At 59.3% G+C, this 51,019-nt stretch carries 48 protein-coding genes and 7 pseudogenes (1 of these 55 running past the window's edge); 22 read left to right on the forward strand and 33 right to left on the reverse strand.

The window, feature by feature from the left end; translation table 11 throughout:
* The 4 genes from MN186_RS11170 to MN186_RS16640 form a co-directional block, all read left to right on the forward strand.
* Nucleotides 1–382, forward strand: partial view of a DoxX family protein gene (locus tag MN186_RS11170; RefSeq protein WP_242114452.1) — the 3' portion only. Its footprint begins 50 nt before the window's first position; 382 of the gene's 432 nt are visible here — the last part of the coding sequence; the start codon falls outside the window, past its left edge; the stop codon is at nucleotides 380–382.
* A 135-nt stretch (nucleotides 383–517) separates the two neighbouring features.
* Nucleotides 518–1,078: an NADPH-dependent FMN reductase gene (locus tag MN186_RS11175; protein ID WP_242114453.1), complete on the forward strand. Its 561-nt coding sequence runs from the start codon at nucleotides 518–520 to the stop codon at nucleotides 1,076–1,078.
* A gap of 123 nt (nucleotides 1,079–1,201) precedes the next feature.
* Nucleotides 1,202–1,828, forward strand: a complete 627-nt coding sequence (locus tag MN186_RS11180) for a glutathione S-transferase family protein (RefSeq protein WP_242114454.1) — start codon at nucleotides 1,202–1,204, stop codon at nucleotides 1,826–1,828.
* Nucleotides 1,829–1,849: 21 nt separating this feature from the next.
* Nucleotides 1,850–2,068 (forward strand): DUF5996 family protein, encoded by a 219-nt coding sequence (locus tag MN186_RS16640; RefSeq protein WP_353890317.1) that lies wholly within the window; start codon nucleotides 1,850–1,852, stop codon nucleotides 2,066–2,068.
* Here MN186_RS16640 and MN186_RS16700 read toward each other — a convergent pair.
* The 7 genes from MN186_RS16700 to MN186_RS11215 form a co-directional block, all read right to left on the reverse strand.
* Entirely contained in the window at nucleotides 1,975–2,232 is a 258-nt protein-coding gene (locus MN186_RS16700; RefSeq protein ID WP_242114455.1) for a hypothetical protein, read from the reverse strand. The two genes, MN186_RS16640 and MN186_RS16700, sit on opposite strands and share 94 nt — an antisense overlap.
* Before the next feature lie 340 nt (nucleotides 2,233–2,572).
* Nucleotides 2,573–3,862, reverse strand: a complete 1,290-nt coding sequence (locus MN186_RS11190; protein ID WP_242114456.1) for a hypothetical protein — start codon at nucleotides 3,860–3,862, stop codon at nucleotides 2,573–2,575.
* 27 nt (nucleotides 3,863–3,889) lie between these two features.
* Entirely contained in the window at nucleotides 3,890–5,086 is a 1,197-nt protein-coding gene (locus tag MN186_RS11195) for a pyridoxal phosphate-dependent aminotransferase (RefSeq protein WP_242114457.1), read from the reverse strand.
* Nucleotides 5,087–5,096: 10 nt separating this feature from the next.
* Nucleotides 5,097–5,990 carry an NAD(P)-dependent oxidoreductase gene (locus MN186_RS11200; RefSeq protein ID WP_242114458.1) on the reverse strand — a complete coding sequence of 298 codons (894 nt, stop codon included), beginning with the start codon at nucleotides 5,988–5,990 and terminating at the stop codon, nucleotides 5,097–5,099.
* A gap of 13 nt (nucleotides 5,991–6,003) precedes the next feature.
* The gene (locus MN186_RS11205) at nucleotides 6,004–7,509 is read right to left on the reverse strand and encodes a tripartite tricarboxylate transporter permease (RefSeq protein WP_242114459.1); all 1,506 of its coding nucleotides are present in this window, start codon (nucleotides 7,507–7,509) and stop codon (nucleotides 6,004–6,006) included.
* 27 nt (nucleotides 7,510–7,536) lie between these two features.
* The gene (locus MN186_RS11210) at nucleotides 7,537–8,055 is read right to left on the reverse strand and encodes a hypothetical protein (RefSeq protein ID WP_242114460.1); all 519 of its coding nucleotides are present in this window, start codon (nucleotides 8,053–8,055) and stop codon (nucleotides 7,537–7,539) included.
* Nucleotides 8,056–8,077: 22 nt separating this feature from the next.
* Entirely contained in the window at nucleotides 8,078–9,079 is a 1,002-nt protein-coding gene (locus tag MN186_RS11215) for a Bug family tripartite tricarboxylate transporter substrate binding protein (RefSeq protein WP_242114461.1), read from the reverse strand.
* Nucleotides 9,080–9,252: 173 nt separating this feature from the next.
* Here MN186_RS11215 and MN186_RS11220 point away from each other — a divergent pair, with 173 nt between their 5' ends.
* Nucleotides 9,253–9,948, forward strand: a complete 696-nt coding sequence (locus tag MN186_RS11220; protein ID WP_242114462.1) for a GntR family transcriptional regulator — start codon at nucleotides 9,253–9,255, stop codon at nucleotides 9,946–9,948.
* A 717-nt stretch (nucleotides 9,949–10,665) separates the two neighbouring features.
* Here the strand turns inward: MN186_RS11220 and MN186_RS16650 are convergent.
* A pseudogene (locus MN186_RS16650) lies at nucleotides 10,666–10,854 on the reverse strand (IS91 family transposase); the annotation flags it as partial.
* Between MN186_RS16650 and MN186_RS11230 the strand changes: the two are divergent.
* Nucleotides 10,849–11,043, forward strand: a pseudogene (locus MN186_RS11230) (lytic transglycosylase domain-containing protein); the annotation flags it as partial. The pseudogenes MN186_RS16650 and MN186_RS11230 overlap by 6 nt on opposite strands.
* Nucleotides 11,044–11,224: 181 nt before the next feature.
* Here MN186_RS11230 and MN186_RS11235 read toward each other — a convergent pair.
* The 3 genes from MN186_RS11235 to MN186_RS11245 all read right to left on the reverse strand — a co-directional run bounded on the left by MN186_RS11235 (nucleotide 11,225) and on the right by MN186_RS11245 (nucleotide 14,208).
* Complete coding sequence (locus MN186_RS11235; protein WP_242114463.1) at nucleotides 11,225–11,890, reverse strand: DUF924 family protein; 666 nt, start codon at nucleotides 11,888–11,890, stop codon at nucleotides 11,225–11,227.
* Between the two features lie 107 nt (nucleotides 11,891–11,997).
* Nucleotides 11,998–13,917, reverse strand: coding sequence for a heavy metal translocating P-type ATPase (locus MN186_RS11240; RefSeq protein WP_242114464.1), 1,920 nt, complete (start codon nucleotides 13,915–13,917; stop codon nucleotides 11,998–12,000).
* 60 nt (nucleotides 13,918–13,977) lie between these two features.
* Nucleotides 13,978–14,208: a heavy-metal-associated domain-containing protein gene (locus tag MN186_RS11245; RefSeq protein WP_242114465.1), complete on the reverse strand. Its 231-nt coding sequence runs from the start codon at nucleotides 14,206–14,208 to the stop codon at nucleotides 13,978–13,980.
* 96 nt (nucleotides 14,209–14,304) lie between these two features.
* Between MN186_RS11245 and MN186_RS11250 the strand changes: the two genes are divergently transcribed.
* Entirely contained in the window at nucleotides 14,305–15,195 is an 891-nt protein-coding gene (locus tag MN186_RS11250) for a LysR family transcriptional regulator (protein ID WP_242114466.1), read from the forward strand.
* A gap of 147 nt (nucleotides 15,196–15,342) precedes the next feature.
* Here the strand turns inward: MN186_RS11250 and MN186_RS16655 are convergent, their stop codons facing one another.
* Nucleotides 15,343–15,684: a hypothetical protein gene (locus tag MN186_RS16655; RefSeq protein ID WP_353890316.1), complete on the reverse strand. Its 342-nt coding sequence runs from the start codon at nucleotides 15,682–15,684 to the stop codon at nucleotides 15,343–15,345.
* Between the two features lie 33 nt (nucleotides 15,685–15,717).
* On the opposite strand from MN186_RS16655, the pseudogene MN186_RS16705 reads away from it, so the two are divergent.
* Nucleotides 15,718–15,861, forward strand: a pseudogene (locus MN186_RS16705) (IS110 family transposase); the annotation flags it as partial.
* A gap of 52 nt (nucleotides 15,862–15,913) precedes the next feature.
* Here MN186_RS16705 and MN186_RS16475 read toward each other — a convergent pair.
* The 12 genes and pseudogenes from MN186_RS16475 to MN186_RS11320 form a co-directional block, all read right to left on the reverse strand.
* Nucleotides 15,914–16,042: a hypothetical protein gene (locus MN186_RS16475; protein WP_255744127.1), complete on the reverse strand. Its 129-nt coding sequence runs from the start codon at nucleotides 16,040–16,042 to the stop codon at nucleotides 15,914–15,916.
* A gap of 325 nt (nucleotides 16,043–16,367) precedes the next feature.
* A complete protein-coding gene (locus MN186_RS11260) occupies nucleotides 16,368–18,302 on the reverse strand; it encodes a heavy metal translocating P-type ATPase (RefSeq protein ID WP_242114467.1) in 1,935 nt (644 codons plus the stop codon).
* Nucleotides 18,303–18,734: 432 nt separating this feature from the next.
* Nucleotides 18,735–18,875, reverse strand: a complete 141-nt coding sequence (locus MN186_RS16555; RefSeq protein ID WP_338024992.1) for an FAD:protein FMN transferase — start codon at nucleotides 18,873–18,875, stop codon at nucleotides 18,735–18,737.
* Nucleotides 18,871–20,197: pseudogene (locus MN186_RS16560) on the reverse strand (PepSY domain-containing protein); the annotation flags it as partial. The gene MN186_RS16555 and the pseudogene MN186_RS16560, both read right to left, overlap by 5 nt.
* A gap of 1 nt (nucleotide 20,198) precedes the next feature.
* Nucleotides 20,199–20,348 (reverse strand): annotated as a pseudogene (locus MN186_RS11285) (DUF2271 domain-containing protein); the annotation flags it as partial.
* Between the two features lie 10 nt (nucleotides 20,349–20,358).
* On the reverse strand, nucleotides 20,359–20,481 hold the full coding sequence (locus MN186_RS11290) for a hypothetical protein (RefSeq protein WP_420838929.1): 123 nt from the start codon (nucleotides 20,479–20,481) through the stop codon (nucleotides 20,359–20,361).
* A gap of 121 nt (nucleotides 20,482–20,602) precedes the next feature.
* Nucleotides 20,603–21,018: pseudogene (locus MN186_RS11295) on the reverse strand (transposase); the annotation flags it as partial.
* A 249-nt stretch (nucleotides 21,019–21,267) separates the two neighbouring features.
* Nucleotides 21,268–22,089: an MBL fold metallo-hydrolase gene (locus tag MN186_RS11300; protein WP_242114472.1), complete on the reverse strand. Its 822-nt coding sequence runs from the start codon at nucleotides 22,087–22,089 to the stop codon at nucleotides 21,268–21,270.
* On the reverse strand, nucleotides 22,079–23,014 hold the full coding sequence (locus tag MN186_RS11305) for an NAD(P)-dependent oxidoreductase (RefSeq protein ID WP_242114473.1): 936 nt from the start codon (nucleotides 23,012–23,014) through the stop codon (nucleotides 22,079–22,081). Before MN186_RS11305 ends, MN186_RS11300 begins: the two co-directional genes overlap by 11 nt.
* Complete coding sequence (locus MN186_RS11310; RefSeq protein ID WP_242114474.1) at nucleotides 23,014–23,970, reverse strand: shikimate dehydrogenase family protein; 957 nt, start codon at nucleotides 23,968–23,970, stop codon at nucleotides 23,014–23,016. Before MN186_RS11310 ends, MN186_RS11305 begins: the two co-directional genes overlap by 1 nt.
* Nucleotides 23,967–24,614 carry a bifunctional 4-hydroxy-2-oxoglutarate aldolase/2-dehydro-3-deoxy-phosphogluconate aldolase gene (locus MN186_RS11315; RefSeq protein ID WP_242114475.1) on the reverse strand — a complete coding sequence of 216 codons (648 nt, stop codon included), beginning with the start codon at nucleotides 24,612–24,614 and terminating at the stop codon, nucleotides 23,967–23,969. The genes MN186_RS11310 and MN186_RS11315 overlap by 4 nt, the downstream gene beginning before the upstream one ends.
* A gap of 15 nt (nucleotides 24,615–24,629) precedes the next feature.
* Nucleotides 24,630–25,280 carry a glucose-6-phosphate isomerase gene (locus tag MN186_RS11320; RefSeq protein ID WP_242114476.1) on the reverse strand — a complete coding sequence of 217 codons (651 nt, stop codon included), beginning with the start codon at nucleotides 25,278–25,280 and terminating at the stop codon, nucleotides 24,630–24,632.
* Nucleotides 25,281–25,722: 442 nt separating this feature from the next.
* Between MN186_RS11320 and MN186_RS11325 the strand changes: the two genes are divergently transcribed.
* The 8 genes from MN186_RS11325 (at nucleotide 25,723) to MN186_RS11360 (ending at nucleotide 34,108) form a co-directional block, all read left to right on the forward strand.
* Nucleotides 25,723–26,478, forward strand: a complete 756-nt coding sequence (locus MN186_RS11325) for a carbohydrate ABC transporter permease (RefSeq protein ID WP_242114477.1) — start codon at nucleotides 25,723–25,725, stop codon at nucleotides 26,476–26,478.
* Nucleotides 26,478–27,494, forward strand: a complete 1,017-nt coding sequence (locus tag MN186_RS11330; RefSeq protein WP_242114478.1) for a carbohydrate ABC transporter permease — start codon at nucleotides 26,478–26,480, stop codon at nucleotides 27,492–27,494. The genes MN186_RS11325 and MN186_RS11330 overlap by 1 nt, the downstream gene beginning before the upstream one ends.
* A 28-nt stretch (nucleotides 27,495–27,522) precedes the next feature.
* A complete protein-coding gene (locus tag MN186_RS11335; RefSeq protein ID WP_242114479.1) occupies nucleotides 27,523–28,962 on the forward strand; it encodes an extracellular solute-binding protein in 1,440 nt (479 codons plus the stop codon).
* Nucleotides 28,963–29,043: 81 nt separating this feature from the next.
* Nucleotides 29,044–30,123 (forward strand): ABC transporter ATP-binding protein, encoded by a 1,080-nt coding sequence (locus MN186_RS11340; RefSeq protein WP_242114480.1) that lies wholly within the window; start codon nucleotides 29,044–29,046, stop codon nucleotides 30,121–30,123.
* 2 nt (nucleotides 30,124–30,125) lie between these two features.
* The gene (locus tag MN186_RS11345) at nucleotides 30,126–31,619 is read left to right on the forward strand and encodes a xylulokinase (RefSeq protein ID WP_242114481.1); all 1,494 of its coding nucleotides are present in this window, start codon (nucleotides 30,126–30,128) and stop codon (nucleotides 31,617–31,619) included.
* Nucleotides 31,616–32,290 (forward strand): HAD family hydrolase, encoded by a 675-nt coding sequence (locus tag MN186_RS11350; protein ID WP_242114482.1) that lies wholly within the window; start codon nucleotides 31,616–31,618, stop codon nucleotides 32,288–32,290. The genes MN186_RS11345 and MN186_RS11350 overlap by 4 nt, the downstream gene beginning before the upstream one ends.
* A 2-nt stretch (nucleotides 32,291–32,292) precedes the next feature.
* Nucleotides 32,293–33,147, forward strand: a complete 855-nt coding sequence (locus MN186_RS11355) for a sugar phosphate isomerase/epimerase family protein (RefSeq protein ID WP_242114483.1) — start codon at nucleotides 32,293–32,295, stop codon at nucleotides 33,145–33,147.
* Nucleotides 33,148–33,241: 94 nt separating this feature from the next.
* Nucleotides 33,242–34,108, forward strand: a complete 867-nt coding sequence (locus MN186_RS11360; protein ID WP_242114484.1) for a MurR/RpiR family transcriptional regulator — start codon at nucleotides 33,242–33,244, stop codon at nucleotides 34,106–34,108.
* Nucleotides 34,109–34,268: 160 nt separating this feature from the next.
* Here MN186_RS11360 and MN186_RS11365 read toward each other — a convergent pair whose 3' ends face one another.
* The 8 genes from MN186_RS11365 to MN186_RS11400 form a co-directional block, all read right to left on the reverse strand.
* Nucleotides 34,269–35,267 (reverse strand): ABC transporter permease, encoded by a 999-nt coding sequence (locus tag MN186_RS11365; RefSeq protein ID WP_242114485.1) that lies wholly within the window; start codon nucleotides 35,265–35,267, stop codon nucleotides 34,269–34,271.
* A gap of 27 nt (nucleotides 35,268–35,294) precedes the next feature.
* Nucleotides 35,295–36,815, reverse strand: a complete 1,521-nt coding sequence (locus MN186_RS11370; protein WP_242114486.1) for a sugar ABC transporter ATP-binding protein — start codon at nucleotides 36,813–36,815, stop codon at nucleotides 35,295–35,297.
* Between the two features lie 99 nt (nucleotides 36,816–36,914).
* Complete coding sequence (locus tag MN186_RS11375) at nucleotides 36,915–38,000, reverse strand: substrate-binding domain-containing protein (RefSeq protein ID WP_242114487.1); 1,086 nt, start codon at nucleotides 37,998–38,000, stop codon at nucleotides 36,915–36,917.
* 219 nt (nucleotides 38,001–38,219) lie between these two features.
* Entirely contained in the window at nucleotides 38,220–38,924 is a 705-nt protein-coding gene (gene rpiA / locus MN186_RS11380) for a ribose-5-phosphate isomerase RpiA (protein ID WP_242114488.1), read from the reverse strand.
* A 90-nt stretch (nucleotides 38,925–39,014) separates the two neighbouring features.
* Entirely contained in the window at nucleotides 39,015–39,857 is an 843-nt protein-coding gene (locus MN186_RS11385; protein ID WP_242114489.1) for a MurR/RpiR family transcriptional regulator, read from the reverse strand.
* A complete protein-coding gene (locus tag MN186_RS11390; RefSeq protein ID WP_242114490.1) occupies nucleotides 39,854–40,543 on the reverse strand; it encodes an HAD-IA family hydrolase in 690 nt (229 codons plus the stop codon). Before MN186_RS11390 ends, MN186_RS11385 begins: the two co-directional genes overlap by 4 nt.
* Nucleotides 40,540–42,039: a xylulokinase gene (gene xylB, locus MN186_RS11395; RefSeq protein WP_242114491.1), complete on the reverse strand. Its 1,500-nt coding sequence runs from the start codon at nucleotides 42,037–42,039 to the stop codon at nucleotides 40,540–40,542. The genes MN186_RS11390 and xylB overlap by 4 nt, the downstream gene beginning before the upstream one ends.
* Nucleotides 42,039–43,505 (reverse strand): aldehyde dehydrogenase family protein, encoded by a 1,467-nt coding sequence (locus tag MN186_RS11400; RefSeq protein ID WP_242114492.1) that lies wholly within the window; start codon nucleotides 43,503–43,505, stop codon nucleotides 42,039–42,041. The genes xylB and MN186_RS11400 overlap by 1 nt, the downstream gene beginning before the upstream one ends.
* A 270-nt stretch (nucleotides 43,506–43,775) precedes the next feature.
* Between MN186_RS11400 and MN186_RS11405 the strand changes: the two genes are divergently transcribed.
* From MN186_RS11405 to MN186_RS11430, 6 genes are all read left to right on the forward strand, one after another.
* Nucleotides 43,776–44,924 (forward strand): fumarylacetoacetate hydrolase family protein, encoded by a 1,149-nt coding sequence (locus MN186_RS11405; protein WP_242114493.1) that lies wholly within the window; start codon nucleotides 43,776–43,778, stop codon nucleotides 44,922–44,924.
* Nucleotides 44,921–45,874: a C-terminal binding protein gene (locus MN186_RS11410; RefSeq protein ID WP_242114494.1), complete on the forward strand. Its 954-nt coding sequence runs from the start codon at nucleotides 44,921–44,923 to the stop codon at nucleotides 45,872–45,874. The genes MN186_RS11405 and MN186_RS11410 overlap by 4 nt, the downstream gene beginning before the upstream one ends.
* Nucleotides 45,875–45,878: 4 nt before the next feature.
* Nucleotides 45,879–46,640 (forward strand): SDR family NAD(P)-dependent oxidoreductase, encoded by a 762-nt coding sequence (locus MN186_RS11415; RefSeq protein WP_242114495.1) that lies wholly within the window; start codon nucleotides 45,879–45,881, stop codon nucleotides 46,638–46,640.
* A 17-nt stretch (nucleotides 46,641–46,657) separates the two neighbouring features.
* Nucleotides 46,658–47,698, forward strand: a complete 1,041-nt coding sequence (locus tag MN186_RS11420; protein WP_242114496.1) for an NAD(P)-dependent alcohol dehydrogenase — start codon at nucleotides 46,658–46,660, stop codon at nucleotides 47,696–47,698.
* A 24-nt stretch (nucleotides 47,699–47,722) separates the two neighbouring features.
* A complete protein-coding gene (locus MN186_RS11425; RefSeq protein WP_242114497.1) occupies nucleotides 47,723–49,243 on the forward strand; it encodes an aldehyde dehydrogenase (NADP(+)) in 1,521 nt (506 codons plus the stop codon).
* A 105-nt stretch (nucleotides 49,244–49,348) separates the two neighbouring features.
* Nucleotides 49,349–49,636: a hypothetical protein gene (locus tag MN186_RS11430; RefSeq protein WP_242114498.1), complete on the forward strand. Its 288-nt coding sequence runs from the start codon at nucleotides 49,349–49,351 to the stop codon at nucleotides 49,634–49,636.
* Between the two features lie 377 nt (nucleotides 49,637–50,013).
* Here the strand turns inward: MN186_RS11430 and MN186_RS11435 are convergent.
* A pseudogene (locus MN186_RS11435) lies at nucleotides 50,014–50,927 on the reverse strand (DDE-type integrase/transposase/recombinase); the annotation flags it as partial.
* Between the last annotated feature and the right edge of the window lie 92 nt (nucleotides 50,928–51,019).

Below are 51,019 nucleotides of genomic sequence, written 5' to 3' on the forward strand. Positions count from 1 at the left end.
GCTCGGCGCTGTCCTTCTGGCGCACGGCCTGCTCAAGCTGTTCGTTTTCACCCTTCCCGGCACCGTCGCCTTTTTCGCCGGCCTCGGGTTGCCGGCGATCGCGGCATATCTGACCGTCTTTGCCGAGGTCGTGGGCGGCGTGGCGATCCTCGCGGGCCTCTACACCCGTCTTGCGGCCCTTCTGTCGCTGCCGGTTCTGATCGGCTCGCTCTGGGCGCATATTGGTAATGGCTGGCTGTTCAGCGGTGAGGGTGGCGGCTGGGAATTCCCCGCGCTGCTGGTCGCTTTGGCCGTGGCGGTGGCCATTCAGGGCGGCGGCGCTTTCGCCCTGCGTCGGCTGCCGGTCATCGACGTCTTCGTCCCGCAAGTGTTGAAGGCCTGATTGGTCGCCTTACCTAACCGCGAAGAGATGCCGTGACCCGGCATCTCTTCTTTGACGGCGTGTCGTGCCCCCGGCAGGACATGCGACAATCGCAATTCGGTCCGTTGGCGGCCTGACAAGTAAAGTGGAACCAAAATGACCCGTATCCTAGGAATTTCCGGCAGCTTGCGACGCGCCTCCTTCAACACGGCGCTGCTGCGCACGGCGCAGGGCCTGATGCCCGAGGGCAGCACCCTGATCGAAGGCAGCATCGCAGACATTCCGCTTTACAATGGCGACGAGGAACAGGCCCAAGGCTTGCCCCCAGCGGTCGAGAAGCTGAAAGCCCAGATCGAGGGCGCCGACGGGCTGCTGCTGTTTTCGCCGGAATACAACAATTCGATTCCAGGCGTCTTCAAGAACGCGATCGACTGGACCAGCCGCCCGGCGGGCGACATCTCGCGGGTTTACGGCACCAAACCGGTCGCGGTGCTGGGCGCGTCTCCTGGTGGGTTTGGAACGATATTGGCGCAGGATAGTTGGCTCTCTGTCCTGCGAACACTCGGGACACGACCCTGGTGGTCAGGGCGATTGATGGTGGCCCGGGCCGGCAATGTTTTCGACGAAGAAGGCCGTATGACCGACGAACAGACGCGCGAACGGCTCGAGAAGTTTCTTACCGGCTTTGTGGCCTTCTCAGCAGCGCCGACAGATTGACAGAAGGCCCTGTGACCACCGTCAAGAAGGTCTTGAGACCTGCGTGGCCATCAATGGCCAACCGGCAACACCACAACCTGATCGACCCAGAACAACTCTAATATCACTGAAAGGAAATTCACTATGCCAACCCTCTATACAATGCCCGGAACCTGTTCGCTGTCGCCCAATATCGCTTTGGCTTGGCTCGACGCACCTGTCGAAGTGAATACGATGGCTTACGGCGATCATAAGAAAGACGCCTACCTGGCGATCAACGACAAGGGCAAGGTGCCTGCATTGCGGTTCGACGATGGCGACGTGCTGACCGAAGCGGCGGCGATCCTCGCCTGGCTGGGCGCCGAACATGGCAGCGACACCTTTGGCCGCGATACGGTGCTGGGCCGCAAGGAAGCCGAGGCGCTCTCCTACATGACCTCCGAAGTGCACGCGGTCTATGGCGGCCATTTCGGCCCGCAGAACTTTGCCGAAAGCGACAGTGCCATCGAAGAGGTCAAGCGCAAGACCTATGAAAAGCTCGACGGTCATTACAAGCGCATGAATGATATTTTGAACGAGAATGGCGGTGAGTGGTATCTGGGCAAACGCAGCTTTGCCGATACCTTTCTCTATGTCCTTTGCCGCTGGATCGACCAGACCCCGCTGTCCTATGACGATTACCCCGCGCTGAAACAGCACATGTCGAATATGGAAGCGGATGCCGGTGTACAGCTTGCGCTGAAACGTCAGAAGATGAAGCCGATCGGATGAGCGGGAAGTAGCATTGGGCGATTGGCTATCTCTAGACCATGCGATTGGTCCGAGACCTGCGCCGCGCTTCATCTCTGGACACAATTCCTCGCGCAATTCCGGCTGGTGCGTATGCCTTGGGTCAGCCGTTCTAAGTATGCCACGCTTTATATGCGCCCTGGCGGCCTGGCTGCGGGGCTTGTGCATGACGTGGCAGCTACGTCAACCTGCGCCTCGATCTTGTCGATCATCGTCTCGTAGCCGAAGCGGATGGCGGCGTTCGGCAGGGCTTCTCGCTTGCCGCGATGAGCGTGGCCGAGTTCCACGAAAGAACGCGATAGGCCGTCGAAGCCGTCGGCGGAACCTTCGGCATCCATGGCGCGCCGAATGAGCTGCCCGATCCGCCCCTCTTCGGCGAAACTCAAATCACTCGCAGGGTTGGAACAGGTGGCTAACCTCAAAGAAGTGTATCTCCGGAAAACGGCTCACCTACAGACATTGCCGCAATCGCTGCTCTTCACAAACTTGAGCATCCTATCATCGACGGTGGATATGGCAGTGGACAGCAGATTGCCGATTTGTCGCCCCTTGAGAGGCTTCCGATCGAGGAACCCACCTTCGTCAACATACGAGGCGAGGGGTTGGAGTTCGGGCCTGCCGCGAGACTATCTTCCAGCGCAAGGCTGCTCCCGAAGTCTTTGCGATCGCGCGGTCCCGTCCTTTTCCGCAGCAATACGGAAAGACGGAACCGAATTGATCCGATCCTCAGACGGGTCCGGTAAGGGCCGTCACATCGACAAGATACATCTGACGCCTGCCCTCGTGAACCGAGTCCATGCAGACGGCCGTGTTGGCTCGGTTCCAGCGCGGATGCAGATCGCAACGGTTGTGCTTGCCGAGGTCGGGAGGCGTATAGAAGCTTCCCAGATCGTGGCGCGTCCCTGTTTCGGTGTCGAAAAGGAATAGAATACGTTCATCGGTGTCGGCGTCGGGATAAGTGTCGCTGAGGATCCAGCGACCGTCGGTCGAATAAGTCATGTGCCCGTTTTCGTCCAGCACACCGCGCCCGACGACCTGCGCCGTGCCGGTGGTGTCGTCGTAGAGGTGATAGTGGATCTCGCCCTCATGCGGACCCCAGACGATCACCTCGGTGTCAGATTTCCACATTGGATGGGAAATCTGGTATTCCGACTTTTCATAATCGAAGGTGCCGACGGCATTAATGTCGAAATCGTCCGCCAGTTGCGGCAACGGATGATCGGTGCATTCCAGCAGCCGCAGGCCGGACCCGTCGCCGTTCATGGTAAATAGACGGTGCAGAAAACACGTCTCGTCCTCCACCCGTTCGGTCCAACGGTGAATGAACAAGAACCGGCTACCCGAGGGGTTGACCTCGAGATGGGTGACCCAGTGAATGGCCTTGTCCATTGAGGGCAAGGGGTCGAAATTCCGCAGATCGTCTAGGCTGACGATCAGGCGGGCGTCGCCGCTATCGATCTCCATGCGGAAGATGCCGTCATCTTTTGGCGCCAGCTCCAGCGCGGGTTCCTGCCCGGTGGCCGGATATCCGATGGTGCGGTGCGTGACCATGAATCGCGAATAATTTACCGTCAGGGCAAAATCGCCGTTCGGCGCCATCACATAGATCGGCAGCGGCAGTTCGCGCGCCTTACCCGTCTCGACATCGATCAGCGTCGAGCGGAAATCGGGAAAGACGTTTTCGCCGCCGCTTTCACCGCTGGCACGGGTGTTGAAGATCACCTGATTGCGCCCTCCGCGCCATTGCGCCTGGCACCCCATTTGCCAGTTCCAGGTCGTCGTTTCACCCAGCTTGTGAAACCGGTCGCCATCGGCCAGATCAAAATATCCCACCTCGGCCGTTTCGGTGCCGGTCAGGTCGCCGGTGAACATATCCACCCGATTGCCTAGCAGCCGGCGATCATCGGCGCTGAAGTTCGATTTGTTGTAGTAGCCGAAAAAGCTGTGTTTCCGGCCATCGCCCACGGCGCGGATCGGCGCAGCGTCAGCCGGCTGCAATCTGATGGTGTCAGTCATGTGGGGTCTCCGTCGGTCGAGTGGGCTTCAGCCCTGAAGTTTGGAAAGAAAATCGTCAAGCCGCGCCATGGCGGTGCGGATGATATCGCGAGAGGTCGCAAACGACAGCCGCACAAAGCCCGGTTGCAGAAAGGCGGTACCGGGTACAAGTGCCAGATCAGCATGCTCCAAGAGTGCGTCGCAAAAGCTCATGTCATCTGTGATGGTCATGTCGCCGATGCGTTTTCCTATCGTGCCGCGAATATCGGCGAAGATATAGAATGCCCCTTGTGGCGGGATGTAGCGGATATGCGGCATCGGCGCCATCAGGCTGGTGATCAAATCCTTGCGTGCCTGATATTCGGCAGCCATCTTTTCAACGGCTGCTTGCCCATCGCGCATTGCGCCCAGAGCCGCCCATTGCGCCACCGAACTTGCGCCGGAAGTCACATGCCCTTGCAGCATGGTCATGCGCTTGATCAGCTGCTGCGGTCCCGCAGCAAAGCCGATACGCCAGCCGGTCATGGCATAGGTCTTGCTGACCGCATTGATGTTCAACACATAATCGCGCGCTTCAGGGCAGATCGTCACCGGGTTTCGGTAACGAACGCCATCAAACAGAATACGCTCATAGACCTCGTCGTTGATCAGCGTCAGATCATGTTCGATCGCCAACTGGCAAAGCGCCGCGATGTCTTCATCGGCATAGACCCGACCCGAAGGGTTGTTGGGAGAATTCAGGACGATGGCGCGGGTCTTTTCTGTGATCGCGGCGCGAATTTGGCCGAGGTCAAAATCCAGTGTTTGCGGATCGGTTTCGACGATCACCGGTGTGCCGTCAAAGAAACGGATCTGTTCGACATAGCTGACCCATGCAGGCGCGGTCAGAACGACCTCGTCTCCGGGGTTCAGCAACGCGGCGAAGGCCTCAAACAGCAACGGTTTCGCGCCAGCCCCGACCATGATCTCGGCGGACTCGTATTGCAGATCAAACTGGTCCGCATAATAGTCGCTGATCGCTTGGCGCAACTCGGGGATTCCGGCGGTCGGCGTGTAGAACGTGCGCCCTTCATCCAACGCCGTGCGTGCTGCATCCATCGCCGCGTCGGGTGAAATAAAATCGGGCTCACCCGTCGACAAAGAAATGATGTCGCGACCCTTACTGCGCAAGTGACCTGCGCGTTCGGACATAGCCCGCGTCGCAGAAGGTTGCAGCCGCATCAGACGTTCGGAAATCTCGCTCATGTCCTACTCCTCAAATTGCGCCTGTCTCACGCCACATGGCGAAGACGTCTTCGAGTGATTTGGGCATCTCGCCACCCAGCTTTTCGGCGGACCCGGAATTGGCCGATTCCATCAGTCGCTTATGGGCACCTTGCGCGACCAGCGGCTCGATGCCGGTTTCGCGCATGATCGTGATGGCATCCTCCAACTCGTGGGCGCGGCGCGCAGCATGAACAAGATCTCCGGCCAGATACCGTTCGGCTGATTGGCGGAAGCTGACGCGATCCATTGTTTCGCCGATGCTGTTCATGACGACGTCTTCCACACCGTTCTTACGGGCAAACTGGAAGGTTTCCACCAGAAGCGCTTCGAACCCCTTGGTAAAGAGCGATCGGCTCAGCTTGATCCTGCTGGCCATACCCGCCGGGCCATCAATTACCTCGATCACCATATTGAATGGGGTCATGGCATCATGCCAGGCTTGCGCGGCCGCGCCGGATGCCGCGATGGGGACCTTGTGGCCGTAAACCGGCAACGGGCCCAACATGGGGCTGTCCACATAGCCCAGCCCGCGCGCAGCGCAGCTTTCCGCGATCTGTGCCTTCAGGTTGGGCGACGAAGAACAAACATCCGCCAGCGTCTGACCTGCCCCCATATGTTCGGTGATTGCAGTGGCAGCCCCTTCTGCAAAGGTGGCCGGAACGGCCAGCACGATGAAGTCGGCACCCGCTGCCAGCGCTGCGGGGCCATCCACCAGTGTGACTCCGGCGTCCGCCACCCGGCGCATCAATGTCTGGCGCGGCGCTGCATCTTCGGCGAGGGTCATCGCGTGGTCATACACAACGATCCCGTCCATCCCCTCCTTCACCAGACCGGCAGCCATATGGAACGCCGCTTCGCCAAAGCCCATGAAACCCAATCGCATCGTATCGATCCTTTCAGTTTTTGGATTTTTTCCGTAGCGCACCGATCACGGGCATTACGATAATTGTTATTGTCAGCACCACGAGCAGCAGGGAGATCGGCCGTTCAACCAGCATCCGCAAGCTGCCACCACCCAGTTGCAAGGTGCGCAGAAGGTTCTCTTCGATGATGCCGCCCAGAACCACGCCAATCACGGCGGGAATGACAGGGAAGCCGAATTTGGTCATCAAATAGCCAACCAGACCGGCAGCGATCATCACCCAGACATCCAGCCAGTTGAAGTGAATCGAAAAGATGCCCACGACCGACAGCAAGATCACACCGGGAATGATGATGTGCTTGTTGATCGTTGTTAGCTTGCCCAATACCCGGACACTGGCCAAACCCAGAATGGTGATGACGATCTCGGAGTAAAGCAGGCCGATGAACAGCGCGATGGTCAGCGCATAGCCCTCGCCCTCAAACATGGCGGTGCCCGGACGCAGCCCGTGCAGAAGCATGGCAGCCAACACAATGGCGGTGGTGGCACTGCCTGGGATGCCGAACATCAGCGTCGGGATCAACGCGCCGTCGATGCTGGCGTTGTTGGCGGATTCCGTGGCAACCAGACCGCGAGGGTTGCCCTGACCGAAGGGGATCTTGTCCTTCTTGCCTGTCCGGACCGCCTCACCATAGGATACGAACGTAGCCACGGTGCCGCCTGTGCCCGGAATGGCACCAATGATGAACCCCAGAACCGAGCTTTTGATGATCGTCGGCCAGTAACGAAACGTGGTTTTGATCCCTTGCCAGCGGCTGCCGCCCAAGGTGTCGAGCACTGAAATCTGCCCGGTCTTCTCGGCATAAAGCCCTGCCATCGTCGCCACGCCAAAAAGGCCCAGCAGCACGGGCAAGAAGGAAATTCCATCATATAGCGCCAGTGAATTAAAGGTATAGCGAACATCCGCCGCACCGCCAGGGGCGATGCCGATGACCGTGACGGCCAGACCCAGAAGGCCCGATAGCAGAGCCTTATAGAACGCACCTTTGGACACCAGAGAAACCAGCACGATGCCGAAAACGCCCAATAGGAAATATTCGGGCGTGCCGAACAGCAATAGGAAGGGCAACATGAAGATCGAACCGAAAATCGCGATCACGTCGCCAATCAACCCGCCCATCGCCGAAGCTGTCGAGGAGATGGTCAGCGCCGTCACCGCATCGCCGTTCTTGGCCATCGGATAGCCTTCAAGCGTGCTGGCGGCGGCAGACCCGTCGCCCGGCGTGTTCAGCAGGATTGATGGGATCGAGCCACCATACATCGCCCCGTCATATAGCGCGATAATCAGCAACAGCGCCGACAAAGGTTCCATGTAGACGGTGAAGGGCAGAGCAAGCGCGGTGCCCAGTGCGGGGCCTATACCCGGAATTGCACCGACAACGATGCCAATAACGGTGCCCAGAACGATCCAGAAAATGCTCTCCAACGTCGTTACCATCGTCAATGCGGTGTAGAGTGCGTCCAGAAGATCGGCAAACATCTTAATAACTCCGAGAGTGGGGGTGGGTCAAAGGAACGACAGCCAGGCGCCGCGGCCGTAATGGTGACCAAAGGCGGTATCGAACAGATAGATCATACCCAGTGCGAGCACGGCGAGGATCATCGCCACGACGGTCAATTGACTGATCTCCGACCGAGTTTTGGTCAGGTAAGTCGCGATCGACAACAGGGCAGCCAGATAGAATCCGACTGCCCAAGCCAGCACCGCAAAGGCTGCGGTGAAGGCAAAGACGAAATAAACTCTCGCCACATTTTCATCGCCACCCTCGGACACAACTCCTTCGGGCTTTTTGCCGATGGCGAAGCGATCACTGCTGGAAATCGCTTGCCGGACAGCGGCGGGAAGCACGCCTTGAAACGCATAAAGCGCGACGAGGATCAGCGCCGGCACGGAAAGCATCATGGGGAACAGCGCGGATTCCGCGCTGAACTGCCATGATCCGATCAGAATGACCGTAAAGAAAACCGCCATCGCCAGACAAAGCAGCACCTCTTCGATCTTGAAAGTGTGTCCTGCGATTTTCATTGCGATACCTCCCGCTGCACGATCAAGTCGCGATCGACTTCAGATCAATTTCTTCGGCTACGGCCAACGCGTCTGCAATGGCCCGGTCCGCCTCGGCCCCGGTGCCACGAGCTGGCTCAAGGCTTAGCGAACTATACTGCGCCTGCATGAACGTGTCGTCTTGCGCCGCGATGGTCGCCTTCTCCAGGATCACGCGACGCTCTTCGTCGATACCCGGGGGGGCATAAACGGACCGGCGCAGGACACAGACTTCAAGCGGGTCTTTGCCGGCTTCATTCATGGTCGGTGTGTCCGGGTATGATGCTAGTCGTTCATTCAGGCCAACGATAGCCAACGGCTTCAACTTACCGTCGCGGACCGCGTCTTGTGCCGAAGATGCGGTGACAATACCGACCTCAACTTCGCGCCGCAGGATTGCAGCAATGATATCGCTGGTTCCCTTGTAAGACACATACTGTTCCCAGTTGATGTCCGAGCGCTGCTTCATCAACATCGCCGCGATGTGCCAAATCGTGCCTTTCTGTTGTGAGGCGATGATCTTTTTAGCGCCTGAATTATAGGCTTCGATCATCTGCTCGAATGTGTCGATACCTGCGTCGGGATGGGCGACGATGATGCCCGGTTCGCGCACATACACTGACACGCCGCGAAACTGGGTGATGTCAAACGGTGGGCGGCTGAGATACCAGGCCCATGGCGTTGATGGCGGGTTGAAACCTGTGAGGGTGTAACCGTCTGGGTCGGCAGTAAAGCCTTCGCCTGCGCCGCGCAGTGATCCCGCACCCGGCACGTTACGCACGTTTACCGGAACACCCAGCCCTTTCTTGCTTGAAAGGCCGATGCTCATCGCGCGCAGCCAGATGTCGGTGCCGCCGCCGACGCCAAACGGTACGACGATATCTATCGGATTCGACGGAAATTTATCCTGTGCCAGACCCGGCAATGCGGACAGACCGGCTCCAAACGCCAGCCCGCCTGCACCCAACTGCAACACACCACGACGGTTAATAAACGGGTTTTTCATGATCTTCCTCCCAAGATTGCGATAACCATTTTTCATTTTGTGTATCTGAATGCATACAATGTCAACCAATAACAGCCGAACCGTACCAATTGCCATATTCTTCAATTTCGGCGAACATGAGGATGAAGATGCACACCGCAGATTGAAAACCGGGGAACAGGAACGTCGACATCATGAAAACAAAGGAAAAAAAACGACAGCACGCGGAACTTCCCCGAAGCGAACTCGTCTATCGGGAGATCCAAAAGTGGATTAACGAAGGTGAATTTCACCCCGGCGAACGACTTCGCGAAGCCACTGTTTGTGAGCGCCTCGGCGTCAGCCGTACGCCCGTCCGCGAGGCGATCAGGCGGCTTCAGGCTGAAGGCCGCGTCATCATTGAAGCCCAACGCGGCGCCGTTATCGCTGAACTTCAGGCCCAAGAGATGATCGAGCTTTACACGGTCCGGATCGAACTGGAAGGCTTTGCCGCCGGACTGGCCGCGCAACATGCGTCGGACGCCGAAATCCGGTTGATGAAGACGCTTCTGGAAGAAAGCCGCACCATGGATGACGATCCGCGTGCATTGAACGAGAACAATTGGAGACTACACCGTACGATCCACATTGCGGCGCACAACCGGTTCCTGTTGCAGACCTTCGATGCGCTATCCAACTCTCTGGCGCTGCTGCGCGGAGCGAAATACATCCCCAAAGGCAGGCCCGAGACGCTGTTTCGCGAGCACGAGAAGATCGTCGAGGCGATCCAGAAACGGGACATCGAGGCCGCGCGTTCTGCGACCGAAGCTCACGTGCGACGGGCGTTCGAAATCCATTTAATGGTGAACATCGACGATCACGCCCCAAACCAAAGTGCAGGTTTCGCTTGATCCGATATCGGTCATGGCGAACGATGGCGGCAGACACCCTCAGCGAAGTCCGGGGCGCAGCACGGCTCACATCGCCCGCAATGACTTGCCCACACTCATTCACTGATACACGCCACCCTGACGGTCTGTTGTGCCTTTGCGCGATACTTCTTGGGCGCATCCATTGAGCCCGGTCCGGGCATGCGACTGGACGGTGTTTGTATTTTAGACGCGGACGGTGATGCCATCCCAACGGGGTACATCTTCGCCATTCCAGATATCTATTACTGCGCCCAAGACGAACCTTATTTAATTTACATTCACAGTGGCTTTCCAGAGCCACCGTGTGTTGATCGGCTTCCCCAAACCGGACTTTGGCGCAGTAGCTTCCAACGCTCACTTTGTCTAAGATTTTTCGATGCGGGCCAGTGCGTTAGGTTTGTGTTGGCCGGGATGGCCCGCGTTGACAAATCTGACAAGGTGGAAGCCGCGGGATGTAGGTACTGCGCTATGGGGAAAGCTCAGACCCCAGTTCGTGATATCGGTCAGCGTTCCGCGGATTTTTCCGAGTTTGGAGGCTCAGCATCGTGGTTTTGGGCGTAGGGCCGGGCCCGTTTTTCGGTCTTTCTGCGGTGGCCCGGCTCCCATCACGACGCAGTGATGGCATTGATCCAAAGCTTGCCTTTGACCGGCACGTTGGGTGTCGGACCTGAGGATGCGCAGAAGATGGGCGGTTTATCATGCAGCCTGCTTTCTTGGCGGGGCTCGGGTTCGGGAGATCTGCCCGCGCCGGAAGGTCTCAATGATGCGCATTTGGGCACCGCAGTCGGGGCATGGCTCGCGCAAGGTGAGCGGTGGTGTCACTTCCTCTGACGGTTGGGCTGGTTCCGCCGATTTGATGTCTCCAAGTAGTACGCGGACCCCCGCCCCGAAATCCTCGCTACCCTGGGAAACACGGCGCATCGCTATGGCGGGCACCCCGCATTGCGCCGCGCTGGCCTTTCTGTATCCGAATGGCAGCCGCTCTTCCAAGCCAATATCGAGATCGAAAGCGCCTACCGGCCGAATGCGCGCAGCTCTTCAGACGCGATTGGGCTTGGACAGTTGATGCCCGCGATGGAGGCACAGGTTTCCGACCGAACGGGATGCGTCGTGACCATCGTCATTCACAACAATTCCCAATGCGGCATCTCACGCAATGTGCTGGCCATCATCGAGGCGCCGGGTGTAACACCAATGTTTTCTGCGCTCCGTGTGCGTCCGCGTTTCCGGAACGGGCAAGCGAGCCGTGTCCCGATCAGGATCCTGTATCGGAATTGCGGCGGAATGCTTTCTCATGAGGGAACTGGCCCTTCGCGATATATGTCTCCTCGGCAGCAGTGGATGTGCGGTTCAGCATGTCATTACGATGAGGATGTCGACCAAACGTCGAAATGATTTGTCGAACCTCGCGGGCCTGATCCACCAAAGAGGAATAGATCGCCCGCAGAGGGATCGGGGCGGTGGCGGCAATGTCTTCGCGCAGGGTGATCAGCCGGTCGATGCGCTGCAAATGATCGGGGCCTTCGCAATGGCCCAATGGCAGGCCATAAACAATCTGGAACCAGGGCGTCTCCAGCGCAGCAAAGTGACCGTTCGAAAGGCCCTCGGTCACCAGCGCCAGCGCGCGAGGATCCTGCTCAAAGGCGCGGGCATCATCGCGCCAAACCGAACGGGAAAACTGATCAAGAATGACAATCAGCGCCAGCCTTCCATGCGGGTTCATCGCCCAGTGATCAAGGTCGCCCTGCGCCGCCCTTTCGGTAAGGTCGGCAAACCGCGCAATGATCTCAGTATTCGCCCCGCCCTGCATCCTCCAACGCCAATGCGCAAGGTGCTTCTCTGGCGCGACACGCAAAGAGTGTCCTTCGGGAAACCAAAACTCGAGTACATCGTCCGATTCCGCGTGGTCTTTGACGTTCATTATATCCCCTCCATCCGTGGCACGCCGACAAGGTTCTTGATCCCTGCCGAACGTATCAAACCCGCGCCGATAGGGCGCGGATTTTCTGTTACGCGAGCCGCTCACGCCTATGCAGCGACGCGGTCGGCAGCGTGCGCAGCGGCTCTGGCCTTCGCGGCTTTCGGCACGCGCAGCAGGCGCATGGCGTTGAGGATCACGACCAGCACCGACAGTTGGTGCACCAGCATACCGCCCGCCATGTGGATCGAGCCGGTATAGACCCCGAACAGCAGGCCGATGACGGTCAGAACCGCGATCACGAGGTTCTGGCGCATGTTGCTGAGCGTGGCGCGCGCGATTTCCATCGCTTCGGCGATCTTGCCCAGATCGTCGGTCATTAGCGCGATATCGGCCGTCTCGATCGCGATGTCGCTGCCCGAGGCGCCCATGGCGATGCTGATATCGGCCGCCGCCAGCGCCGGGGCGTCGTTGATGCCGTCGCCGACCATCGCGACGTGCAGGCCTTCGTCACGCATCGCGCGGATCCGCTTGAGCTTGTCATCGGGCATCATCGCGGCGTGCACCTCGTCGACACCGACCGCCTTGGCAATCGCCTCGGCCGCCGGGCGCTGGTCGCCGGTCAGCATGACCACGCGGTGCACGCCCAGCGCGTGCAACCGGTCGATCATCGGCGTGGCACTGGCGCGCGCCATATCGGCGAGGCCCAGCAGGCCGACGACTTCGCCGTTACGCGCGACGATCACCACGGTGTGGCCCAACCCGTGCAGACGCGCAATGCCATCCTTTGCCTGCGCGTTGAAAGCGATGTTGAGGTGGTCGAACAGGCGGTGGCTGCCCACCGCTATCTGGTGACCGTCATGGCGCGCGATCAGACCCATGCCGGCGATCTCCTCAAGCGATTCTGCGGTCGGCAGAGGCCCCTGCTTAAGCGCCGCCTCGATGATCGGGCGACCCAGCGGGTGGTTCGAGCCGGTCTCGGCGATGCCCGCCCAAAGCAGGACATCGGCCTTGCTTGCCCCGGCAAGCGCCACGACTTCGGCCAAGCGCGGCTGGCCCTCGGTCAGCGTGCCGGTCTTGTCCAGCGCCAGCGCGGTGATGCGCCCGGCGTTTTCCAGATGCTCGCCGCCCTTGATCAGGATGCCGGACCGCGCCGCGCGACCGATTCCCGCGACCACCGATACCGGCGTCGAGATCACCAGCGCGCCGGGGCAACTGACCACCAGCAGCGTCAGCGCTAGTTCGACGTTGCGCGTGACGATGTAGCTGAGGATTGCCAATACGAAGACCGCCGGCGTGTACCAGCGCCCGAAATTTTCGATCATCCGCTGCGCCGGGGCCTTGGCCTCTTGCGCCTCTTCGACGCGGGTGATGATGCGGGCCAGCGTGGTGTCGGCGCCCACACCGGTCGCGCGCAGATGCAGCAGACCGTTTTCGGCCAACGTTCCGGCGAATACCTTTGATCCGGGGGCCTTTTCGGCCGGGATCGGCTCGCCCGTGATGGACGCCTCGTTGACGGCTGCAGTGCCATCGGTCACCTCGCCATCGACCGGCAGGCGCTCTCCGGCGCGCACCAGAACGGTTTCTCCCAAGGCCACCTCATGCGCGCCCACTTCGATGGTCTCGCCATTCCGCAGGACAGTTGCCGTTACAGGTGCTGCGTCAATCAGCGCCTTGAGCGCGCCACGGGTGCGGCTCATGGTGCGGGTCTCAAGCCATGCCCCCAGCATGAACAGGAAGGTGACGGCGGCAGATTCCCAGTGGTTGTTGATGAACAGCGCACCGACGGCGGCCACGATAACCAGCAATTCGATGCTGAGATGGCGCAGCTTCAACGAAGCCCAAGCCCGCAGGGCAATATCATACCCGGCCAGCACGGCGGCAATGGTCATCAGCGGCGCCCAAGGGGCGGCCAGACCAAACCCATACCAAGCGACCAGTGCCGCGGTGATGAACACCCCGCTGGCGATGGTCAGCCATTTGCGCCGATCGGCGGGGTGTCGGTAGATATCCATGAGCGCGGAAAACATATGCTCTCTCCTTTCAGAACAAGCCCCACCGCGTGGAGCGATGGGGCGGGGGTTGGAGGATTAGAACGCCGACGGTTTGGCAGTATATCCGGTCTTGGCGATGGTACTCACCAAGGCGGCCACGTCACTCAGTGCCGGGTCGTGGTCCACCTCAATTCGGCCGCTGCCAAATTTGACTTCGGCCTTCGCGACACCGGGCAGCGCCATCAGCGCACTCTCGATCTTGGGCACGCAGGAGGGACAGGAAAGCTCGTCGCTGCGCAGTTTCGTGCGGATTGTCGTATTGGTCATGGTCAAATCCTTTCAGGTGATCGTTGTTGCTTCTGGTTCCTATATGGCTGCACTGTGAGCGCACAGGGAGTAGCGAAAGCGGAAAGGTGGCCTTGCATGAATGCACAGCTTGCCAATTGGGACGATCTGCGGGTGTTTCTGGCCGTGGCGCGGGCGGGCAGCCTGTCGGGGGCGGCGCGCAGCCTCGGCGTCAATCATTCCACGGTGTTCCGTCGGATCGCGGGGCTCGAGGAAACCTTGGGTGTGCGCCTGTTCGATCGGTTGCCGACCGGCTATGCGCTGACTCCGGCCGGCGAGAAAACCTTCGGCATCGTCGAGCGGATCGAGGCCGATGTCACCACGCTGGACCGCACCGTCACCGGACAGGATCTGCGTCTCAGCGGCACCGTGCGGATCACGGCGATCGACATGCTGGCGTTCTGGCTGCTGCCCGATCATATTCGGCAGTTTCGCGAGAGCTATCCGGGGATCGAGGTGGAAATCGTGGTGGGCAACGAAACGCTCAACCTGTCGCGCCGTGAAACCGACATCGCTCTGCGGATCGGCAACACCCCACCCGAAACGCTGGTGGGACGACGCGTCGGTCGTCTGGAGTTCGCGATCTACGGCGCGCCGGAGTATTGCGCGGCCCACCCGGACACCGATCTCGCACAGCAGGACTGGATCGGCTTTGACAACGCCCACGCGCCCCTGACCCGCCAGTTCGAGAGCTTTCTGCCCGGTGTGCGCCCGGCCGTGCGCTCGAATTCGGTGGCCTGTGCGGTGCGTCTGGCCAAGGCCGGGCTTGGGCTTGCACTGCTGCCCTGCGCCATCGCCGGTCTAAAACCGGACCTGACCCGCGTTGCCGAACTGCCCGACGCCTTCAGCCTTGATCTGTGGCTGCTGACCCACGAAGACTTGCGCCACACTGCCCGGATTCGCGCCGTCATGGATTTCATGACATCGGCACTGGGCGAGGCTCTCACGCCCAATACGAAGGGGATGTAACAGGCGCGACGAAAAACTCGCCTTTGCGTCGCCCGTCGGCAGATTATTGTATCGCCATCCAACTATCTCACACATTACGAAAATCCACCGCTGACGCGGCCCGCGGTCGGCACGTCGCGGCACGCCCCGAAAGCTCAGGAAAGGTGCTTAATGCCCAGGAGGAGTATGGTGCAGCTGCTCCTTCCCCACCCAGCCTCCAAGAGCCGGTGGCGCTGAATTTCGAGGTTCGGATCTTTGGCGGCAAAGCGCGCGGCTGACATGGGACGACGAAGCGCATTTATGCTCCATCACCCCCTTTTCGTATCGGCTGGGTGCTTCAGCTACGGTCAGTGACCGGCAAGGGTCTCGCGATGCTAAAGCGTCACGCCTTGAGCTTGTGACAGGGGAAAGGCGTGACGCTTTAGCATCGCGAACCGCCACCGTCATATTGAAAGCGCTTTTGATCTCGTCCTGGTCCTCCGCGGTGACCCACTTGAGGACCAGCGTCACGTCCTGCGCCTCAAGCGCGCGTTGCGCGTCAATCCCGACCGTGTTGATCCTTGGGCATTGACATTACGTGAACGCAAGCCTCCACGCGTTGCTACCGTTGCCATGGCAAGCAAAACCGCCCGCATCATCTGGGCAGTCTTGACCCGCAACGAACGTTACAGACCTCATGCAGCATAACCAAAGAAAAAGAACACAAGAGACGCACGACAATCGAGATGATAGAGCAATGTCACCCCGCCAACCAAGACACCCCGTCGAATGTCAGGGACACGTCGTTGTCCGCGAAGCGGTTTGGGACTTGGTCAGCGGAAACCATCAGGGCCAGCAGCCGTGTGCGCTGCGCAAACAGGCCGGACACACGACTGCATCTGACAGGCGCTCATATCAGATCAAAAAATGTCTTGCTATGCAGGAGCCATCCACACAGAACACTCGGGTGAGACGCGGCGTTTTAAGGTGCAAGACGTCGGTCAGCGGACAGATTGTGAATTCGCTATGCCAGCGTCAATCACTGCTGTTTTGGACGGGCCGTGCCAAAATATCAGGTTGATATGGAACAAGGAGCATATGCGGGGGTGCGCATTTTGATACACTATGCAAGAGATACTCAGCGCCCTTTGCCCAAGGCCCGAAAGACTAGCCAAAATGCAGAGAACCTGATGCCGGTAGCGGCTACTGAATTTTCAAGCGTCCGCCGCTTCCACATTCTCAGTCTTTTTCGTTTCGGCATTCCGACGGGGTGTGCGGAGCAACCGAAGGCCATTGAGCACCACCAGAACCGTACCCCCTTCATGGCCAATCACTGCCAAAGGCAAGGGCAGATCGAAGAACAGCCCGCCCAAGACAAGCACGGCCATGGCGCCCATGGCAAAGATCAGGTTCTGACGGATGATCGCGGCGGTCTGGCGCGCCAGCAGGTGCGCCTCGGCAAGCTGCCCCATATCCTCCGACAGAAGCGCGACGTCGGCGGCCTGAAGCGCGACTTCCGACCCCGCCGCGCCCATCGCAATCCCCACATCCGCCCGCGCGAGCGCTGCCGCGTCATTGACGCCGTCTCCGACAAAAGCGATCCTGCCCTCGGCCGCCAGCGCGCCGATCATGCGAAGCTTGTCTTCGGGAAGCATGTCGGCGTGGATTTCGTCGGGCTGGAAGCCGAGTTCGCGGCCTATGCGCAAGGCGACCGGCCGTCTATCGCCCGTCATCATGAGTATCTTCGTGACGCCGCTTTCGCGAAGCGCCGCAAGTGCAGGTCTGGAACTCGGGCGGGTCTGATCCGCGAGGCTGACTGCACCGAGAAGCCGGGGACCCTGGCCAAAATAGATGACCGTCTCGGTGTCCTCGGCCAGCACCGTCAGGGACGCATGTTCGATCCCGGCCCCCATCCGCGCCGCCATGCGCGGATTGCCAGCCCACAACTTTTCACCTGCCCTGTCGCCCGTGATACCCTCGCTTGGTAGCGCGACGACATTCGCCACCTCGGCGGGTGTGATTCCGCGATCTGCCGCTTCCTGCCGGATCGCCGCGCCGCTGTGGTGTTCCGAATGGGCTTCAAGGCCGGCTAGAAGGAACAGGAATTCCTCCTCATTACCGTCAAGCGCAACAACCTTGGTGACCGATGCCTTGCCTGTCGTCAGCGTCCCGGTCTTGTCGAAGGCAAAGCTATCGACCGCCGCGAGCGTTTCGAGCGCAGCCCCGCCCTTGAACAGCACGCCCCCGCGTGCCGCAGCCGAGAGTGCAGCCAAGATTGCGGCGGGAACCGAAATCACGATGGCGCAGGGGCTTGCCGCCACCAGCAACACAGCCGCGCGATAAAGCGCCTCGTGCCAGTCATTCCCGAGCCACAGGAAGACGGCGAAGGCGAGGATGGCACCTAGCAGAACCGCAACCGTATACCGCTGTCCGAACCATTCGCTGAAACGCTCAGACGGCGCCTTTTCCGCCTGCGCTTCGGTGACCAGCGCGATCATGCGCGCGACGGTGCTTTCCTCGACCGTTTTCGTGACCGCGACTTCCAGCACGCCGTCAAGGTTGACCGTTGCCTCGAACACCTTTGCACCCTGCTGCTTGCTGACGGGCATGGATTCACCCGTGATATTCGCCTCGTCCAGCGCACCACGGCCCGTCGTGATTACCCCGTCGGTAGGCACGCGCGCGCCCGGCCGCAGAACGAAGATGTCATCGACCTTCAGTTCGGCGGCGGGAATTTCCATGACCGTGCCGTCGGGTGCCTTTCGCAAGGCGGTTTCGGGGCGCAGCGCCATCAGGGCTTCGACAGCCCGCCGCGCGCGTCCGAGTGCACGGTCTTCCAGGGTTGTCGAAACGCTGAACAGCGTCAGCAGCACCGCACCCTCGAAGGGTGCGCCAACGGCTGCGGCCGCAATGGCCGCGACAACCATCAGCAGATCAATATCCAGAATGCGGTCTTTCCACAGGGCCACAAGTGCCCGCCACGCCGCAGGCACCCCCCCGGCCAGATACACGAGCAGCAGACCGACCATGGACGTGCGTTGGGCTGTGATGCCCTGCAGCGGCCATAAAGCGAGAGCAGCCAGGAGCATCCCGAGGAGCGTCAGGCCCGTCAACACCATCGCACGATCTGCACCGAGCCGCTTTTTCATAATATCTACCCGAATGCTGGAACAAGACTGTAGGAGTCAGCTATCATGTTCTGCCCTCCCGTTGCCAGCAAACGCTGTCGCACCGGTTGCGCAGCCACAAGGACCATTGGTTCGTGAGGATGCGTGGCGGCGCATATGGTAAGGTGATCCGGCGTTTACCGGACGCGGGGTCGGCGGGCCGTTTACGGCGAAGGGACGATCGGTCATTCAGGCCGCTATCATCACCGCAATACTCTTTTGAGCTGCCATTCAACATCTGCAGAAGTGGCATTCCTGAAGAGAGGCGGCTTTCCGCGTTTTCGCGCGGTCTTGAAGTGATCGACAGGGTTTGGTTCCACGCGGCTCATTCCGCTTCGGCCGGGGCGATTACGGCTGAATCGTCAGAAAAAAGTCGTCCGACTCCCACGCCCTTTGTGCGGCGGTTATCATCGCTCAGGAGGAACAGAGCGCCGCGCCCGCATCGAAGCCGAGCACCATGAGGGTCGTCGCCCAGGCGTCGGCCTCGGCACAGGCGCGGGCGACGACGGTGACGGAGGCCGGCGGAGCGAGCAGCCGCGCGCTGGCCTTAGGCAAGCGAGTAAAGCCGCGGTACGGCGTTGCCTTCCGGCAGGATACCGATCAGGTCACCGGCCACAAAGCGCGCGAACCCAGCGCCGATCAGTCGCTGCCAAAGCGAGACGCGCGGCAGAGTGAAACGCAGGATTGCCGTCGGTGCCTGCACCTCGGCGCCGTAGCCTCGGCGCGATACGAGGGTCAGCGTCTCGGTTTCGGGAAGGACGGGCTGGTGCGACAATTCCAAGGGGGTCCCAAGCGCCTCGCCGAGCGCGCAGCCCCAACGCGCGAAATCCTGCGGCGACTGACGGTCGATCGTGTCGAGCGGCATGAGTTCGGCTCAGCGCTTCGCTCCGGCTGCCGTAACGACAGCTTTGGCGAAGGCGCAGTAGGTTGGGAAGCTGTGGCCCCCGGCGCCGCGCCGGCCCCATAGGTCGCAGCAAGCAGGATGACCCGTTCGGCTTTTACATAGCGTTCAGGGGCGAAGCCCGACATCGGGCCCACATGCACGCTCTGCCCGGCTTGCGACAGCGCGGCGTGCAGCGTTACGGCGAAGCCCCAGGTGCTGCCGCCCTCGCTGCCGACAAGCAGGATCGCCTCGGCCCGGCCCACTGGCCGATTGCCCCGGATGCGGGGCCGCCCGCGCCGTCCGGCAAGCCAGACCGACACGCCGGTCGCGCCCATGGCCGGGACGCCGAGCGCCATCAGCCCAAGCACCAGCCCCGGCGTCGCCGCGCCGTGTCCGGTGTGCAGCATGTAGATGGTTTCCGAGAGACGCTCCCACCCGGTCAGGTCGGCCCAGGCAAGCAGCGCTCCGTCGCCCTGATCGAGACACCCGGTCCCCCGGTCGGTCTTCAGCGTGAAGGCGTCCGTCGCATCGCCGGGATAGGGAAAGCTCAACTCCGCAACTCGACCACGGGCGTCTGCTGCAACCTCGTCATCTGATCGAGGGCAAATCCCGTTTCACCGCTCACCTCGGCCGGGAAGGCTGGCGCTGCGCCACCATCAGGGAGCAGATCGAAGGTCGAGGCCGTCATCCACAAAGCCGTAGTGGACGACAGAATGAGGCCGATCACCGCAATCCGCGCAATCTCGACATGCAGCCGACCGGCAAGCGGCTCCCGCAGAGGCGCGAAACAGTGTCGCCAGCCGCCGACCCGCCGCACGACCAGCGCCGCACCGGAGAGCGACAGGACCAGTATCGCCAAAACCCCCGTTGCCATGGCGATGCGACCCCCTTCCCCGAGAAACAGCGAGCGATGCAGGTTGGTGAGCCAGCGGAGGGTCTGGTTCGGATCGGCAGAGGCCACGCCTTCACCCGTCTCCGGGTCGATCACGGCGGCGCACCGCCATCTCGTTCAGGCTGTCGCGCATGTCCTCGACGGCGGCGTCGATGTGGAGCCTGTAGCCCGCGCCGAACAGCGCGTCGGCAAGGTCGAGCGTGATTTCGAGCGTCCGGCCCGCGCCGACGCTGGCGCCGGTGATGCCGTTCATCTAGCCCGTGTCAGCCGGGCCACGGCACGCGGGACTGCCAGTCCACCATCGGCACGAAGCAATCATCATCCACCAGTGCGACCCCGGCGGGAAAGACCGCGAGAAAACCAAGAATTGTCAATGTCTTCTTCATGGGTCAAACTCCTCTATGCGGCCATCTTGATGTAATTCATGCGCGCCAAAGCTGACGATAACCCGAAGGGAGTTGGCCCACCCGCTTCAGCTTCGTGTCAGCCAGACGGATCATGGAGGGGCAAACGCTCTTCGTCAGCGCGTCCATGTGGCAATCGCCGTTGTGTGGATCGATGCTGGCCCAGAACGCGGCACACACGACGTTCTGAAATCTTGAACCGACTACGCACACGATCAATGCAGGCCCGCCGACGCGAGGGGCTCAGAAGTTTCCCGATGCGGCTTCTTTCAGGATCAACTTGTCCAATGTCAGGTCAGAAACCGCACACCGCAGGCGCTCGTTCTCTTTCTGTAGCCGCTTCAGTTCCTTAAGTTGCTCCGTGCCCATTCCACCGCACTTCTTCCAACGGTAATAAGTTTGTTCAGTCACACTGATCTGCCGGATCGCATCAATCCGAGGCATGCCTTGCCCCATCAGGACTTCAACCTGCCGCAACTTCACAACAATCTCTTCGGGCTTGGGTCTCTTAATGGCCATCGTTGGTTCTCCGCTTTCCTAACTATAGGGGCGGACCAGTTCAAAGGGGCAGGCTCAAGGAAAGTGCATGATATCACGTGGAGAACGATGGTGTTTGAAGGGTGAGTTACGCGGCATGACAAACCTCAAGTGTACTAAACTGACCAAATACCAAAATTAGTTCAACAGCCCCTTCTTCGGCGCGCAACTTTACCCAACACTCCCTTTTTCAAGCCTTTACCACCGGTATCTCTCTTCGCTTGCGCGGTCTTAGGGTTTCGAGAGCCCAAGGTGTTCGCCGGCCTGCGGGCGGACGATCAATACATCTTGCGAAGCTTTGGCAGCAGCATCGATTGCCTGCGGGTCCAACGTGTTGAAATCGAACATCCCAAAATGATGTGGCACCAGCATCGGATAGGGCGCTGCGATCTCCATGGCCTCTGCTAATGTGAGATTTCCCGGCACACCATCTCTTAGCCGCGCCGCATCTCGGCCGTTCACCGGCAAAAGCAGAACGTCGGGTTCAAATGCGGCGATTGCATCCTTCAGGCCGGCAAATGGAATCGTGTCACCCGAATGATAAACTCGCAGGTCTTGGGTTGCGATTCCATAGCCCAGAAAGGGATGCCGACCCTGTTCATCCAGATTGAAGTCTTCATGCGCTGCCGCAATGACATGCACCCAAAGGCCCGGCAACGGGTTCAGAACCTGACCTGCATCCGCGAGAAGCAGCCGTGCATCTGCGCCGATCCTCTCCTGTGCGATGGCCTCGACCGCGGCAGGAACAACAAAGGGCACATCCGCGAACCGTTGGTGAAGCGGTCCGAGCGTATCTGGGTCCATATGGTCGGTGTGGGCATGGGTCACCAAAACGATGTCGGGTTTCGGCAGGTCCATCACGTCAATCGGGGCGGGCATCATACGGATATGCGGGTGCTTCTTGCCGCGATACTTCGTGGCCAGACTATCCGACAGATAGGGGTCAATCAGAACGCGGTGCTGGCCCGTGTCCAGCCAGAAGCCCGCCTGCCCCAGCCAGAAAAGCCCGCACTGCCCTGCTTGCGGGAAACCGGTGATGCGATCAAACTGCATCGGACACCAACACATTCAACAGGTTATCGACCGCGCGCCGCGTGGATCGCGCGACGGATGCATCCGTAAAACCGCCAATATGGCTGGTCGCAATCACGTTTGGATGGCGCAGCAAAGCTGTCAGCTCTGGCGGTTCGGTGTGGAAGGCGTCGGCAGCATAGCTGCTGACCTGCCCACTTTCCAACGCTTCAAGAAGGGCCGCTTCGTCCACCAGACCTGCGCGCGCCGTGTTCACGATCACACCACCGTGGCCGAGCGCGGCAATCTCTTGTGCCCCAATCAATGGCCTGCCGTCCTTTTGCATCGGTGCATGCAGGCTCAGGACCTTGGCCCCGGCAATGGCAGATGTGAAACCGCTGCGCGTGAAGGCGGGATGCGTCACGACGCCATCGGGCGCGTAGGGATCGAACCCATACACATGCGCCCCCACAGCCAGACACAGCTCTGCCATGGTTGCGCCGATCGCGCCCAGACCGACAATACCCACTTTCGCACCTTGTATTTCGGACCCGATGCGACGCGGCCAATCGCCCGCTTTCACACCTGTATGCGTCGGCACCATGTTGCGCAGCCCTGCAAGGGCCAGTGCCAGGGCCAGCTCGGCCACGCCGCGCGCGTTCGTTCCTTCTGCACGCTGGATGACGATGCCAGCCGCTTCGACCGCGTCCAATGGCAGGTTATCAACACCGGTGCCATTGCGTGAAATAACCCGCAAGTCTTTGGCCGACAGAATGACCGCTTCCGATACGGGCTCAACGCCGGCCAGCCAGCCCACGCAGCCCGGCAGGGCCTTGACCAAATCCACCTCGGTCGGGGTCGCCCCCGGTGTCGGCATGACCAGTTCGAAGCCTGCACGCCTGAGCGGTTCAAGGTCTGGATGGTTGCCTTTTGACAACGAACGCGGGGTAATGAGGATCTTGGACATCATGCACGGCCCGTTGCTTGGGCGGCAATGCGCGAAATCTCGTCAAAACGCGGACCGGATACGGGGATGTCGACGTCAAACACCTCGGCGATCACCTGTGTCCAACCGTGGATAAAATAGGTCCAGCCATCCTCGATTTGCAGGCTCTTGGCATCTTTCTGCGCCTTGGCCTGATCCAGGAAGACCAGATCACCGCGGTAGTTCAGCTCCCAGACGATCGCGCGCTGGGGGAAATCGCCCGCAAAGGTCAGCGGCGAGCCGGGCGCGTCCTTACCAAGGCCGGTGGCGTTGATCACAAGCGAGCCAGGCTTCAACATTCCCAGCACGCGGTCGTTGTCCTGTGCTGTCGGGGCAAGGATATATTCGCACGCGATATCACTGCCCAAACGCTCATGAATATCACGGATATGATCAAGCCTCGGCTGGCTGCGGTTCGTCACATAGATTTTCGAGGGGCGATCAGCGCCGCGGGATTCCTGCATCAAATGCCACGTCAGCGCGATGGTGGACCCACCTGCCCCGATCGACATGACCTCGGCGCCCGTCTTTGCGAAATGGCCATCCGGCACAAACCCGTCAATGGACAGCCCCGACGAGATCGGGTCTTTTGCATGGCAAATCAGCGTGCCATCCCGCTTGGAAAGACAGGATGTTTCCGCCATCAGTTCAGCGTGGGCGTCGATGACATCGAACATGTCATGCGCCGCCTGAAACAGATCCAGCTTGTGAGTTGTCACCAGCGCGCCAAGCGACAGCGGATCGTTTTTGATGAAGTCCACGACGGCGCGGTAATTCTCGACACTATCATGGGGAACAAGGTCGATGCCCTTGATGGCGACATCCCCCAGCCCGAGATACTCGGCCCACTGGGGAAAAACCTTCATGATCGACGACGCGCCTGTTGTCACTCCAATAAAATAGAAGGTGGGCTTTTGGGCGGGGGCAAACTGCATCATGACTTACTCCGGATTTCAGCGACGAGGGCCACGGCAGCGGCGGCGTTTTCGGTGATCTTGGTCCAATTCCCGGCAGCAATATCATCGCGTGTGGCAATCCAGGTGCCACCCACGGCCCGCACGGTCGGCAGCGCGAGCCAATCTGCCAGATTGGCCATGTTCACCCCGCCCGTGGGGTTAAACCCGATGCCGGTATGTGCATAAGGGGCCGATATATTCTTGAGCATATTCGGCCCACCCGCTGCACCGCCGGGGAAGAACTTGACCATCTTGCAGCCCGCCTTCAGGGCCGCTTGCAGGTCGGTCGGTGTCATCACACCGGGGGCAAAGGGCATGCCTGCCTGTTTTGCGTGCGCCAGAACGTCTGCATCAAGGCCGGGCGACAAACAGAACCTTGCTCCGGCCGCCTGTGCGGCATCCAGCTGCTGGGTTGTCAGGACTGTCCCTGCGCCTATTTCGACGTCGGGGCGTTCCTTGGAAATCGCGGCGATGGCATCGCCTGCCGCACCCGTGCGAAACGTGATTTCGGCAACTGGCAAACCACCGGCGATCAGGGCATCAGCCAAGACAACCGCTTGGGACGCATCATCAATCGCGATGACCGGAACCACGCCATACTGTGACAGTCTATCAAAAATGCTCATATCAATTCCTGCTTTCTAGCTGTGATCGTTTGTGGAAATCGGGGCATCGCATGTGGCAAGCACGCGGCGGATGTCGTCGGCGCTGCGCGGGCGATACGCGGCGTTATCGACGGCCTTCCAGCCGCTCCCATCCGCGACAATCCGCTTTGCCATACCGCCCGAGCGGGCGATGATTTCGTAGTCCTGCCCGGAATCAACCGGGTAGCAAAAGCTCATCACCAGTGCGGTGTCACCGGTATTTACTGACCGGTGTATCCACATGGGCGGCACATAGACCAACTCGCGCGCGGATATCTCGAGGATTTCCGTTTCCCCTTCGGGACTTTCAAGAAGCATTAAGCCGGAACCACTTTCGCCGTAATATGTCTCGGGGCGGTTCGCGCGAGCGTGGATGTGGCCGCGGGTCATATAGAATTCGTCCCCGACCCGTCCGGGCTCCATCCAAGTTGTGCCAAAGATCAGATCACCGGCCACCTGCTGCGGGCGTTTTTCGTGAACCCGATACACCACGTGATCAGGGTCTGCCTGAGACAGCCGTTTGAACGCATCAGAGTCCGCATAAAGACCTTCCAGGTCCCCGATCCGCTTTTCATAGCAGCCACTTGCACCCCGCATATCCCCAGAAGCAGGGTCGATGCGGTGACTTGAAGGACGGGCATATTTCATAGGTATCTCCCAAATTTTGTAGTTTTAATACACAAAACTGATCGCGCTGACAATCTCTATTGCGTCCGATCGGCGAGTGAAAGCCGCCCGGGGCATCAGATATTCCGCACTTTCCAGCCTATTAGCTTATATTTTATTGAGCCTAAAGGAAGAATGTCGCCCGCCTCTTTCGTGCGACGTCAGCACATCCGCAACCCTATGCGCCAGTAGAGATTTTAGCAAAAATTCGTAAAGATAGTAGCTGAACTACATATTTTACTTGACCAACACTGTGACTTTCGTCACCGTCCTTCCCAAATGGGGGTCAGATTCTATGCCATCTGCAGCAAGTAACGATCGAATAAAGCACCTATTCCTATGGCCTGCGTTTCTGGTCGTTTTGCTTGTCACGCTTTTTCCACTGATCTACGCCCTCGTCGTTTCGTTTCAGGCGGTCCGTCTCGTGCCGCCGACGCCTGCACGGTTTGTCGGATTCGACAACTACGCTGAAATCATCCAGTCGGCGCGGTTTTGGGGGTCCGTTCAGGTCACAGCGGTGATCGTGTTCACCTCTGTCGCATTCCAATTTGTTTTGGGCTTCGCGCTGGCGCTCGCGTTGCATCATAATGTACCTGGGGCGACCCTCTATCGCGTTACTTTCCTGCTGCCGATGTTTCTTGCACCTGTTTGCGTCGCACTCATCGCGCGGATGCTGTTTCACCCGGTCCTTGGGCCAGTGAACGACCTATTCACGGCTCTTGGCTTTGAGCACGTCCCGTTCCTGACCAATTCGACTCTCGCGATTTCGACGCTGATCATCGTGGAGGTGTGGCAATGGACGCCGTTTGTCATTTTGCTGATGCTGGCCGGCCTTCAGGGCCTGCCTTCCGAAGTGTTCGAGGCGGCGCGGGTCGACAATATCTCAGCGTGGCGCCGGTTCCGTGATCTGACGTTCCCGATGCTGCTGCCGCTTTCGATCGCAGTGATTTTCATTCGTCTGATCGAAGGGTTCAAACTGATCGACACCGTCTTTGTGCTGACAGGTGGCGGGCCCGGGACATCGACCGAAACCCTGACACTTTTCGCCTACAACGAAGGGTTCAAGAAGTTCAACATTGGCATGACATCGGCGCTTAGCTTTCTGTTCCTGATCGTCGTGATCGTCTTCGGCACACTCTATCTGGCCGCCGCACAACGACTTACAAAGAGGTACCGCTGATGCAATCGCAGGGCTATCGTCGCATTGGGTTCTTCATAGCGTTGCTATGGCTGTTCTTTTGCATGTTTCCGCTTTGGTGGGTCTTGGTCACGGCATTCAAGCCGCCGCTGGCTGTCAGCCAGAACGCGACCTATATCCCCTTCGTTGATTTCCAGCCGACGCTACAGGCCTTCCGCGAGGCCTTGTCAGGTGTGCGGGGTGACTTTGCCGGGCCGATCATGAGTTCGGTGATCGTATCCGTCCTTTCTACAGGTCTGGCCGTCTTTTTGGGGTCTATGGCGGCATATGCGCTGGTGCGGTTCGAATTTCGCATCCGCCTGTTGGCTGGCCTTGCCTTCGCGGTTATGGCCATCGGCGGCTTTGCCTACCTCAGCCAGGGCTGGGGGATACGGGTGCCTTATGCGCTGTCGCTTGTCTTGCTAATTTCCCTGCCAATCGCGGTTTGGCTGAATGGTCGTGCGCTGCCGGGGCCGGTGCTGGGCAACAATGATGTCACGTTCTGGTTTGTGTCCCAACGGATGTTCCCGCCTATCGTGTCCGCCTTTGCACTGTTTCTGCTTTACGCAGAGATGAACAAGGTGGGGTTTCGCATGCTCGACAGCCTGCCCGGACTTGTGCTGGCCTACACCGCCTTCGGCCTGCCTTTTGCCGTATGGTTGATGCGCGATTTCTTCGAAAACGTCCCGGTGGAGGTCGAAGAGGCCGCCAGGGTCGACGACATCGGGCGCTTGCGCATCTTTTTTCAGATCGTGTTGCCGATGTCCAAACCCGGGCTGGTTGCAACGTCGATGATCATCCTTGCGTTTATCTGGAACGAGTTTCTGTTCGCACTGCTTCTGACCTCGTCAAAATGGCAGACCCTTCCCATCCTGATGGCTGGTCAGAACTCCAGCCGCGGGGACGAATGGTGGGCGATTTCTGTCGCGGCGCTGATTTCGATCATTCCAATGATCTTTGTCGCAATTTTTCTCGGCCGCATGATGCGTTCGGGCTTTCTGGCCGGTTCAATCAAATAGAACCGCTATTCAACGGAGGAGACTACTCATGAAACAACTGCTATTGGCCACGGCCTTGGTCCCGATTGCCGGGTTTGCGCAGGCCCAGTGCTCCCCGGATTATTCCGGCGTGACCCTAACGGTATCGACGCAGAACGGTCCGTTCATCGCGTCGGCCCTAAAGACGGCCGCCGAAAGCTGGTCGGAAAAGACCTGCGGTGAAGTGGAGATCGTGGAATTTCCGTTTTCCGAACTGTATCCCAAGTTTCTGACCGCGATGAGCCAGCAAACCGGCGACTTCGATGTCATCGGCTTCATCCCGGCGTGGACACCGGATTTCGCGCCCTATCTGGCGACGATGCCCGACGATATGCAGCAGGGCGCGGCATGGGACGACATTCACCCCGTCTACCGGGACAGGTTGATGTCGTGGCAAGGCGAGATCAAGTCGGCCACTATGGACGGCGATATGCATATGTTGAACTACCGCGCGGATCTTTTCGAAGATCCTGCCAACATGGCAGCTTTCAAAGAGCAGTACGGCTACGATCTGGCGGCCCCGGTCTCTTGGGATCAATACTACGATATTGCCAATTTCTTTAACGCCAGCGATGTGGTCGATTACGGAACCGCCGAGGCCTATCGCCGTGGCGGCCAGCAGTTCTGGTACTTCTTCAGCCATGCGGCTAGCTATACCAACAACCCCGCAACCCCCGGTGCAATGTTCTTCGATCCCGAAACGATGGATGCGCAAATCAACAATCCGGGATGGCTGCGCGCCCTTGAAGAATACAAGGCGGGGTTGGAATTTGGCCCTCCCGGCTCTCTCAACAACGGTTCGGGCGATGTGCGGCCCCTGTATTCCGGTGGCTCGGTCGCAATGAACATCGACTGGGCTGACTCGGGTGTGCTTGGCGCGACGGAGGGATCTATCGCAGGCAATGTGCGCACGGCCGTGCTGCCCGGATCGACCGAAATCTGGAACTCAAAGACAGGCGAATGGGATAAGTTTGATGATCCAGTGGCGTCACCATTCCTGGCCTTTGGGGGTTGGCAGGTTGCCGTGCCGTCAGACAGTACGCAACAAGAAGCTGCCTGGTCCTATGTCGCCGAACTGACAAGCCCCGAAGTGTCCAGCGTCGCGATCGTGACGGCGAACACAGGTGTGAACCCCTATCGCCTGAGCCACTACGAGAATCTCGATAGCTGGTCCGACATCTTCACACCTGAAGAGGCACAAAGCTATCTTGGCGCACAGCGGGCATCGCTTGATTCCCCGAACGTCGCCCTTGACCTTCGTCTGCCCGGCTTCTTCTCATACACAGAAGTGCTTGAGGTCGAATTGTCCCGTGCGCTGGCCGGTGAGATCGAGCCGCAGGAAGCGCTCGATGCAATTGCAGCCGAATGGGACAAGCTCACCGACGAGTTCGGGCGTGACGCACAGCTGGCGGCCTATCGCTCCTCCATGGGCCTGCCCCCGCTGGAATAACAGACCAAAGGCGGCTCCGGGAATCCCGGGGCCGCTCCTCCCCTTCCTTCGCGTTCAATCTGACTGAAAGACAACCAAGCCATGACAAACGCCTCTTCAGAACCTCATGTCGCGTTCAAGGCGATCAGCAAGTCCTTTGGCGAACAACAGGTGATTCCGCCACTTGATCTGGAGATCAATCGCGGAGAATTCATTGTCCTTGTCGGCCCATCGGGGTGCGGCAAAACAACGACCTTGCGGATGCTGGCAGGGCTGGAAACGGTCACATCGGGCACGATCGAAATCAGCGGCAAAGACATTACAGACACGCGCGCGGGCGCGCGCGACTGCGCGATGGTGTTCCAGAACTACGCGCTTTATCCGCATATGAGTGTGCGTGACAATATCGGTTATGCCATGAAGGTACATGGGGCCGATCAATCTGAAATTGACAAACGCGTATCCGAAGCAGCGACACTGCTGGGTCTTGACCCCTATCTCGATCGCAAACCGAAAAACCTGTCCGGTGGGCAGCGGCAGCGCGTCGCCATCGGACGCGCACTTGTGCGAAAACCTCAAGTCTTCCTGTTCGACGAGCCCCTGTCCAACCTTGATGCAAAACTGCGGGTCGAAATGCGAACTGAAATCAAGCTGCTGCAAAAGCGGCTTGGCACGACAGCGGTTTATGTGACCCATGACCAGATCGAGGCGATGACGATGGCGGACCGCGTGGTGGTCATGCAGGCGGGAAAGATCGAACAGGTCGCTGCGCCCATTACCCTGTATGAAGAGCCAGCGAATAGATTTGTGGCAAACTTTATCGGCTCGCCCGCAATGAACTTCTTTGATGTCGCGATCCGGGATGGCGCTGTGCACCTCGGGGATCAAAAGCTCCCCCTGCCCGCCGAAACCGCCGCTCGCGTCGGCGCACGCGAAAAGGTCATCATGGGCCTGCGTCCCGAACATATGAACGGCGGCGACCACCCCGCAGAACTGCATGTGCAGTGCCAGACGCTTGAGCCTTTGGGCGCACATACATTGGTGCTGGGCGAGGTTGCAGGCACCAAAATGGTCGCACAGGTCGCACCACGCTTCCCCGCCCAGGCCGGTGAAACCTGCACGGTGCTGGCCGATATGGCGCATGTCCACTTCTTTGACCCTGACACCGAATTGCGGATCTAGTCATGCGCGATCTTTATCTTTCCATTGACGTTGGCACGGGTGGTATTCGCTCTGCGCTGGTTGATAGGGATGGGCGCATCGTTGCCTTTGCACATCAGGAGCACGAGCAGATCGTTCCGCAATTCGGCTGGTCCGAACAGCGTCCCGCGGACTGGTGGGCGGGAACGGTTGCAACGCTTAAGGCCGTATTGTCAAAAGTCGATAATGCCTCTGCGCGGGTTGCGGCCATTTGCGCTTGCGGGCAGATGCACGGCTCGGTTCTGATTGACGATGATGGCGTGCCCACCCTGGACGCCGTGCCGCTGTGGAACGACAAACGCAGCAACCCCCAGGTCGAAGCCTTTGCCGCGCGCGTGCCGCATGACCAGTCCTTGGGGTTGGCCGCCAACCTGCCCTCGCCCGCTTGGCCCGCGTTCAAGCTGGCGTGGATCGCGGAAAACCGGCCCGACGCGCTGGCGCGCAGTTCGGCATTGTTGATGCCGAAAGACTGGATCAACTTCAAACTGACCGGACGGCGCGCGCAAGATATAACCGAAGCCTCCCTGAGTTTTCTCATGGACTGGCGGACGCGCGAATGGTCCGATGAGCTTTGCGAGCTGACGGGCGTGTCGCGCGGGTTACTGTGTGACCTCTTGCGGCCAGAAGAAATCCTTGGCCCGCTTTTGCCACAAGTGGCCGAACAGACGGGCCTGCCAGCCGGGCTGCCGGTCCTTGTCGGGGCAGGTGATTACCCGATGGCGCTGATCGGCTCGGGGGTGATCGCACCCGGAATGGGGTCGGACGTGACCGGCACATCGACGATCGTCACCTTGATGCACGACGAACCGGTTCTAAGCGCGGGCATTTCAAACGTGATTTCCGCCAATGGTGACTGGGGTTCGATGACTTTGCTTGATGCGGGCGGTGATGCCGTGCGTTGGGCGCGGCGCGCTTTTCACGACAACGAACGCAGCTATGCACAGGTTGCCGAGGACGCAGCGGGCGCCGATGTCGGCTCCAAGGGCATGTTCTTCCTGCCGTATCTGTCGGGTGAACGATTTGGCGCGCACCGGAACTCGCGCGCGCAATTCTTCGGGATTTCCGCCAGCCACGGCTTGCCCGAGATGCACCGTTCCGTCCTTGAGGGCGTTGCCTTCTCTGTGCGCCACAAGCTGGACATGCTGCAAGGCGGGCACGGGCGGCCAGACCGGATCGTCGCCGCAGGCGGTGGTGCGCGCAATTACCTTTGGCTGCAAATCAAGGCCAGCATGTATAACGTCCCCTATATGGTGCCAGAAGAGCTGGAATGCGGCGTGGTTGGATCGGCGATGTTGATGGCAACGGCGACGGGGGCCGCGGACTCGTTGGAAAGTGCAGCGAAGACCATGATCCGCTTCACGCAGGACGTGCCCCCCAACCCACGTTGGGCCGAGGTTTATGACAGGATGATGCCGCTTTACGAGCGGCTATACCTCACATCGCAATCGTTTTATGACGAGCTGGATCATTTGGTATGACACGTCACGCGATCCTGTGGGACATGGACGGCACCTTGATCGACAGCGAACCCGTGCACGGTTTGGCCTTTGATGCGGCGGTCCGCGCGTTGGGGCTTATCATCCCTGATGGGTTTCACGATGACCAGATCGGGGCCGACGGGGAACACGTCTTTCAGGCTTTGGTGGATCAGACAGGTATCTCGATGGGCCTTGATGCGTGGCTGGCGCTGAAATGGCACCACTTTTGCGACCATGCGGACAGGATCGAGCGTCGGGAGCCGGTCAGTCGGGTCGCCGAAAAGCTGGCCGCACAAAATACCCCGATGGCCGTCGTCTCAAATTCCACCCCTGAAGAAGTCGTTCTTGGCCTGAAGATGACGGGCCTTGCCCACATCAGTGATGTGATCATCTCGCGGGCAGATGTCGAAGAAGGCAAGCCGGACCCGGAAGGATACCTACTTGCGGCATCGCGCCTGCGCCGCCAGCCCGACAATTGCCTTGTGGTCGAAGACAGCCTGCTGGGGTCAAAAGCCGGGGTGGCCGCAGGCATGTCTGTGCTGTTTCACCCGCAGTCGCCCCTGACAGACATGAGGCTTTTACCAAAGGGGGCCAGCTACCTTGCCCCTGACGCGGACCCGATGGAGACGATCGTCCGGTTCCTGACGAACGGCAACCTTGAGGAGGCATAGAAATGCGCGGTTTTGGTATTCACTCAAGCATCTGGACGATGGATTGGACGCCACAAGCGGCTGAACATGCCGTCGCGCAAGCCAAGCAGTACGAATTCGAATTCATCGAAGTCGCCCTGCTCAACCCCACAAATGTCGACACATCCCACAGCCGCGACTTGTTCGCCAAAGCCGGGATCAGCGCCGTCTGCTCGCTTGGGATGCCCGATGGGGCATGGCCCTCGCGCGATCCGGATGCGGGCCTCGTGTTCCTGAAAACCGCCATTGATGCCGCCGCCGATATGGGGGCCGAGGCCTTGTCCGGCGTCATTTATGGCGGGATCGGCGAACGCACCGGCCAGCCACCCACCACGGGTGAATACGACAACGTCGCACGCTGTCTGCGCGCCGCCGCCGCCCACGCAAAGCAGCGCGGCATCCTGCTGGGGATCGAACCCGTGAACCGCTACGAAACCCATCTGATCAACACCGGCTGGCAAGCAGTGGACATGATCGAGAGGATCGGCGCGGAGAACATGTTTATCCATCTGGATACCTATCACATGAACATCGAGGAAAAGGGCGCGGGCAACGGTATTTTGGATGCGCGCGCGCACCTGAAGTATATTCACCTGTCCGAAAGTGACCGCGGTGTGCCGGGTAAGGGCACATGCGATTGGGACGAGATCCACGCCACGCTGGCAGCTATCAACTTCAGCGGCGGGCTGGCGATGGAAAGCTTTATCAACATGCCACCGGAATTGTCATGGGGACTGTCCGTTTGGCGCCCCGTGGCCGACAGCACAGAACAAGTCATTACCGAGGGCTTGCCGTTCTTGCGCGGGAAGGCCCGCCAATACGGCCTTATCACGGGATGATCGGGTCAGGCCGACGATCTTTTGCTGCAAGTTTACGTTTCCCCTGCTGTATTCTTTTCGCTAGTGTGACGCCGTCAAAGGTTGGTGAGGTACAGTGAACAAACAAGACGACAACCTGCTGGAACAAATCAGCCGCCAACTGCCCGAATTGAAACGCTCGCAACGCAAGGTTGCGGATTTCGTGCTCGAGAACCCGGCAGCCGTGACGGAAATGCGGCTTTCGGATATTGCCGCCAAGACAGGTGTCAGCGAACCGTCGGTCATCCGGTTTTGCGTGTCTGTCGGGTGCAGCGGTTATCAGGATCTCAAAATTGCCCTCGCCCGTTCGCTGGCTTACGGACGGGCCACATCACACAGTGCCATCTCGCCGGTTGATGATGTGGATGATGTGATCGACAAGATTTTCGATTTCAACCTGTCCAGCCTGAACTGGGTCCGCTCCAAGCTGGACCACGCGCAAATCGTCCGGGCCGTGGATGCGCTCGCTGCAGCGCGCCAGATCCAGTTTTTCGGCTTTGGGGCGTCGGCAATCGCCGCGCTGGACGCGCAGCAGAAGTTTCCGCTGTTTGGCAAACCATGCGGTGCACCTGCGGACGGACATCAGATGATGATCATGGCGGCGATGCTACAGAAAGGCGATGTGGTCGTTGCGATCTCCAACACCGGAGCGACGCGCGAGATCTTGCAATCCGCACAAGTCGCACGGGACCGCGGCGCCGTGGTGATTGGCATCACAGGTGCGCCCGACACTCCGCTTGCACGCCGCTCTGACATCGTGATTTCTGTAGAAACGCTTGAAAATACAGACCTTTACACCCCGACGATCAGCCGGATCTCTGCAATGGTCGTGATCGACATATTATCAACCTTGTCAAGTTTGCGTTTACCCAAAGACCACCAAACGCGCATTGCCGAGATGAAAACGCTTCTGTCTGACATCCGCAACACCGGTATGCTGTAAACGACCGGCGCACGTGCCTGCTGTCATCGAACTTAACACCCACATAATAAGATCGGATCCGCAACTGATCTTTCAACAAACAAGGCCGCGCCAGCGAAAACTGGCGCGGCCGTTTGCGATTTCGAACACGACATGATGTGCTGCGCGTGGGGTTGCGGTGTTAACCAAACATCCGGACGCGCAGGGCATCAATCGCCACGGCGATAAAGATCATGAAGCCGCCAATCATGCCGACGTAGAAGGACGGAACCGACACAATCGCAAGGCCGACCTGAATAACCGTCAACAGCAAAACACCTCCCAACACACCGATAACATTGCCCCGGCCGCCAAAGACGGACACGCCGCCAATGATGGGCGCGGCAATGGCATAGAGCAAAAAGCTCTCGCCTTGGTTGGATGTGATGGCCATCTGCCAGGACGCCAGCAGAAAGCCCGCAAGCCCAGCCAGAAAACCGGAGAGCGTGTAGGTCTTGATCTTCACTGCATCCACGCGGATACCGGCAGACTTGGATGCGGTCGGGTTGCCCCCCACGGCATAGATGGAGCGGCCAAATACCGTACGCGTCAACACCACGCCCAATCCGATAATGGAGGCCACAAAGACCAGCGGCATAATCGGCCAGCCACCTGCAACAGTCGCCTGCCCGATCCAGACATAACCATCGCCCAGCTCAGTCAGGGTGCGCCCTCGGGTCATCGCGAGGAGCGAGCCTTGCAGGATAATCATCATCGACAGGGTCTGGATCAGGGAAACCATCCGTAGCCGCGTGATGCACAGCCCATTGAAAAAGCCGATGGCCGTCGCCATCGCGATACCGGCCAACGCACCACCCCACCACGGCAGGCCCAGTTGTGTCATGGCGATGGCGCCCACAGCGGACGAAAACCCTGCGTTTGCAGGGATCGACAAGTCGATCTCGGCCACCAATAGCGGCAAGCACATCGCCAAGCCGAGCACGCCCAGAACAGTGGCCTGAACCATGATGTTCTGCATGTTGAAAACCGTGAAGAAAAACTGGTTGAACATGCCAAACAAGATGACAAGGGCAACAAGCCAGATCCAAACCACGTTTTGCAACACCCAGGCCAACATGGAATTGGTCTCGGTTCCTTTGGCTTTCGCGGGCGTTGTATTTGCTGTTGTTGTATCAGTCATCGCGTTTTTTCCTTGCTTGATATTGCATCACGCAACGCCCATCAGTTTGCGCAGTTTCTCGGTTTCGATCTCGTCACCGACCAGTTGCGTGTGAATCTTGCCGCCAGCAAAGATGCAGACACGGTCGGCTGCACGGGCCAGTTCGTCGGTATCTGTTGACACGATAATCACACAGACGCCCTGTTCGCTGAGCGCGTCAATAATCGCCAGAACGTCCTGTTTGACACCAACGTCAATGCCGCGCGTCGGTTCGTCCAATATCAGCAAGCGCGGGTTCGTCGCCATGACACGGCCAAGGCAGACCTTCTGTTGGTTGCCCCCCGACAATGTATCAACGACCGCCTCAGGTCCGGCCGCCTTGATGCCCATGGACGCAAAGTAGCGGTCAGACAGTTCGCGCTCTTTCGTCGGTCGCAAGAACCCGTTGCGCGATACGGCGTCCAGTGATGACAGCGAGATATTCTGTCCGATGCTCATCTGGGTGACAGAGCCGTCTTTGCGCCGGTCATCAGACAAGAACGCAATGCCGGTTTCAAATGCAGCTTTTGGGTCGCGGGGCAGTTTACTTGGGGCCGCATCGCCCTCAAACTGGATCGTGCCGCTTTCGACTCGCACCAGCCCGAACAGGCTGCGAGCCAACTCTTTGGCACCGGCACCTGGCAGGCCGGTGAAGCCCAGAATTTCGCCACGGTGAATATCAAGCCGATCAAGGTTCAATCGGCCCGCGCGAACGTCCCTGATCGAAACGCCGGTCTCGACCTGCGCAAAGGACCTGTGCGTGCGCTGAAACAACTGCAACCCGCGCCCCAGCACCAACTCGCTTAGTTGTTCGGACGTCATGTCGCTCAGATTTTCGGATCCACCTGCCAACTTGCCATCACGCAGGACGGTGACGGAATCGCAAATGTCGAGGATCTCGTCATTGTAGTGCGAAATAAAGATAAAGGTTACGCCGTCATCTTTTAGGCGACGCATGAAATCAAACAGCTGGCTGCGATCCTCGACGGTTAGAGCCGCTGTCGGCTCGTCAAGGATGATGACCGTCCCGCCCGAGAACATCGCCCGCAGAATATTCAGTTTGCGCCGCGCCACCGCGTCAAGTTGGCCCGCGCGTTTGGCAGGATTGATCCCTGTATCGGCAAGCATCTGTTTGGCATCCGCGTGCAGCTTGCGCCATTGCACAAAGCCACGCTTTTCTGGCCAGATCCCCAGCATCAGGTTTTCTGCAGCGGACAGGTGATCGATGATCATCGGCTCTTGCGTGACCAGAAAGACACCTGCGGCTTCCATGGTTTTTACATCAGCCGCATCAATGATTTCACCGTTCAAATAGACATGACCGGATGTAAGAGGATTGTGCCCGGAAATAATCCCCACCAACGTGCTTTTGCCTGCACCGTTTTCACCCAAAAGACCATGAATGGCACCGCGCCGGATGGAAAAGCTGACGTCGCTCAGCGCCGAAAAGCTGCCATACATCTTGCCGACACTTTCCATGCGAATGATGGTGTCGTGCTCGGCAGAAACGTCACTTTGCAACAGTTGCATAATTGGCTCCTATCGGGGTTCCAGGCGGGTTGGACCCCCTACCGCAATGGCAGGAGGCCCTGGGAGGTCACAGCCCGCTTGGTGGGCTGCGAGTGGGATCTAGGTATACGGAATGCCCCAGACCGTTTCAGCGACGTAACCCCAGTGACGCTCATCGTCGGCGTTGGATGGGTCAATGACGAAGGGCGGGATAATCATCGTCGGGCCGGTGTCGCCCTCTACGATCTCTGCAGTTTCCCAGAAGTACTTTTCGTTGACATAGGGACCAATCGGGACTGCTTCGCCCTGCATGGCATGTTTCTGGAGCAGTTCCACCGCGATCTCACCATATGCGATCGGGTCCTGGCTGACACAGGCATCCATGTAGCCTTCCTTGATCCAGTTCAGTGCGACAGGCTCGCCATCAATGTTCACGAAAATCACGTGGCCGTCTTCACCGATCTTCTTCCAGCGATCCTTTTGCTGGAGGGCGGTGACAATACCGCGTGACGGGCTGTCGGACGGGGCGTGGACCGCGTCAAGATCAGGGTATTCGGACAGGGTAGACAGCGTCACCGACAACATCTGGTCAAGCGCACCTTCCGTCGGGCGTGCGAGGTAGTTGATGTTGGGGTATTTCGCGAATTCCGCATCCATGCCTTCCTTGCGCAGGCGCCATGCAACGGACTGAAGCGCGCCAAAGCAGTTCAGGACCGTGCCGCGGGGTTCGCCATACTTCTCTTCAAGGCGCTTGATGATTTCCTGCGCCGCGACTTGACCACCGATGAAGTTGTCAAAGCTGACCGTGATTGCGACATCCGCACCGGCGGCTGCCGGCGTATCAATGATACCGACCGGGATGCCCTGCTGGTTGTAACGACGGATGGCCGAAACAATAGCCTGGCTGTCAATTGGATCGCTGACGATCGCAGAGGGATTGCGCAGCATCAAGGACTGCCAATGAGCCAGCTGCTGTGTGTTGTCGAAGTTGGCGTTGGTAGCCTGGAATTCCCAGCTGTTGCCTTCGACAGCGCGTTTGACGGCCTCTTCCTGAATCACGAAGAAATAGTAGTCGAGGCTTTTGTTGGAGTAGGGCAAGAATACGCGATCTTGCGCGAACGACGCCCCGCCCATCAGGGTCGCTGCACTGGCAGCGGCACCGGTTTGCAAAAGCTGACGGCGGTTCATTTTGAATGTGTCAGACATACTTCTTATCCTCCCATTGGACTTTGACTATATAGTATTACTACATTCAATCCGGGTTCTGTCAACGCTATAATTGACTTGGGGTAACTTCACTAGGTCGTACGAAAAAGGCCGACATCCCAACAAAATTATAATTTTCAGTTGGTTATAAATCTTTTCTGCACACTTACCGTAATATCTTCTTTAAGCGCCGTCACGTCGCGCAGAGTTTTACTACATTTATGTTAGCGAAACGTAGGTCGTTCCATCAAAACAACCGACAACCATGCCGTCAGACTCACGCGTGAAAAGGCCATTTTCAACGACTCCGGGAATCGCATTCAGCGCCGCTTCGAGGATAGCAGGATCGTGGATTTCAAGGCAGTGGCAATCAATGATGAAATTGCCGCTGTCAGTAACGACAGGTTGGTCATCGAGCATACGGCGCACTGTCTTGACCTGTTTCACACCATGTTTCGTCAGCGCGTTCTGGATCGCACGCTCACTTTGCTTCCAGGCGAATTGCACGACTTCGACGGGCAGCGGGAAGGCACCAAGGTGATCGACGATTTTGGACTCGTCACAAATGGTGATCATCTTCTTGGAGGCATGTGCGATGATCTTTTCCCACAGCAGACAGGCACCACCACCCTTGATCATGTTGAAGTCGCGGTCGATTTCATCGGGCCCGTCGATTGTCAGGTCCAGTTCGCCGATGACGTTCGGGTCGGTCAGCTCGATCCCGGATTCACGCGCAACATCGTTTGTTGATCGCGAAGTTGTTGTGCAGGTTAGGTTAAGACCGTTTGCAACATGTTTGCCCAACTCGCGGACAAACAAATGCGATGTTGTGCCCGACCCAAGCCCCAGCTTCATGCCGTCGCGGACAAACTCCTCAATGACGCGTTTCCCTGCGTTCTGCTTTGCCGTATTTTGGTCAGTCATGATCTTCTCCTAAGGTGTGCTGATTGGTTTGCGCGCGGCCCCATCAGCGCCGCGATTGGTAAGATGAAACCGCGGCCGGTGCTGCGGATGCTAGAGCTTGTCGGTTTGCCAGGAATCAAGGGCAGGCAATTGGTCAGGGAATTCAGAGCCCTTTGCGACCGCAATCGACGTCACCAGCATATTGACTACAAGGTGGTGATTGAGGCGTGAGGCAAGAGGTGTCATCAGCTCGGTATGTTCGTAAGGACGCACCGCAATGGTGATGTCGGATTGCTGCGCAAGCGGGCTGCCATCAGCAGTGACGGACACAACGCGGGTACCCCCAGCCTTTGCGGCCATCGCGATTTCAACCATCTGCTTGGTCGCGCCCGATTGGGAAAAGATCAGCGCCACTTCACCCACACGCGCCTTTTCAGCGTGCATCCACTGCTTCTTGCGACCAATCACAGCCGCGCAGCGCATCCCCAACCGCTGGAACTTGTGTTCGGCATCAATGCTGGTGATTTCCGAAATGCCGGATGCGTAGATGCCGGTCCAAACGGAGGTGGCAAGCAACTCGCCCGCATCCGCGATTTGTTGTGGCACCAGGTCTTCCTGCGCGCGCTGAATTGCGTTGAGCGAGTTCCGGCAGGTCTTTCGGACGATGTTTTCGATACTGTCCTTTTCGGTGATCTGCTCATATTCGAACGGCGCGGATGGGACGAGCGTTTGGGCAAGATTGATCTTGAAATCCTGATAGCCATCATAGCCTAGACGCCGGCAAAACCGCATGATGGTCGGGTCGCTTACCCCGCATTCTGCTGAAAGTGCGGCCATGCTCATGTGCATCACCAACTCGGGCTGGGAACTGACATAGTTGGCGATGCGCATTTCGGCGGCCCCCATGTCATCGGTTTGTTCGATAATCCGCTTCAGCAGGCTGTTTTTGCTCAAGGCATTGTCTCCGTTCCAGCGTGAACGCGCACCTGCATAAGATCGGACAACCGGGCCAGACGGTGGCCTTCGGGCACGTCCAGCGCCATCCCTCCACCCCAAGGCACCGCGTAGAAGGGGACATTTGCACCCGTCGCCGTTGCCTGGTCAACCTTGGTGTCGCCCACATAGGCCCAACGCCCCGGCTTGACCACCATTTTATCTGCCACGGCGATCAGATGACCCGGGTCAGGCTTGCAGGCCGGCACGGCATCGGCACCGATTGCAACTTCGAATATCGCGGACAGCCCAAGAGCCTCCAGCACGCGTTGCGTCAGCGCGTGGGGCTTGTTGGTGCAAATCCCCATGCGCAAACCGCTGCGCGCCAGTGTCTGCAGATCCTCTTTGACATGATCAAAGAACCGCGTGTGCTTGGCGGGCGACTGCCAGTAGTTATCCAGATAAGCCTTATGGGCATGATCGACGGCATCATCATCGGTCGGGTGGCCGATGTGTTCGAAAATGTCCAACAACAGCTTGCGCGGGCCGAAGCCGATAAACTGTTCAATGAAGTCCGTATCCTGCGCCCCCCACCCCGAAGAGGTCAGGTATTGGTTTACGGCCGCTGCGATATCGGGCGCACTATCGATAAGCGTGCCGTCCAGATCGAAGATCACCGCATCAAGGTGCTGGTCGTTCTTGGTCATGAGCGGGCCCCCAACTGGTTAAGCGCGGCAAAGCTTGGCTGCAAAGCCGGATAAAGGTCTGCGTAAACATCAAATGTGGCGCGATAGGTTCTCTGGGTCGCTGCCGCGGGCTCCTGACGGGTCAGGTCGGTGCAGCATTGCGCCGCCTCGTTGACCGTGGCCCAAGCACCCTTGCTGACGCCCGCCAAAAGGGCCGCGCCAAATGCGCCACCTTCAGCGGCCCCCTTGGTGGTGACGACAGGACAATCAAACAGATCGGCCTGAATTTGGCGCCAAAGATCGGATCGCGCGCCGCCACCGGATGCTTTGATCAGATCACTTGCGATGCCCATCTGCGCCATCAGGCCGTAGATGTCATAAAACGCATAAACGATACCCTCCATCAGGGCGCGTGTCATGTGCCGGATATCGTGGCGCGCCGTCAGGCCGATAAATGCACCGCGCGCGGACGGGTCCGAATGCGGGCAGCGTTCACCGTTCAGATAGGGCAGGAACACCAGGCCTTCGGCGCCTGCTGGCACCTCGCCCGCACCTTGCATCATGTCGTCAAAGCTGAGGTCGGGGCACACGGTCTTGCGCAGCCAGCCAAGCGCGCCGCCTGAATTCAAGGACACCCCCATGCCGTGCCACAAATCGGGTGCCACGTTGCAAAAGACCTGCAAGCGCCCGCCGGTGTTGTCTTCGGGGGCCGTGAGCGCCGTGGCCAGAATACCGCCCGTGCCGATCGTCGTCTGAAGCACACCCGGTTCCGCCACACCTGACCCAAGCGTTTGAATGACCGAGTCGCCACCACCGCCGATCACGGGCGTGCCGACCTTCAGGCCGAACAGTTCGGCGCTTTTTGCAGTCACCGTGCCGCTGACATAAGCAGACTCGTAGCAGGGCGGCAAAATATCCGCATCGAACGGCAGTTTATCCAAGAGCGGCGCGCACCACGTTCGGCTGCGCACATCAAACAGGCCGGTGCCCGACGCATCCGAGACTTCGGTCGCGATTTCGCCGGTCAACACGAACCGCAGGTAATCCTTCGGGTTCAATGCGTGGCGCACCTTGTCGAACAGCTCTGGTTCATGGCGCTGCATCCACAGGATCTTGCCGCCGGTATACCCCACCAACATCTGATTGTTCGTCAGCGCCAAAAGGGCGTCTGCGCCACCTGCAAGCTCGACGATATCACGCGCCTCGGCGGCGTTGCGCTGGTCGTTCCACAGGATCGCCGGGCGCAAGACGGCGCCCTTGGCGTCAACCGGTGTGAACCCGTGCATCTGGCCCGACAGGCCAACCGCGGTAATGTCATCGGCAGGCACCGTTTGCAGCACCTGCGCGACGGACTGGCGCGCGCCCTCGATCCAAAGCGCAGGGTCTTGTTCGGTCCAGCCGGGATGCGGCTGATCCATGCCATAGGTCGCAGTATGTGTCGCCAGGACTTCGCCGGTGTCCGACAGAACCAGCGCCTTACAGCCGGAGGTGCCGATATCAATACCCAGAAAGGCCATCAGCCCGCCCCTTCCGGCAGGTCGTATCGCACCCGAAGGTGTTTGAAGTTCATGTATTCCAGCATGCCTTCGCGCCCGTGTTCATAACCGACGCCAGACTGTTTGCGCCCGCCGTATGGCGCATTGATGATGCCGGCATCCACGTTGTTGACCGCGACGTTTCCGTAATCCAGCCGCTGCCCCAGATAGCGGATTTCGTCTGCAGACTTGGCATAGACATAAGAAGCAAGGCCATAGGGCGTATCGTTTGCCAGTGTGACCGCTTCTGACAAAGTATCGAAAGGCGCGACGCCGACGATCGGGCCAAAGGTTTCTTCGGTCATGATCTGCATGTCATGGGTGCAGTCGGCCACCACTGTCGGGCGGAAGAAATGACCGTTTTCATACTCGTCGCCGACGGGTGCTGCGCCACCGGCCAAAACGCGCGCGCCTTTGGCTACGGCATCCGCAAGGTGCTCTTTGGTTTTGGCCAAAGGCTCGGCAGAAGCCATCGGGCCCATGTCGGCACCCGGGTTTGACAATCCGTCATCAATCGTCAGCGCGTCTGCCGCCTCTGCAAGCTTGGTGATGAAGGCGTCATAGACAGGGCGCGCAACGTAAATCCGGTTGATCGCGATGCAGATCTGGCCGCAGTTGCGGAACGACCGCCGCGCGGCCCCTTTGACTGCCGCATCCAGATCGGCGGTTTGTGTCACGACCAGCGGGCAGTTGCCGCCCAGCTCCAGCGCCATGCGCTTGACTGTGGTGGCCGATTTCTGGATGTGCAGCCCGACCTTGGAAGATCCGGTAAAGGCGATTTTATCAACGCCGGGATGTTCGACCAAGGCCTGCCCCACGACCGACCCCGGTCCGGTCAACACATTCACAACCCCGCGCGGGATGCCCGCGTCAATGCACTTTTGCCCGATGGCAAGGGCTGTGAACGGCGTGATTTCGGCGGGTTTGATGATGATGGTACAGCCTGCGGCCAGCGCGCCACACAGCTTCCAACCCACCAACTCGGCGGGATAGTTCCACGGAGTGATTGCACCCACGACGCCGATCGGTTCGCGCAGAACGGTCGATTCCATATCCGTCGTGTCATTCGGGATTGTCTCGCCGTGGATACGCGTCGCCTCCTCGGCATAGAAGTGGCAGGTTTCCGCCAGTTTCATGATCTCGCCTCGGGCTTCGTTGACCGGCTTGCCCTGTTCAAGCGTCATCAAGCGGGCCATCGGGTCGGCATCCTGCGCAATCGCATCCCCCAAGGCATGAAGGTGCTTGGCGCGCGTCACAGCGGGAAGTGCAGCCCACGGACCAAAAGCCGCTCTTGCCGCGCTGACCGCTGCTTCTATTTCAGCGGGTTGTGCAGTAGCGATTGCGCCGATCTGCGCGCCGTTCGCCGGGTTCTCAACGGGCGATTGTGGGCCTTTACCCTTGACGAGAGCGCCGTCGATCAAGACTTTTCCGTTAAGTTCATTCAGCATTTTGGGCATCCGATGTTAGAAAGATCGCGAAACGTAGTGGACAAAATATAGCAAAACTATGCGAATGCAAGTCCCAGTCGATCGTTTTGCTGCGGCCTTTGCTCCTTTATCCATGATATCAACAGGCTTTAATGATTGAAAATAAATGATTTTAAGCGTTTTCGCCATGACCTTTAACACGGCGGCGGTGTGGCACCGTGGCTTCTGGATTTGACATTGTCGGGGAAGTAGAGGTAGTTTTACTAACACTAGATTCTGATGAGGTTCAAAATGCTACCAATTGATTCCGCAAACGCCAAACTGGTCGGACGCGTCTGGCGTGAAGATGTTGCCGGGCCCGCGGTGGTATTGCTGCGGGCAGGGCATGTGATCGACGTTACCGCCCATTACCCGACGATGACCGATCTTCTGAACGCCGATGTCGCAGCACGCTTTGACACGCTGGATGGCGAAGACCTTGGCCCGCTTGAGAGCTTTGTGCATGCACCGTCTGACATGCGCCCTGATGCCGGTGCGTCCTGCCTGCTGGCGCCTTGCGATTTGCAGGCGCTCAAAGCATGCGGCGTGACCTTCGCACGCTCCATGATCGAACGGGTGATTGATGAACGCACCCAGGGGGACGCCGTCAAGGCCGATGCCTTGCGCAACCGAATCGGCGAATTGATTGGCGGCAGCCTCGCCAATGTCAAAGCCGGCTCCGAAGAGGCGCAAGCGGTAAAAACGGCCCTGATCGCCGAGGGGCTATGGTCGCAATACCTCGAAGTTGGCATTGGCCCCGATGCCGAGGTCTTCACGAAATCCCAGCCGATGTCGTCGGTCGGGCATGGCGCCGAGGTGGGTATCAACCCGGTTTCGGATTGGAACAACCCGGAGCCAGAGATTGTCATGGCGGTCGACAGCCAAGGCAACATTCGCGGCGCAACGCTGGGCAATGACGTCAACCTGCGCGACGTCGAGGGGCGTTCGGCGCTGTTGCTGGGCAAGGCCAAGGACAACAACGCTTCCTGTTCGATCGGGCCGTTCATCCGGCTGTTCGACGACAAATTCACCATGCAGGATGTTGAAACGGTCAACCTGACGATGAAAGTCACCGGCAACGACGGATTTGAAATGTCCGGCACATCCAATCTGTCCGAGATCAGCCGCTCGCCGTCCAATCTGGTGTCGCAGACGGTCAACGCAAACCACCAATACCCCGACGGCTTCATGCTGTTCACCGGCACCATGTTCGCCCCGACACAGGACCGCGGCGAGCCGGGCAGCGGGTTCACCCACAAGCTGGGCGATGTGGTGGAAATCAGCACCCCCCTCCTCGGGACGCTCAGCAACACTGTGACGCACAGCGACAAGGCCCATCCTTGGGTATTCGGCACGCGCGCCTTGATGGAAAACCTCGCCAAACGTGGGCTGTTGTCATGAAGCGGTTTGTTGTCTCCGATCAGGCCTTCGGCAATACCGACGCAGAGGAAAAGGCCGCCGCCGCGGCCGGCGCCGAATTTAACGCACATCAAGTCAGCACCGAAGACGACACGGCCAAAGTGGTGGCCGGTGCGCATGTCGTGCTCAACAACTTTGCGCCGATGACCCATCGCGTCATGTCGGGGCTGGCCAAGGATGCTGTCGTTGTCCGTTACGGCGTCGGGGTCGACAATGTCGACCTGGAGGCAGCCCGCGCCTTGGGCGTGCGCGTCTGCAATGTGCCGGACTATGGCGTCGAAGAGGTTGCAGACCACGCCGCCGCGATGGCCACGTTTCTCGCTCGAAAAGTAGCGATGTTTGACGCGGGTATCCGCCGTGGTGAATGGAAAATCGGCCAGATGGTGCCAGGACTGCGGTCGCTGGGGGATACCACGGTGGGGCTTGTCGGCTTTGGCCGGATCGCGCAGGCTCTTGCGCGGCGGATGCAGGCGTTCGGCTGCACCGTTATCGCCCATGACCCGTACGTGAACGCCACAGTGGCGGCTGACATGGGTGTAGAACTTGCGGCGCTGGATGATGTGATCGCGCGCGCACATATCGTGTCCCTGCATGTTCCGCTTCTGGCCGAGACCCGCCATCTGCTGAACGCCGCGCGACTGGCCGCGCTGCCGGAGGGTGCGATCGTGATCAACGCTTCGCGTGGCGGGCTGATCGACGAGGACGCCTTGGCCAAGGCTCTGACCGACGGCAAAGTCGCCGCCGCCGGTCTGGATGTGTTCGAGACCGAGCCCTTGCCCGAAACATCCGCCCTGCGCAGTGCGCCAAACCTGTTCATGTCGCCCCATGCCGCATTTTATTCCGACGGGTCCGTCAAGCGCCTGCAGCAGCTCGCCGCCGATGAAGGCCTGCGCGCGTTGCGGGGCGAACCTTTAAGATGTCAGGTTGCCTGAAATGATGGATTACAACAGCAAGCTGCGCCTTGACGGAAAAGTGGCACTGGTGACCGGCGCAGGACAGGGCATTGGCCTTGCCTGTGCGCAGGCCTTGGCCGCGACAGGGGCCGACGTGATCTGCACCGATCTTGATGAAGAACGTGCAATGGCCGCTGCAGAGCACCTGCGCACGGACGGGCACAAAGCACGTGGTATCGCGCTGAATGTGACGGATCGTGCAGCGCTTGAGGAGATGGCGCAGGCGATGCCCGCGCTAGATATTCTGGTGTGTAACGCAGGAATCGTAACGACACGCAGCGCCGCGGAAATGCCAGCGGACGAATGGGACGCGGTCATCAACGTGAACCTGACGGGGGTGTTTCGCTGCTGTCAGGCCTTTGGTCGCCAGATGGTGACAGCGGGGCGCGGAGCGATTGTGAACATCGGCTCCATGTCCGGCCAGATCGTCAACACACCGCAACCGCAGTCCCACTATAACGCCTCAAAAGCCGGCGTGCATCAACTGACACGCTCCTTGGCGGTTGAATGGGCAACGCGCGGCGTGCGCGTGAATGCCGTTGCACCAACCTACATCGCCACCCCGCTTCTGGATAACGTCGAGGGCGGTGACGCCTTGGTGGCGCGCTGGAAAGACCTGACGCCGATGGCACGTCTTGGTGAACCTCACGAGGTCGCGTCGGCGGTGCAGTTTCTGGCCTCGGATGCCGCCAGCCTGATCACCGGAAGCATCCTGAACGTTGATGGCGGATATACCTGCCTGTAATGCAAGAGGAGACAGCCATGGCCCAAGCACTTGTCCTTGAACGCGCGATGGAGCTTTCGTTGCGCGATATCGAACTGCCAAAAACGGTCGGCCCGAAGGACGTGAAGGTCCGCACCGAAGTGGTCGGCGTTTGCGGCAGCGACGTGCATTACTACCAGCACGGCCGCATTGGCCCCTTCGTGGTCGACGCGCCGATGGTGCTGGGTCACGAGGCGGCAGGGGTCGTGATTGCGACCGGGTCGGAGGTGTCGCAGCTCAGCATCGGTGACCGTGTTTGCGTCGAGCCGGGCGTGCCCGACTTTTCGTCACGCGCCAGCCGGATCGGGCTGTATAACCTCGACCCCTCTCTGACCTTCTGGGCGACGCCGCCCGATCACGGCTGCCTGACGCCCGAAGTGGTGCACCCCGCCGACCTTTGCTTCAAACTCCCCGACAATGTGAGTGCGGCACAAGGCGCGATGGTGGAACCGCTGGCCGTCTGTGTGCAGGCCGCGTCAAAAGTCGACATCAAACCGGGCGATATCGCGGTGGTTCTGGGTGCCGGGCCGATCGGCCTGTTGCAAGCGCTGACGGCCTTATCCTCGGGCTGCTCGCAGGTGTTCATCTTTGATCCGTTGGACGCCAAGCTTGATCTGGCCGACCAATATGACGGCATCACGCCACTTTATGGTCGCAACGGCACACCCGCCGCGCAGATACAGGCGGCAACCCAGGGCTGGGGCGCTGATGTCATATTTGAATGTTCCGGGGCCGAAGCAGCGTTTCGCGGTATTGCCGATCTGTTGCGCCCGGGTGGCACGCTGGTCTGTGTCGGCATGCCGATCAACCCGGTCGCCGTCGATATCGTCGCGCTGCAAGTCAAGGAAATCACCATTCGGACGGTGTTCAGATATGCCAACGTCTATGATCGCGCGATCAACCTTCTGGCCAGCGGGCAGATTGATGTTGCCCCCCTGATCACCGGAACTTTTACCTTTGAGGACAGCATCGCCGCGTTTGAACGCGCGGCAAAAGGCTTGCCCGAAGACGTCAAAATTCAAATTCAGATGCCGGACTGACCGGCCAGCGTTAAGGAAAACGACATGACAGATGATGCAGGGTTCGCCCCCCACGGAAAGCATTTGATTGCAGGCGAATGGGTCGCGGGGGAAAAAACCTTCCGCTCGGAACCCGCCCACGGCGCGGCACATGATTTTGGCATCGGGACACCGGCGCTGGTAGATCGCGCCTGTCAGGCAGCAGAAGAAGCGTTCTGGTCCTACGGATATTCCACCCGCGAGGACCGCGCCGCCTTCCTTGAGGCAATTGCCGAAGAAATCGACGCGCGCGAAGACGCCGTGACGCAAATCGGCACCTCTGAAACCGGCCTGCCGGAAGGCCGCTTGGTGGGCGAGCGTGGTCGCACCGTCGGGCAACTGCGCCTGTTTGCCAGCCATATCCGTGACGGTGCCTATCTTGACCTGCGCCACGACGCGCCCCTTCCGGACCGCCAGCCCGCGCCGCGCCCTGATTTGCGCATGGTGCAACGCCCGATCGGGCCAGTTGCGGTGTTCGGGGCGTCCAACTTCCCACTGGCGTTTTCAACCGCTGGCGGTGACACGGCCGCAGCGCTTGCTGCTGGCTGCCCCGTGGTCGTGAAGGGACATAGCGCCCACCCCGGCACTGGCGAAATCATCGCCGAGGCGATCCATGCAGCCATCAAGCGCTGCGATATTCACCCCGGTGTCTTTTCGCTGATTCAGGGTGGGCGGCGTGACGTGGGAACGGCCCTTGTGCAACACCCGCTGATCAATGCCGTCGGCTTTACCGGCTCGCTCGCCGGTGGGCGGGCACTGTTCGATCTGTGTGCCGCACGCCCGAACCCGATCCCCTTCTTCGGCGAGTTGGGGTCGGTCAACCCGGTTTTCCTGTTCCCGTCGGTTCTTGCCGACAAGGCCGAAAGCATTGCCGAAGCCTGGGCCGGATCGCTGACCATGGGCGCAGGGCAATTCTGCACCAACCCCGGTATCGTTGTGGTTCAGGCCGGATCCGCTGCCGACCGCTTTCTGGTCGCCGCGACCAAGGCGCTCAAGGCAGGCTCCGCGCAAACCATGCTGACGGACGGCATCGCAGAGGCGTTTCAAAGCGGCAAAGACCAGATCGCAAGTATGGATGGCGTCACGCAAATGGTGTCATCGGCGTCCGAGGGGCGCACGGCAGCGGCGCAATTGCTCACAGTGAAGGGGTCTGACTTCCTTGCAAACCCCGCCTTGGCCGAAGAAGTGTTCGGCCCGCTTGGCCTTGTGGTCCTCGCCGATAGCGCTGATGACATGCTGGCCATTGCCAAGAACCTGAAAGGCCAGTTGACCGTGACGGCGCATTTTGATGACGCGGATCACGGCCTGCTTGCCAAGTTGATGCCGATCATTGAACGCAAGGCTGGCCGCCTTGTCGGAAACGGCTTCCCGACCGGCGTGGAAGTTGCCGACGCCATGGTCCACGGCGGGCCCTATCCGGCCTCTACCAATTTTGGCGCAACAAGTGTTGGCACGCTTTCGATCCGCCGTTTCCTGCGTCCGGTTTGTTATCAGGACCTGCCCGAAGATCTCTTACCGCTGGGTTAGAAGATACCGGGCCAGCGCGTGCTACGGCGTGCGCTGGCGTGGAAACCCTCGCAGGGACGCGCAGTGGCCGGTAAATCTGGAGGCGGAGGAGCTATGGCTACGGCCTTGATCGACAGCTTCTACCCGATGGAACTTGAACTACATGGGATCTCGTTTTACGTGCCGATGAGGTGCGTCATAGAGCGCGTCTTTGAAGACTATGAAACCGGCCTTCCAGCCCGGGCAGTTGCTGTCGCCCTAAGCGCTGAGGGTGACGCCCGCAAGAAAGAACTTACCGTCAAGCCCAGTGCAATCCCCGACAAAGGGCCGAATCTTTTGCATCCGTCAATGGCAATGGTTTATGCAGAGAAAACTCATGACTTGCCGACAGCTTGTACGAAGAGAATGCCGTGATTAGCTGATATCAATAAGATGGGTGGCTGCAAATATGACTCGGTCCACCCTGTCTTGTTCAGTCTGGAAGCGCGCTCTCGTCTAGCGATAAGGTGGCATCGGTTACATGCAGCTCGCAGCCCGGTGTGGCAGCGACGTGTTTGATGAAACTTCCCCATGTCGTATCAGTCGGAACGTCGTCATCGATGACCTCCCCGTTCACCATATCCAGGATTGCCCTTTCACCATCAAACCCCATCATCATTATTGCAGTGCCGTCCTCCATGAAGCGATGTCTCAGCCGAAGGCCTGCTTGCTGCTGAGTGTCCGTCGTCAGAGTTTTTGGGCCCAATGGCATCCTGAGCTAAGAGAGAGTTTGGCTCATCTGGTTGGTTTGATTATGCGGCGTGCTGGCGGTGATGCAAGCGCCGCGCTTCGAGTGTCTTCCGTTTGATCCTTTCCATTACCTGACAGGGTATTGCGCAGCAACGCCCCGAGAAGGGCGTTGTTTTGGAATGGCCTTGTCGCGCCCGAAGTAGACGTCGGCGGATGTGACGTTTTTGATGCTCTCGTGATAGCGCTGATGATTGTAGTGATCGACGAAGGCCTCGATCTGAGCTTCGAGATCACCTGGCAGGAAGTCGTTTTCCAGCAAGATGCGGTTCTTCAATGTCTGATGCCATCGCTCGATCTTGCCTTGGGTCTGAGGATGATACGGGGCACCGCGCGAGTGCTTCATCCCCTTGTCCTGCAGCCATTCAGCCAAGTCGCCAGAGACGTAGCTTGACCCGTTGTCTCTCAGCAGACGTGGTTTGTGGACGACATGCACGCGGTCGCAGCCTGATGCCTGCAATGCGAGGTCCAGCGTATCGGTAACATCTTCGGCCCGCATATTGGTGCATAGTTTCCAAGAGACGATGTAGCGACTGTAATCGTCGAGAACCGTGCTGAGATAGAACCAGCCCCAGCCGAGGACCTTGATGTATGTGAAGTCAGTTTGCCAAAGCTGGTTGATGGCTGTCGTTTTGTCTTTGAACTCGTTCGCTGCCTTGATGACGATGAACGCCGGGCTGGTGATCAGATCATGCGCCTTGAGCACGCGATACACAGTGGATTCGGAGACAAAATAGCGTTCTTGGTCTGTAAACGTTACCGCCAGCTCGCGCGGTGACAGCTCTGTTTCCTTCAAGGCGAAGTTGACGAACCTGCGCTTCACCTCATCGGGCACACGGTTCCAAACGTGTTTGGGTTTAGGAGATTTATCCTGCAGGCCAGTCTCGCCGCGCTGAAGATACCGGTCGTACCAGCGATATGACCTGCTCCCCTTGGAGTCCGCGTTTATTGGTTAGCTCTGTTCAGGGTTTGGTCCTCTCTTGACCGTTGGTGATACTCCCACGGGGTTAG

This window comes from Aliiroseovarius sediminis, assembly GCF_022678485.1.
In the GTDB taxonomy this organism is placed as follows: Bacteria; Pseudomonadota; Alphaproteobacteria; order Rhodobacterales; family Rhodobacteraceae; genus Aliiroseovarius; species Aliiroseovarius sediminis.

What these genes read in the sequence shown, in the direction of transcription:
- MN186_RS11175 (WP_242114453.1), top strand. Translation starts at nt 518, where the DNA reads ATGACCCGTATCCTAGGAATTTCCGGCAGCTTGCGACGCGCCTCCTTC.
- MN186_RS11180 (WP_242114454.1), top strand. Translation starts at nt 1,202, where the DNA reads ATGCCAACCCTCTATACAATGCCCGGAACCTGTTCGCTGTCGCCCAAT.
- MN186_RS11190 (WP_242114456.1), bottom strand. Translation starts at nt 3,862, where the DNA reads ATGACTGACACCATCAGATTGCAGCCGGCTGACGCTGCGCCGATCCGC.
- MN186_RS11195 (WP_242114457.1), bottom strand. Translation starts at nt 5,086, where the DNA reads ATGAGCGAGATTTCCGAACGTCTGATGCGGCTGCAACCTTCTGCGACG.
- MN186_RS11200 (WP_242114458.1), bottom strand. Translation starts at nt 5,990, where the DNA reads ATGCGATTGGGTTTCATGGGCTTTGGCGAAGCGGCGTTCCATATGGCT.
- MN186_RS11205 (WP_242114459.1), bottom strand. Translation starts at nt 7,509, where the DNA reads ATGTTTGCCGATCTTCTGGACGCACTCTACACCGCATTGACGATGGTA.
- MN186_RS11210 (WP_242114460.1), bottom strand. Translation starts at nt 8,055, where the DNA reads ATGAAAATCGCAGGACACACTTTCAAGATCGAAGAGGTGCTGCTTTGT.
- MN186_RS11215 (WP_242114461.1), bottom strand. Translation starts at nt 9,079, where the DNA reads ATGAAAAACCCGTTTATTAACCGTCGTGGTGTGTTGCAGTTGGGTGCA.
- MN186_RS11220 (WP_242114462.1), top strand. Translation starts at nt 9,253, where the DNA reads ATGAAAACAAAGGAAAAAAAACGACAGCACGCGGAACTTCCCCGAAGC.
- MN186_RS11235 (WP_242114463.1), bottom strand. Translation starts at nt 11,890, where the DNA reads ATGAACGTCAAAGACCACGCGGAATCGGACGATGTACTCGAGTTTTGG.
- MN186_RS11240 (WP_242114464.1), bottom strand. Translation starts at nt 13,917, where the DNA reads ATGTTTTCCGCGCTCATGGATATCTACCGACACCCCGCCGATCGGCGC.
- MN186_RS11245 (WP_242114465.1), bottom strand. Translation starts at nt 14,208, where the DNA reads ATGACCAATACGACAATCCGCACGAAACTGCGCAGCGACGAGCTTTCC.
- MN186_RS11250 (WP_242114466.1), top strand. Translation starts at nt 14,305, where the DNA reads ATGAATGCACAGCTTGCCAATTGGGACGATCTGCGGGTGTTTCTGGCC.
- MN186_RS11260 (WP_242114467.1), bottom strand. Translation starts at nt 18,302, where the DNA reads ATGAAAAAGCGGCTCGGTGCAGATCGTGCGATGGTGTTGACGGGCCTG.
- MN186_RS11290 (WP_420838929.1), bottom strand. Translation starts at nt 20,481, where the DNA reads ATGAAGAAGACATTGACAATTCTTGGTTTTCTCGCGGTCTTTCCCGCC.
- MN186_RS11300 (WP_242114472.1), bottom strand. Translation starts at nt 22,089, where the DNA reads ATGCAGTTTGATCGCATCACCGGTTTCCCGCAAGCAGGGCAGTGCGGG.
- MN186_RS11305 (WP_242114473.1), bottom strand. Translation starts at nt 23,014, where the DNA reads ATGTCCAAGATCCTCATTACCCCGCGTTCGTTGTCAAAAGGCAACCAT.
- MN186_RS11310 (WP_242114474.1), bottom strand. Translation starts at nt 23,970, where the DNA reads ATGATGCAGTTTGCCCCCGCCCAAAAGCCCACCTTCTATTTTATTGGA.
- MN186_RS11315 (WP_242114475.1), bottom strand. Translation starts at nt 24,614, where the DNA reads ATGAGCATTTTTGATAGACTGTCACAGTATGGCGTGGTTCCGGTCATC.
- MN186_RS11320 (WP_242114476.1), bottom strand. Translation starts at nt 25,280, where the DNA reads ATGAAATATGCCCGTCCTTCAAGTCACCGCATCGACCCTGCTTCTGGG.
- MN186_RS11330 (WP_242114478.1), top strand. Translation starts at nt 26,478, where the DNA reads ATGCAATCGCAGGGCTATCGTCGCATTGGGTTCTTCATAGCGTTGCTA.
- MN186_RS11335 (WP_242114479.1), top strand. Translation starts at nt 27,523, where the DNA reads ATGAAACAACTGCTATTGGCCACGGCCTTGGTCCCGATTGCCGGGTTT.
- MN186_RS11340 (WP_242114480.1), top strand. Translation starts at nt 29,044, where the DNA reads ATGACAAACGCCTCTTCAGAACCTCATGTCGCGTTCAAGGCGATCAGC.
- MN186_RS11345 (WP_242114481.1), top strand. Translation starts at nt 30,126, where the DNA reads ATGCGCGATCTTTATCTTTCCATTGACGTTGGCACGGGTGGTATTCGC.
- MN186_RS11350 (WP_242114482.1), top strand. Translation starts at nt 31,616, where the DNA reads ATGACACGTCACGCGATCCTGTGGGACATGGACGGCACCTTGATCGAC.
- MN186_RS11355 (WP_242114483.1), top strand. Translation starts at nt 32,293, where the DNA reads ATGCGCGGTTTTGGTATTCACTCAAGCATCTGGACGATGGATTGGACG.
- MN186_RS11365 (WP_242114485.1), bottom strand. Translation starts at nt 35,267, where the DNA reads ATGACTGATACAACAACAGCAAATACAACGCCCGCGAAAGCCAAAGGA.
- MN186_RS11370 (WP_242114486.1), bottom strand. Translation starts at nt 36,815, where the DNA reads ATGCAACTGTTGCAAAGTGACGTTTCTGCCGAGCACGACACCATCATT.
- MN186_RS11375 (WP_242114487.1), bottom strand. Translation starts at nt 38,000, where the DNA reads ATGTCTGACACATTCAAAATGAACCGCCGTCAGCTTTTGCAAACCGGT.
- rpiA (WP_242114488.1), bottom strand. Translation starts at nt 38,924, where the DNA reads ATGACTGACCAAAATACGGCAAAGCAGAACGCAGGGAAACGCGTCATT.
- MN186_RS11390 (WP_242114490.1), bottom strand. Translation starts at nt 40,543, where the DNA reads ATGACCAAGAACGACCAGCACCTTGATGCGGTGATCTTCGATCTGGAC.
- xylB (WP_242114491.1), bottom strand. Translation starts at nt 42,039, where the DNA reads ATGGCCTTTCTGGGTATTGATATCGGCACCTCCGGCTGTAAGGCGCTG.
- MN186_RS11400 (WP_242114492.1), bottom strand. Translation starts at nt 43,505, where the DNA reads ATGCTGAATGAACTTAACGGAAAAGTCTTGATCGACGGCGCTCTCGTC.
- MN186_RS11405 (WP_242114493.1), top strand. Translation starts at nt 43,776, where the DNA reads ATGCTACCAATTGATTCCGCAAACGCCAAACTGGTCGGACGCGTCTGG.
- MN186_RS11410 (WP_242114494.1), top strand. Translation starts at nt 44,921, where the DNA reads ATGAAGCGGTTTGTTGTCTCCGATCAGGCCTTCGGCAATACCGACGCA.
- MN186_RS11415 (WP_242114495.1), top strand. Translation starts at nt 45,879, where the DNA reads ATGGATTACAACAGCAAGCTGCGCCTTGACGGAAAAGTGGCACTGGTG.
- MN186_RS11420 (WP_242114496.1), top strand. Translation starts at nt 46,658, where the DNA reads ATGGCCCAAGCACTTGTCCTTGAACGCGCGATGGAGCTTTCGTTGCGC.
- MN186_RS11425 (WP_242114497.1), top strand. Translation starts at nt 47,723, where the DNA reads ATGACAGATGATGCAGGGTTCGCCCCCCACGGAAAGCATTTGATTGCA.